We start from the raw sequence: 56,671 nt of genomic DNA, 5'->3' as shown, positions 1-56,671 counted from the left end.
GGAGAAAACTTCCGCCGCCGTTCCGGCATTGCACATCCTCCAATCCAGACCAGACCTTATTAGGCCCACTGTCCGAAAAGTGGGAGGCGCGCCAAATCGCCATCACCAGTGGCTTGAGTGCGTAGGAGTCGTTGGTGTTGGCGGCGGAGACAGCCACCGCGAGCGGCAGCCCGGCGCGGTCGGACAGGGCGTGGATCTTCGAGCCGGGTTTACCGCGGTCGACCGGGCTGGGACCGGTCATGGATCCCCCCTTTTCGCCCTCACGCAGGCACCGTCCACGATCGCGCGGCTCCAGTCGATGAGGCCCTGGCTGCCGAGTTCGTCCAGCAGCGCGTGATGCAAACGCCGCCACAGCCCAGCTTTGGTCCACTGGCCGAAACGGCGGTGCGCGGTCTGGAACGGTACCCCGAACGAGGGCGGCAGATCCCTCCAGGCACACCCGCTGGTCAGCACGTACACGATCGCCGTGAACACCGCACGAGCGTCCAACGGGGCCGTGCCACCACCCTGCGGACGCGACTCGAACGCCGGGATCAACGGCTCCACCAGCAACCACAGCTCATCCGGCACCAACCGCAACGACAACCGATCAACCACAGCCAAGATCATCGCTCACGAGCGACCGATCACCACGTAAGACACGCTCTTAGCTGTTTCTCTCAGCGTTCCACCGGAGGACAGCTACGACTCGGGAACGGTCGGGACCGCCGAGAGAGCGATCGCCCGGATGTTCATCGCCGCGCCCGCCCGGATTGCCAAGCTACTGGAGGAAGCGGGCCGGCACGCGGCCGAAAAGACTCGAGACGGCCTCGTCGGCTCGGTCCGACATGCCCTGGACATGGTCGACACCGAATACGTCCACCGTCGCGCGCACGACCCGGTGACGACCCCTGAGGAGGCCGCGGCGGTCGCCGATGCGGCGTTCGCGTTTCTCCTCGCCCGCACCGATGAGGCGTGGGGACACCAGGTGACGTTCTCCGCGGCCGAAGCCATCGAGAGGATGGGCCACGGGAATAGCGACGCCCTCGCCGGACGCCTGGACGCGACCCTCGGTGCAGCCGTGACGCTGACCCGGCACCGGCTCACTGAGCGGAGGAGCTTGCTCACCTCTACCGCTGCGCCAGACCCGCTCGCGGGGCTGGAGGCGTACGCGCGCAAAAACAGCCTGTACCAGTCCGCCAGACGCCTGCTGAGCGCGGTGGAGGCCGCATCATCGACAGACCCGCTGGCTGTATGCGAAACCATCACGGCGCTCATCACGAGTGAGCGCGACAACGACCTGGGTACCGACGTGGTGTACCCGCTCCTGGCCACCCTCGGCGAGGTCGGCCGCGACCACGGGAACCAACCCGCAGTGATCCAGGCCATCCTGCCGACCCTTCACACCTACCTGGTCGATACCGACCCCGGACTGCGCGCCGCGGCGCTCGAGGCATGGACGACCGTCGGCGGAACCCACGCCCTCCCGTCGACGGTCGCGGACCTGCTCCCGGCATTCGTCTCGGACACTTACGTCGTGGTGATCAACGCCGTCCTCGATGCCGCGTGCCGGCTTCCGTGGCCGGACGAGAGGTCTCGGATTCGGTTGGCTCTTCACGCTAAGGCTGTGATGGAGGGCATCAATGTCGCCGAGCACCTGGATACGTTCCTGACCTCGCTCGCGGCGCTGCGGCACCACGTCCCGGACCCAGCTGTGCTGGCTGAGCTGGAGAAGAAAGCCCTGGCGCGGGTACCGGAACTCGAGTGGCACCAGGCGACCAAGGTGACCGACCAGCCGTGGCAACCGGATGCACGAGTTGCGCCGGAGCTCGCGGCGTTGTGGTTGGCGCTGGCACCAGGGAAGACTTACGGGCTTCGGCAGCGCGACGAGGCCGAGGAGGCGTTGAACGGGCTTCTCGACTGCGGCGCTGGCCTCCTTGGTCTCCCAGCGGCCGGCATCATCGAGGTCGGCACGGCGCACTCTCCAGAGTCGCCCTACGGATCGATGGAGTACGCCGAGGTCCTCGCCCGAACAGAGCGCCGGACCGAGGCCCTCGCGCTGCTTGAGGGCGCGCTGACTCGTATTCCCAATGAGCCGGCGCGCAGCTCACAACGTGCCCAGGTCGCGCTCGCGGGCGCGGTCGAACGCCTGCAGGTGACGCTAGAGCCGGACTTGCCCGACGACGCGAACGTGCGCGAGGCGGTCGACGAGGTCGGGGCCGCGATCGGCGTGTGCCTGGGTCACTCAGAGGAGTATCTTCAGTGGCTGCGACCGCTCGCGAAGGCCGCCGCGATCCGAGCAGCGATCACCTGCACGTTGCTCGACATTCCGATCCCAGCTGAGATCACCGCCGGGCTCGCCGACATCCCGGCCGACCAAGTGGCAGCCTACTCCGTCGAGCCGACTGACCCGGCCGAACAGTTCAATACGCGTGCGCAACGGCTGCGTGACCTAGCGGCCGCCCTTCAGCTCGGCGGGCCATCCACCGGGGCAGCCAGCCACGACGGTGTCGTCATCACCGCACGGCTGATCGACGCTGTCGCGCACCTGCTCGACGCCGAAGGTGCCGACCTGAACGCCGACCTCAATCAGGCTCAAGCGCACCGGACCGCAGCAGCGCGCCGCGCCGCCGCCATCGACCTGGACATCTACCGAGACGACGACCCGCTCCTCCCGCGCGCACGAGCCCTCCGGGCGGTCCTCGTGGCAGATCCCGACCCGGTCTCCCCCATCGACCTGGACACGGTTCTCACCGCGACGGCCGGTCTCCCGGCGCCGATGCTGTTCATCCGCTCACCCGAACGCCAACACGGCTTCAGGCCGTGGACGCCACCCGCCGAGCCTGAGCCGGACAGCGCGACGGTCGCGGTTGCCCTGGTGTCGATCGACGAACGGCTCCTCACCGGGCCCGCCATCGTCGACCCGGCCCTCACCCACACCTTGACCCTGGAAGTGCAGACCGACCCGTGGCCAGAGTGGGTTGAGCGGCTGGACGCCGAGTTGGTCAGCACCCTGAACGAGACTGAACTGCAGCGGCCCGCGCTCACCTGGCAGCGCCACCAGCACACCAGTGACCCGGATACCTACGAAGGGACCGGCAGCCTCCACGTGCGATACGCCGTCCCGACCACCCAGCACGCACCCCCAGTTTTGGTAAGCCTCGCTTGGCGAGGCGCCGACGAGGACGGCAACCCGAAGAGCCAACCCCTCGACGTCGCCGGACACCGCGAGTTCCGTGTCCGTCCCTACGACCCAGCCCGCGACGCCACCACCCAATACGAGGTGTTCGACGAGCACCTCCTCGGCATCTACGAGAACCTCGCCGCCGCCGGCTATCCGCACAACCAGCTCCAGCCGTTCGCCCGGCTCCTCAACGCCATCTCCCGCGCCGGGCTCGCCATGACCTGGAACAAGAAATACCGCCGCGGCCAATACGTGAGCGAACGCCAATTCCACGACGATCTCCACGCCGCCCTCCTCGCCGACCCCACCCTCGAAGGCCGAGTCGAACGCGGCACCGGCCTTGCACACGGGTACCTCGACACCCGACACGACGGCATCACCGCCGAACTCAAGGTCGCGCGCGACCAGCCCGTCACCTCCCAGTCCGCCACCAAGTACATCGGCCAGCCCACCCAGTACGCCGCCGCCGACGGCGCCCGCCTCTCAATCCTCGCCGTCCTCGACATGAGTCGAAAGGTGTTGCCCATCGGCACCCCCGAGAACTACCTATTCGTCCTCGGCCCCCGGCAACACGGGATGACTGATCCGCACTCCCCCAGCGTCGTCGTCACCCTCGTCATCAACGGAAACCTGCCCGTGCCCAGCAGCTGGTCCCGCCGCAAGACGCCGACCACCGAAACTCCCTGACCCGACGCTCCCACAGGCATCAGATCATGCAATCACGGTGACTCAGAGTTATTGATGGCGCTAGTCCATCGCCAGGAGACAATCGCGCCGGCGGCAAAGCCACGGCGACCGGCGACCGCCAGGAGATCGGCACGTGCCCGGACTCCATAGATCGCCGCGTAGACCACCAGGACTCGCTTGTGTTTCTCGGCTGCCTGCAGCCAATCCTCATCGGGTTCCAGCTCAGCGCGGGCCCAGATGCCGCCGTGGTCCCATAGCTCCAGTCCCAGCGCCGTCCGCCGGACCGTCCATGCAGGCAGATGTGGTATTTCCGCCGCCGTCGTCGGCGGCAGCCGACCGAAACCGCCGGACAGTACGATGTGCTCGACTTGGATCTCCAAAGTCTTGCCCGTGCTTCGCGACGTTGCCCCGATCACCTTTTTCGGCTCGAACACCGCAACCGGCAAGGAACCGCCACCAAGGCTGTCCGGGGTCGTGGTCAGCAGCTCAACGGCCGCGTCCACCTCTGACATGGCAGCTTCCGCGTACTTCCGATCCATGACCAGGTGCGGGACGGCACTTGCCAGGTCCGGGGGCCTGCCGTCAGCCTCGGCGGGCAACGGTATTTCGTCGATGCGCAGGCTGCGGCCGTCGAGTGTCACGCGGAAATCGCCGGTGCGGTCCGCGGCGACCGGCGCATCCCCGATGGCGTCGAGCAGTGCGTTCAGTTTCGGGTAACCCGCCTGGCGCACCCGGTCGGCAACGTCAGGCAGGTGCAGAAGGGATAGCGCATGGGTTGCGAGGTTCACGCCAGCGGCGCGGTAACGCTCCGCGTTCTCCGCCGCGCGCGGAGATTCCCAGACGATCCGTTCGTATTCCGGGCCCACCACGGTATACAGGAACTCCTGGTTTCGGCGGTTCATGTACAACATCCAATGCGCGGGAAGCTTGCCCTGCGTCACCGTCTCTCCTGCGTCGAAGTGTTCGCTTCCCGTGAGAACGGTGCGACCGAAGAGCGGTAGGTTGCTGCGCTTCACCTCCGGAAACTGCTCGACTGCAGGGTCGATCGCACGCTGGCTTCCCGGCAGGTGAATCAGGCAATGGCCGTGAAAGGTGTCCCCGTCCCAGTACGGGTCCGGGCGGCCGTGGAAGGCAGTTCCACCGGTACGCTCGTCCTTGATCGTCACGTCGACCGCGTACACCTCGGACGCGATTCCCAGCTGCGCGAACGCGTAGTGCAGCATCATCGAGCCGGAGACGCACAGCGATCCGGGTGCACCGGCTGCGTGGTCCAGCCAGAGCAGCGGAAGAAGCAGCTCCACAAGCAGATCCGGCGGGATGTCGTCGGAGTCCAGCAGGGTGCTGATCGCTTCCGGATCGCTCTTGAGCCGGCGAGGTTTCGCTAGGTGCCCGACAGGAGTCCGCTCGCCTCTGGCCTGGGATGCCGCAGCAAGCTTGGACTCAGGCAGCTGCGTACGCGCCACACGCTTGCGCGGTTCTTGCCGTTTGCGCTTGTTCGGTTCAGCCACGCTCGCCGCCTTGGGAGTAGCCGGCGCGCAGCCGATCCACGGCTTCGGAGGTCTCCGGCCCCAGACAGATCACATTCGGGCAGCCAACGATGCTGCGCAGTACGGTTTCGTTGTCGCGGACCGACTCCAGTTCTCTGATGACCGCAGCCAGCCCGATACACACGGCAGGGCCTTCGATAAGGATTCGGTCGACCAGCGTCCGCCCACGAGGCAGCCGGATCACTTCGTCGATGTCGTCGACCGCGAACAGTATTCCCGGCCGCCCGGGTGCCGGCCGGTCGAACCCTCCCTCGCCGGCGCGATACTCGACGATCCTGCCTGCGGCTTCGAGGCTCGCCAGCGTACCGTCGACATGCGTACCCACGATCTTGGCCGCGCCGCTCAGCGACTTCCACATCTCCGAACTGTCGTGCTCGTTGCGAGGATCGGAGACACTGACCACGAAGATTCCCGAACCCGCCGCCTGGAGTGCCACCCGGTGCAGCATCCCGGATTTTCCGTCCTGCACACCGCCGAGGACGAAGATGTGGTCGACGCCGGCGCCGCGCGGATCATGCAACCGCACCGCACGTGGTTCACCGAGGAGATCTCGATCGACGACGACCATGCCGGTGACGGCACTGTAGGTCGGTGTTCTCGGGTCGGGGATCGCACGTTCGAGCGACGCCGCTTCTTCTGTCACACTTCGGACAAGGTCTCTCTTACTGCTGCCAGTGTAGGCACAAAGACGTTGCACCACGATGTCTTCGACCTGGACGAGGGAGGACAGCATCTCGGACATGCTGTCCTCGTCGAACTGCCTCAGCAGCTGGTTGAGTTCGGGATGCCAGCCGTTGTTCATCGCACGCAGTACCATCCGGGTGGGAACGGTGTCCATGCCACGCTCAAGGTGCGCACGAGTCAGTTCAGTGTCCAGGAAGTCTCGCACAGCTTCCGTGGTTTCCCCCGTGATCGCAGCGATCCGGGTGGCCATGGTTTCGAGGAAGCGCCAGGCTCCGATCAGGTGGTCGATCGCGGTCGCGGGCTCGGCGCTCGCTGCTCGCAACTCGGTTTCCGGGCCTGCGCTGTCATTCTCGGCCAGCGACCGGAGAACCGCGGCGTGGCAGGCGATGGAGCGCTGTCGATCCACGCGGACACCAGGTCCGATCGGGTTCGGCGGCATTGGCTCCGGCAAAGGCGACCACCGGTTCCGCACCAGGTTCGGCTCGAAGTGCCGGCATGGCGCCGGTGCCCGGTCCGGCCGGTCGGGAGGCGGCGTGTTCCGCGGCCCGTAGACTCCCACGGCCGGAGCTGACACGCGGACCTGCTGAGTCCGCGCGTGGCGCCGAAGACCAGGCAGAAGAGCAACTTGCGTCGCCACGTTGCGAGGCAAGCTCACTGAGCTCGACTCCGCAGCGGTTCGCATCTCCGTCATCTGCTCGACGTATTTGGCCACGTCACCCCGGTTGGCGAAAAATCTCCCTTTCAGCGCATGAAACTGCGCGCGCAGCCAACCTTGCTGTGTGGCCGTCCAATCGACCTTGTCAAGCTGTCTCTCCACATCGACGATCGTCCGGCTGAGAAGCTCGTCGATGTCGCTGTGCGGTAGTAGCGTGCTCTGGTCGAGATGCACGCTCAGCAGGCCCGCGACGAGTTCCAGGGCCTCGTTCGAAGCTCGAGCGGGGTCGATTCCGGGAATGCCGCAGATCAGCGTCATAGTGCGACGGTAGTGACGCCAAGCCGCTTCGGTATTGCCGTCGGAGCCGTGCGCCTCCGCGAGCCCCAGATGCGCGATCGCGGTCTGCAAGGGCTTTGCTCCTTCGTCGTGCTGGACGAGCGCGAACAGCCGATCTGCGGCGTCGGCGAACACGGAGCGATGTCCGGCACGGGAATCCATGAACCGAGCGATCCGGAGCAAACAGGCCGCGCGCATGGTCGCGGCTTCCAAACTGGGTTCAGGCAACGCCCGAGCCAGCTCGAACAACCGCCTCACCTCTTGGTCGTCCTCGGCCCGATAGGCGCGGGTCTGGTATTGCATGGCCATGACCACGATCAAGGCCTCGAAATGCGCCGGAATGAACCGGTGGACGTCATGAACGCTCCGGGCTTCCTCCAGCGCCGCCAAGCCAGCGTCCATCTCGTTCCGGTCGAGGTGGAACATGGCCAGGCTGGTCAGTGTCTTCCCGCGCCTGCCTGCGACGTACGGGTCATAGCTGTCCGGAGGAAGCAACGACAGCGCTTGTTCAAGGCACCGTTGTTCCTCGACGAAGTCGCCCTGGGCATGCGCCACTGTCGCGGTGTTGGCGAGCAACGCTGTCGTCGACTGCCAGCGCTGCAGGCCATGCCGGCCCAGCCGTTCGGCGAGCGTGATCGCATGCAGGCGCAGCGCGCCGCCGGTGACGAGGTCGAAGCGGTCTGTGCAGTCCTTGAGCAGGTCGGTCACGCTGATCTCGACATCGCGCAATAACGCGTCCCGGTGCTCGGGTTCCTGGTCGAGGCCGGCCCGGACGACGTCCTGGATCAGCCGGTGCACGCGCACCCAGTCACGCTGCCGGTCGTCCTGCCATCGCTGCAGTAGCGAATACTCGCCGAGCAGCGCAACCGATCGTGCGAAGTCCCAGTGGTCACTGGCCAGCAGTTTGACCGGTATCCGGTCGGGGAAAACCAGCGCAGCGCGTTGAAGAACGCTGATCGCCTGCTTCGCTTCCTCGTGCGCGAGCGCGGACAGCCGCCGCACGGCCAGCGAGACAGCGGCAACGGCGTTGCGGGGGTAGTCGTCGAGGCGTCGAGGGAAACCCAAGGCAGCCAGCCGAGTGCCTTCGTCGGCTAAACCGGTCAGGAACGGGCCGAGCGGCTCGCGAGTGCTGCGGAGGTAGCTGGTGGCGGTAACCAGGCTCAGGGGCAAGTTCCCTAGCTCCGCACACAAGGCTTCGACGTGGTCTGGATCGGCATCCATCCCGTTGAGCCGGCGGCGCACAAGCTCCCGTCCCTGCTCCGGTGTCAGTTCCCCGACCTCGACTATCGGCTGGGAACCGTGCCAGGCACTGTTGCGGGAGGTGATCACGATCGCTCCGTGTCCCCCGGCCGGCAACAGCGAGGTCAGCATGTCCGCCGTGGCCGCGTTGTCGACGATGAGCAGCCACGTGCGCGGACAGCTCGCGAGCGCTTCGGCTATCGCCCGCCCTAAGTCGGTCAGCGATCGGTGCGGGCCGGGGTGGATGTTGATGTTGCGACCCGCGAGCCAGACGGCGAACTGCTCGAGTTCCTCGCGGAGCACGTCGTGTTCACCTGCCGCGGCGTCATCGTCGGCATGCGCGGTGATCTGGTAGATCCAGTCGAACTCACCCGCATTGTGCAGCGCGTACTGCTGAGCGAGCGTCGTCTTGCCGATTCCCGCCGGGCCGACCAACACGCAGGTACGGACACGCCCGTCAGCGGCGGGTAACCCATCCGCGTCCTTCAAGTGCTTGGCCAGCTCGGAGAGCAGGGCATCCCGCTGGACGGTGGTGTCGCGGTGTGCCAGCCCCACCGGGACACCCCAACGCGACGCCAAGGCGCTTTCCAGCACGCTGCGTGGAGCTCTGACGGCTTCGAAGAACTCCTCCCTGCTCAGCGTGCGCCCGGCGACGTCGGCGGCTTCGCTCTTGTTCATGGCGAGTTCAAGCAGGTACGCCCGAAGCAACTCAGCGGCCTGGTCACCCACGCCGCTGCCGTGAACCGCACGCAACCGCCGGAGCCGTATCCGCACCGCATCACGCAGCTCCGGCAAGCCTTCCGAGCGAATCGTAATGACTGCGTGCCGCAGCGCAGCCAGCACTTCGCTCGGCACGTCCTCGATCGCGAGCCCAAGCGCGGCCAGCCGCCGCGTCAGGGCCTGGTCGTCGAGGCCCGAGGTGTCGGCAAGCAGTGCGGCGAGCCGCCGGGCGGGATCGCTGAAGGCACCGTTCGCGACCAGTTCCAGACGGGCCGGCTGGTCTCGGGTGCGGGCGAGCCCGCACAGGATCCGGAACAGTTCCGGCGCACTCCAGGGACGCTCACCCCAACGGCCTTTCACCTGAACAAGCGCTGATCCGCCCGAACCTATACCGGTCAGCTCATAATCGACGACCTGGGCACCGGGGCGGCCCTCCACCACGATCGAGCCGACGTCGCTACCAGACCGGTCGCCCCACAGGTCCAGCGCCGCGAGCACCATTACGTGGTACTGGAATCGGTAACCGGCCAGACCCAGCTCTCCGCTCACCGTGCCCTCCCTCGCCGTCTTTGGCTCGTACGGCCAGTCTGCCACCGGCCACCGACAATTTCGGGTAGGCAAGCGTCCGCCTTCGCGCGCCCTGGTCGCAACGACGTAACGGAGTTCCCCGTGTCCGGCCGTAGACGCGTTTCGATGCACAGGCCAAATCTCGCCAGTTGTTACGTCCGCAGAATGCCGGCATCCCCCGCATCGCTGGCAGGAGGCATCACTCGACTACCTCCCTCTGCGAGTGGCGCTGCACGGACGGATGACGCCGGGCACTGCAACGCAGCCAGGCGACATGCGAGTACAGGGCAATCATCCCGAAGGCCGACCACACGGTCACGGCATGTCTCCCCGTCGCGTGCATAGCTGGCAAAGCTGCAGGGTCGCAGGCCGCTCACTGAAACACAACAGCGACGAATAGCGACAGTAAGATCATGTTCAGGAACCATCGATCCGGGCTGATGCCGTGACTGCGATGATGTCGGCCGAGGTCGTTGGCCCAGTCTGGTGCGAGCCAGGTTTAGACCTAAAGGCGGGGCGGTACCCGCTTTCGGTCGAGTCGTCGGTCATGGGCATGGTGGACACGCTGGTACCGGGGGTGTCAACGCTGACGACGCTGGTTAGGTACTACTCCCTCTACTGGGCGCTCGCCGACGTCGCGGGGCGGCGGGAGTGGGATGCCAGCATGTGCCAGACGGTTCTCCGACGGTCGGAAGTTGCTCTTGCCCTGGTTTCCCGCGGCAAGACGATCGCCGCGCACGGCGCCGACCGGGTGGAAGCCATGGTCGGCCGAGGTCAGATCGATGAACTCGCCGAGATCGGCCGTGCCTCCTACTCACCCCGTCCGTGGGGTTTCTGGTCGCAGTACAACGGGCCGAGCGCCGTCTTGGGCACGGTCACCGTGGACAGCAGCGCCCTGCGGCCCGGCTCTCGCGAGTGTCCCCCCGTCGTCCGGGAGATGTTCCGGCCCTTGCTGGAGCTGGCACATGACCGCCCGATCCATCCCGACGACGTGGCTGACTTCTCTGGACTGGCCATGGACGCGAACGAAGCCTGGGACCTCGAGCCGCTCCGTGACCTCATCACCGCCTCCCGCGACGGCCGGCACGACCCGGAGGATTGGACGGGCAACGACCGAACCCGACGATCCACGTTACGGGTCCTGGCTCGCTCAGCCATGCTCCAACCAGGCGCTTCCAGCTGGTCGGAGGCCCTCCACGACTGCGTCGCCTACGGTAACCGGATCCGAACCGACCCCGTCCTGTCGGCCGAAGACCGAGCAGAAGCGTGGCGCGGCACCCTCCTGCGGCGACTGTCCGTCGGAGCCTGGCGGCGGTTGTGGGCAGCACTGGTCGAGCAGGTCATCACGCACGGCTCGGCGACCAAGGACGACCTCTACCAGTGGATCTCCGCCGAAGTGCCGGCCATGACAGTGCGAGCCTTCCTGGCAGAGTGCCCGAGCCTCGTCGACGCCGCAGGAGAGCCGAGCCCGGCCGAACGGCAAGTGCGCGACGGCCACACCGCCGTCACGGCCGACCTGGCCGCGCTGCTCTTCGGGGGTCAGCGCAAGAACCAGCTCACCGGCCGCAGCCAGGCCGCCTTCCTCGGCCGTTACCCCGAACGGAAACAGTTCCTCGATCCGCACTGGGTGGCCTACCGTCACCGCGAGCACGAAGGCCAGCCGATGGCCGAACTCGCGCGGGCCTTCGTCGACGACATGCTCGCGCAGTCCCGACGAGTCGCGCTCCGCAAACTCCGGCTCGACGCACAGGGACGGATGAAGCTGTTCACCAAACTGCACGAACGCAACGGCCAGTACTACGCGGCCGGCACAGAAGGTGCCGGCAACGTCGGGTTGCGCGTCGATCAGTTCGGGTTCATCGCCCGCCAGCTCGGCCTTGCCGAGCGCAGCGACACCGGTCTCGTGATCACACCACTGGCAGCGCAGGTGCTGGAGCTGGCGGCATGAACCAGATCGCCTACCAGTTCCACTCGCCGCTGACGTTGCTGCAGGAGTGGGACGGTCGAACCGACGGCGCGCCACTGCGCGAGTGCCTCGTCACCGGCTACACCCTCGACCTGGTCTTCTTCGAGCGGCACTGCGTGCCGACCGCTCGCGCGCTGGGTGCTCGCGTCACCGTTCTGGGCGACGCGGCCAACGCCGTGCACGAGGCGGTCGACGTCCGGCAGGCGGGCCGGGCCTATCAGCACGCCCAGGCCAGCTGCGGCGGGGCGTTTCATCCGAAGGTCGTGATCTTGGCCGGTGACGACGACGTCTGGGCGGCGATCGGCTCCGGGAACCCGACCATGTCCGGCTGGGGTCACAACCACGAGTTGTGGCTCGTCCTGCGAGCTTCCCGGCACCAAGGGCCGGCAGCTATGCGCGATCTCGGTGCATGGCTTACCGAGTTGCCCCAGGTGGTCAAGGTGCCGTCCTGGATCGCGGACACCCTGACGCACGTCGGACACTGGATCACCCCGGACGAGCTCGACGGCTCCCAAACTGACCTGCGGATCTTCGGGAACCTGCGACGTTCCCTGGTCAGGCAGCTGCCGGCCGGGCCGGTGCGCTCGCTGCGCATGACAGCGCCCTTCTTCGACGCACAAGGCCGCGGCATTCAGGCCCTGATCAACAGACTGCAGCCGCGCGAGGTCGACCTGGCACTCCAGGAACGAGACTCCCAGTACTCGGGGGAAGCCCTCGTCGCGGCCACCGCATCCGTCGGTCTAACCCGGTTCCGCTACCTGGATGAGGGACGTACGCGGCACGGCAAGCTCGTCGAATGGACAATCGACGACACGACGATCGCCATGACCGGCAGCGCCAACCTCAGCGCCGCCGCGCTCCTCGCCACCACCGCAGACGGCGGCAACTGCGAACTCGTCACCACCATGCCGGTGCCCGCATCCCTGCTGCCAGAAGGCACAGCCGTCGACCGCGCAACCATCGTCCGAAACAACACGATCCCCGTTGACTCACGCGCGCAGCAGCACACGCTCGTCGTGCTCGGCGCGCGACGAATACAGCACACGATCCTCGTCGAGCTCGTCACCACCACAAGCGTACCGATCACCATCGAATCCTCACCCGACGGCACCCCCGGAACCTGGACACCCGTGCACGTCTTTACCGCCACCAGCACAGCCACCCAAGTCCTCAGCTTCGCGGCACCGGAAGCGCTCGGCGGAGCGGTCCGCGCTCGAGCCGAACAACCGGGCGAACGTCTCGTCTCCCCCGTCGTCTTCCTCACCGACACAGCCCGATGCCGGCCCCGCGACGACACGACCAACCAGCCGCGGATGACGCTCATCGCCGAGGACGACAACGTCTTGACTGACGAGGTTCTCGCGCGCCGGTTCAACGCCGACCTGCTCCGGCTGCTCAGTCACGTCCAAGAGCGCAAGGTGACCACCGGGACCTCGGCCCTGCGCTCTGCCACCGGCGCCACTGCAGCCGCCGTGCCGCCCGACGACCGGTGGGGCGTGTGGCTGGAGTCCGTGGAACGCAGCCTCGGCCCGCACCTCACCGGGCTGCTGTTTCCCGGCGTACTCGCCGCCCCCGGCCTGGCGACCACCGGATGGTCCGTCGACACCGACGTCGACGACACCGAGCTGGCGGACGGCGAGAGCGACGACGCGGTCGAAGAACTGACCGAAGCCGCCTCAGCCGGCTCGGCCCGGCTCGCACCTGACATTCCCGCCTCACAACGAGCTCAGTATCGGACCTGGGCCCGCCGATGGACACGCGCCGCGACCGCGACACCGCGCCCACCTCTCGAACTGCGGATGCTCGTCACCCGCACCTACCTGGTGCTGCTCGCCGCCGCGGTATGGGGCACTGACGAGGCGTGGCGCTCCGACCTCAGCGACCTGACGCGCACCCTAGTACCGGACGCAGCAGAGCAGGAGGACGTACCTGGTCAAGCGCTCGACTTCGTCAGCTCCCTGATCGCAGTCTGTCTTGCCCTGCTGCTGCAGGACGCCGCCCTCCACGGCGGCGGGGAACACGACATCGTCGCCAAGGCAGCCTGGACCGACGCCGCCGAACTCGCGGCCTACGCCGACCCGAAACTCGCCGAGGAGTACCTCCATGTCCCCGACAAGCCATACGCGCGCGTGCCCGCCTGGGGCGAGGTCGAAACGGTCATCGACCTCGCCGTCACCGCAGCCGACGACCCCCACGCCGTGGACCGCGCCACACTCGAAAACGAGGGCCTGCCGGCCCGCATGATGGACGGTGTGTGGGTCATCGACGGAGAATTTCGCAACCCGCGCCGCATGGCTGCCCGCGTCGCGACTCTCGTCACGTCTCCATCCGCGGTAGTCGCCCGGAACGCATCAAAGACGACCATCGTCCTGCGCGACGGTCGGACGCTCGCCATCGCCGAGTCGACCGCCCCGCGCTGGCGTGTCTACACGCTGTCTCCGATGAGCACACCCGTCTCGCTGCTCACCGGTGATGAGGGGCTGCCCTCCGGCGCCAAGATATACCCACTCAGCCCGATCCCGGCGGCGGTCAGCGCGCTTGCCGAGAAATCCCGGATCAACGAACAGCTGCTCCAAGCCGCACTTCACACGTAGACCGCCGATTCCGGTTGGTGACACGCCGGTCAGCGTTCACAGACAGAGCATTAGCTTGGTGCCGCCCTTGTGATCGTCAGAACGTACGGCAAGGTTCGTCGTCCGTGCTCCTTAAAGATCTCACCTGCCTGACTGCGCAGACTCTCCAAAAGAGGCTCAGGGCCGATGAGCTTCCTTGCGTTGGCCTTCGGATTGCGGTCCTGCGCGCTCCACAGGTCGATGGGGTACCAGCCGACGACGTACACGCCCGCATCAGTCTTCTCGGCCGGCAAATATCGGTTCGCGAGCTGATCGCGTTGTGCCGCGGACACCGCAGCGTGCCACGAGCCCTTGATCTCCACTGGGACGCTCACGATCTCCGCAGTGTCGAGCTCGCCTTCAACCGCAATCGCTTGCACGAGGAGGTCCGGTCGTTCCCCCGAGTCGCCGGCGTCGGTGGGCTTGACGACGACCTCGCGGTTGATCACCACGGCCCGGCGGACGAGCCGGATCGTCAACTCGTGAGCAAGATAGGCAGCGAGTGCTCCCTCGAGCTTGGGGCGCCACACCAGCGGACGGCGCGCCCACTTCGGAGACCCAGTAGGCTTCGGCTCCCGTTCGCAGTCCCACAAGAGGTTCGAGTGGGTCGGCAGGTCGCGTTCGATCTCGGTCAGCACTTCGGTGAGCAGCTTGGCCAATTGCAGCGGGGTCCGGATCACCCGCCGTCCCGGGTCAGCCAGCAGCTCGACCACTTGTTGTGGCTTCAGTAGGACGGTTGCTCGTGCTTGTGCCTGGCGCCGGGCTGACACGAGCGCGGCTTGGAGCCTGAGGTCGTTCGGGAAGCTCTCGACGAGGCTTCGTATGCCCAGGACCGATTCCTGAGTGCCACGCCTCGATAGTACGTTCAGCATCGCATTGCGCCAGTCGTGGACGGACCTTTCCGGAGGGACCCAGCCCTCTCGGAAGACGTCGGTCTCCGGTGGGCACACGTCGGCCAACCACCGCCACGCTTCCACGAGTTCGCGGTCGGGCAGTGACTCCGTGAAGTCATTGAGGCGGTAGGTCTGAGCACTCGCGAATGCGAGGTCTTTGGAGAACGCCGGCGAGATGGTCAAGGTCTGACGTATCCGGGGCCAGAAACGTTCCGGGTCGGCGAGCAGGAGAAGGCGCCCTGCCGCGGCCGCCCACAGCGCATCGTCCTCGGTCATTTCGTGACCAAGTGCCTCTTCTACCTGATTCAGAGCGGCGGCGTTGCCGGCGAGAAGGGGCTCGTGCAGCAAGGTGGCCCACGCGTTGGCCGCAGTACGCCTGCCTTCGACTGTGTCGGGAACTGTGAACGGCCCGTCGGAGCCATCGGAGCTGTCCAGCGCCGCGCGTAAGTTGTCGGCGAGTTTGACGAGGGCGGAATGCACGGCGGCCGGCACCGATGACATGATCTCAGCCAGCGCCCAGGGTGCTTCCCCGCGCGCAAGGGAACCGCCCACCAGCGTACAGATCGCGGCGACAAGCTCCGTTGCTGCGTGGGTCCCGGCTCGGGAGATCAGATCGCGTAGGAGCGAAGAGTCTCTGGCCGTTGCGGCGCGATGGGCTTTGTCCAGTACTGCACCGACCCACGCTGCCCATCTATCCGATATGTCGTCGAGGCTGCCGTTGTCGTGGAGAACGACGAGTGCGGCGTAGCCAGCCTCGGCGCGGTAGTCCCGGGTCTGTGTACCTAGCCACTCGTCTCGGTGGTCGTTCTCGGCATCCAGGAACTGACGTGCGGCGACGCTGAACGCCGCGACGAAGTCGTCGGGTGCCCACAAGGAAGCGCCGGGCAGGATTCGTGGATCATCGGAGTCGAAGGCATCGAATTGTCCGGTCGCGACATCGGCTCGCAGATCACGCGTGAGCCGCCAGAAGGCATTGGCGTCACCGGCTACGGCCGACTGCAGTCGGTCGCGCTGCCGGCTGGCGAACGCGTCCGCGTGCTCCCACGGTTTCTCCTTCGGAGTGTTCCGACGCATCGCTTCTGCGAGTGCGCTGTCGAGAGCGACGCCGTCGAACGCCCAGGCGAAGTGTTCGCCTTCCGGTGTGCCGCGCCGGGCGTAGGCAAGCTCGAACGTTGACGGGTTGTAGAGGTCAGCGACGCTGGCTGCGACCAGCCCAATGGCGTCTGCCTGCTTGTGCTCGCCGCTGCCGCGAAGCTCGTCAACTCGCCCGAGCAACCAGGCGAAGTCACTGTCGTCGAGCAAATACGTCCGATCGCCGCGTCGAAGCCCTTGCGGAGCAGCCGGTCCATGGCGGGTGGACTTCCATTCCCACAGGACCAGGTGTGCGTGGTATCGATCGAATTCGGCGACCTCGGCAGCGAGCGCCAGGATCACCGCCTCAGCGAATGAACGCCTGACGTCGATGCTGGATGTCGTGACTTTACCGCTCTCATCAACAAGATCGACTCCTAGCGGTACCGGCACCCTGGCCAACCCCAGAAGCAACCGAGACACCTGCCGCCCGAGTACCGGCAGGTATTCCTCGACGCTCGGTGACACCGTGATGCGATCGAAGATCGGCGCGAGCACATCGTCCAACGTCGGACTGCGCGAGAGATCTGGACTGAAGTTGGTCGGCTCTGACGCGTCGGAACCAGCAGGCGGTGCCAGAAGTTGGTCAACTAGATGGGTAGCGTGGGTCAGCAAGGCCGAAAGATCGGGTTCGGCGACGTCTCCGGGGAGACGCCACAGATGCCATCGATACATGCCGATCACCGAATCCGCGCGCACAGGGCGAAGATGCGGCAGCACGTCAGCAAGGTCAAGATGTTCGGGCCACAGTTCAGAGAGGATCGTCCCGACAAGCTCTTCGCTGTCATCGTCGGCGTTAGTTCCAGGAGCGAGCGAGGCCAGCAGGCTCCGCAGCCGAGGAGCCGCCATCGTCGGATTGATCGCCATTGACGCCTTGATCGCGCGATTTCGCAGTGCTGGCGCGAGTTTCGGTGCCTCGGCCACCTTCAGGAGTAGTTCGGTGACCTCCGCAACCTCGCCATCGAGAGCGAAGCGGATCGCCAGACTTGCCGCAGCGAAGTCCTGCCATTCCTCGGACCCCGTGGTCAGTACGCTGGTCAGCACTGCGGTCAGCTGCCCTGCTAATCCTGGGTGCGTCAGTCTCCACCAGGTCCGGTGCCATGACCGCTCACTGAGCTCAACCTCGCCCGCGCGGCGCAGAAGCCCGTCCACCATCGCAGCACGTGTCGCAAAATCGGTGATGTACGCGCCGTGGGCGATCAGGCCTTCGGGATCGGCCGTAGCCAGCCAGAGATGCTCCCCGGGTATGTGAGCAAGCATCCACGCCGCAGTCTCCCGCAGGTGTATCGGGATGCTGGCCGTTTCCTCATCGGGTGCTGCGACAAGGAATATGCCAGTTATCCCCCGCTGTGCATCGGGGTCGGCGCTGGACCGGGCGGTCAGGTACCGGGCGGCCAGGAACGCGGCGAACGACGAGTGAGCGAACGCGACGCGATTCGTGCCGCTGCGAGAGAACAGCGCCGTTCTGAGGGTTTCCCCCACCGCCAGCGGTGACACCTCGAAGGAGCCAGCCGCTATCTCGCGTCCTCGCGCCAGCATCCCTTCGGTGATGTCCTCCGGCCCAGCTTGAGCAGCTTCGCCACACCAGATTGTGCGCTGACCACACAGCAGCATGCGGGTGGCGATTCGTCCTGCGATCACCAGCCGCTCTTCGACTGTGGTGGTAGCGAACGGTTTGATGGCCCGTCCGCGGTCGTGCTCGTCGACCAGCTGCGTGACCCCCGCTTCGAACAGCTCTCGAGGTGTCCTGCTCAGAGCATCCGCCTCCTGCCGGAACGCCGCGAGCAAGACCTTCAGAGTCAAGGGCGTGTTGGCAAGCGTCCCGACGCCAGCCCGGACGACGGCGGCGACAAACGCCGTAGCGTCCACATCAGTGCCGGCGGCAAGCGTGGCGACGTCGTCGCGAGTGAGCGGCGCCAGATCAACGACGACGCACGCGCCGAGTGCTTGCTCCAGCACTCGAGTCAGGCCTTCGGGATAGTCCGCGGTCCGGCAAGCAATGAGGAACCGCAGTGCACGGGTGTCCTTGTCATTGAGTGCGCGTTTCAATCGCGCCGGCAACCGGAATAAGTTCGCCGCTTCATCGAGTTGATCGAGGACAATGGTCAGCGTCGCAGTCAGCGGTTCCGCGGCTCCGGCCAGCGGCAGCGCCGCGAGGTGTTCGCCCAAGACCTCGTTGAAAGAGCTGCTATCACCGAGTTCAGAACCGGTGATCCATACCGTGCCAGGAGACCCCGGTTCGGGCTCCCCGGCACTGCGGTCGGCGTCGGTCAACCGGGCGAAGGTGGTCGTCTTGCCGGCTCCAGGTTCCCCGAGCAGGACCAGGGCGCCTCGTCCGACCACGGCGTCCTCGGGGCGCACCATGCCCGCCCCCATCCGGAGCGGCTCATCGGCGGTGGGATCCGGCAGGAACCCGTCGTCGTCCAGCTCGAACGGCGGGTCGTCCTGGTCCTCTCCGCTGCGGACACGCAGCCAACGGCGTACGGGTTCGGCGAATTCGAGGTCTCCGGCCATGTCCATCCTTTAGTCCATGCTGGTGACCGATTGCCCGGCACGAAGCTGTATACGACCAGCGGAAGAGTCGAGTCAGCACCCCACCGCGATGCATGACGGTCATCTACTCGGCGAAGTCCTGTGCCGAGCACTGGTCGGCCACACCGCGGCGTGCAACTTGAGTTCAGGGCTGGTAGGTGCAGATGGCGCCGATGCTGTTGTGCTGTTCGACGACGACCTTGCCGTCGACAGTGATCTTGCAGGTGTTGTCCTTGCTGCCCATCTTGAACTCGACCGGGGTGGCGCTGACCGAAGTGAACACGAGATCGTCCATCGTCAGGGTCTGGCTCCAGGTCTTGCCCTTCTCCAGGACCTCCTGGGAGTTCGCGCTGAACCCGCTGCTCCACTGCAGATTGGACTTCGCCGCCGTCGTGACCTCGAGGACGACGGTGTGCTTGGCCGACGCGGCCGCGGTCGGGGCTGCCGCGGCGGGCTCGGCATCCGCGACGGCAGCCGGCGCGGCCGCCGTCGGCAGGCCGTTCGCCGCGTCGTTGACGGCCTTGCCGAAGGCCGCCGTCCAGAGCACGCAGATCACCAGCCCGATCGCCGACAGCACCACGGCGGTGATGGCCAGCCCCTTGTTGCTCGCCTGGCCCCGTTGGCGCGCAGCGTCCCGACGATGCCGAAGATCAGCCCGAGGATCGTCAGCGGCCACGCGATGACACCGATGATCGGGATGAACGCGAAGATCAGCCCGACCAGGCCAAGCACGAACCCGGCCGTGCCGAGGCCGTTCTTGTACTGGTTCGGAACCGGCATCGGCGCCGACGGCGGCATGGGGGCGTAAGACACGGGGCTGCCTCTTTTAGTCCAGCGGCGACGCAACCGAACGCGTCACGCTCTGCGCCATCCGTCGCCTCCCGGGCCGCGTACGTAACAGGACCCGAAAGCCGCTTCAGGTCACGGAACGGACTCAAGCGACACCATTCACGATCATTCCCGCTGGTGGCCCCGGTAAGCGACTGACTCACCACCGTTACCTACGGTAATACATTGAAACTTCAAGTTCACTCGTTCGGAGCAGAGCGTGGAGACGTGGAACGACGTCACCCAGAGCTGAGTTGCGACGTGAGTACCGGCTGGCTGGCTGGCTGGCGACAAGCCTGCGAGACGACGACCTACCCTCACCTCCTGGGCTGCGAAAACGCGGAGCGCCGGGAACTCCGTCGGCTATCCGCCGCGCCCGTCTAAAGCAGGCCGTCAAAAAGATCCATGCATGGGGCTGACAACAGTCCAGCCGCTTGACTGGTCCGCTTGTAACAGTGCGTCACCGTCGCGCGATCAGTACCCGCGACCGATCAACTCGACGAAGGACGAACCAATGAAGAAGGCAGCAGTGACGGTAACGATCGCGGTTGCTGCTGTCGTACTCACTTCGTGTGCGGCAAGCACTGCACCGCAGAAGTTGACCAAGAGCGTCACGACAGCGCTACCGACGAACTCGGCTACCTACGCCCCCGCTTACACGCCATCCCCCAGCACCGAGCCTACTGCGCAAAGTGACGAGGCGACGCCCCAAGAGCGGGAAGTCGACGCAAAGGTCAAGGCCGCAGGGTTGACCGTCAGTGAATATCCGTACGCGCACCTGTTCGTAAAGGCTGCCTGCGATACCTTTCCCTCCCTGAGCAAGGCGACGGATGGCGGCGTGGATCCGAGTGAATGGCTCGACGGAAACGCGACCAGTGACGCCAACGGCGCACGCGTCTACCAGGTCGGGATTCCCATCCTCTGCCCCACGTTCGCCAAGGACATCGACGCGGCCCTCACGGGCCTCGCGACGAAGTCGAACGGCACCTACGAAGTCGGGCGAGGCCCCGGAAAGATCGCACCTGGCAAGTGGAAAGCAGCCCGGGCAGCCAGCGACTGCTACTGGGAACGCACCAGCGCGGCAGGCGACATCATCGACAATAAGTTCGTGACCCATGCGACCACCTTGATCGTCACTGTCGGACGAGGCGACGGCAGCGTCACATTCCAAGGCTGCCCCAAGATGCAGTTCGTCAAGTAATCGACCCAGTCTTGCAGCTGCCGTCGTTTATTGACGTAAAAACCCTCTCACGCCCCCTTCGACCTCCGCCGCCATGCGGGTTAAGCGCGTCGGCCAGTGGACGGCGGGTGAGACGAAGACGTGCCTCGCTGCGCCGCTCGCAGAGCGATTCGGCCCGATCCCAGGCGGAGACGACGCTTGAGGCGCCTAGATGACGCGTTGACTGCGCTGATCGGATGAACCGCTCGGAGCGCGCCGTCATAACCCGACGGCCGCGACATCCGTCCAGCGTGATCCCACCGCACCCGCCTTCGCCTCAGGTGGCCGCACCACTTGCCGGCACGGCCGACCTGCTGGCGCAGTGGATGAACGGCAAGAAGCCGGCAACCACCACCTCTACCCGCCCCGACCATGGCAGTGGCTTGCGGTTCGCCTTCTACGGCCGCACCTCGACCGTCCGACATCAAGATCGTGTGTCGTCGCAGGGCTGGCAACGCGACATGGCCGATGAGTTGGTCGCGGGCCACGGCCAGGTCGTCGCCGCCTACTTCGACGCCGGCACCTCACGCCGCATCCCGTGGCGACAGCGACCGCAAGCTGCCCAGCTCATGGCCGCAGTCTCGGGTCCAGGATCCGTGATCGATGCGATCGTGGTCGGCGAGTACGAGCGAGCCTTCACCGGCACCCAGTTCACCACCCTCTACACCTGGTGCACCCGGCACGGCATCCAGCTGTGGCTACCCGAGACAGAAGGTCCAGTCGATCTCGCCAACCGCGACCACCGAGCGCTGCTGTCACTTCTCGCCACCCAGTCGCAGCGCGAAGTGCTCCGCGCCCGCCACCGGGTCCTGGCCGCGATGCACAACCAGGCCACCCAACAAGGCCGCTACCTCGGCGGCCGACCACCCTACGGATACCAGCTCGTCGACGCCGGCCCCCACCCCAACCCTGCCGACGCCCGCTGGGGCCGACGCCTCCAGCGCCTCGCACCCGATCCACGAACCGCACCCCACGTCGCCTGGATGTTCCGCCAGCGTCTCGCCGGGCACAGCGTCGCCAGCATCGCCCGACACCTCAACGAGCGCGGTATCCCGTGCCCGTCCAGCGCGGACCCGGACCGCAACCGCCACCGAACCCGCGGCGCCTGGACCCTACGCACGGTCGCCGTGATCCTGGCGAACCCGCGCTACACCGGGCGGCAGACCTGGAACCGCCGGGCCACGGGCTCCGAAGCCTCAGCGTCAACACCGGCACTGTCCGCGAAGGCTGCGCATCCGGCACTTGTCACGGAGCAAGACTTCATCGCCGCTCAGCAGATCCGGGCCGCGCGAACGGCCAGCGACGGCCGGGCTCGCCGGTTCGCTCTGGCCGGTTTGATCCACTGCGGGGTCTGCGACCGGCGGCTGGACTCGCACTGGAACCACGGCCGTCCGACCTACCGCTGCCGCCACGGCCACACCAGCACCCAACGTGCGGGCCAGGAGCGCCCGAAGACGCTCTACATCCGCGAAGACCATCTCATCGATCAGATCGACATCCGACTTGAAGAACAGGTCAGCGCCGCCAAGCTCGAGCCTGACCGAACACGAAGCACACGCGTCGCCACAGCGCTACGAGACTCGAGACTATTCATCATCTACGACAGCGCCGGATGGCGACTGGAAGAGATCGATTCGAGCTAAACGAACGCCCACGCTGCAAGATCGCGTTTCGCGATCCGTGGGGTAATACTGTGTCCAGGGACTTGAACCCCCACAGTGGTGAACTTTCCCCGTACTGGGGAAATATTCATAGCCAGACCATACCATCGCCCGACGTCGTCGCGGTGCTGCCTATGTCTTCAGCGAGCGGATGCGGCTCGCCCGTCAACGCGGCGAGCGCGGTGGCGACGTCGTGGATCGAAGCCTTTACGTAGGTGGCCGTGGTCGACGAGTGTGAGGCGGCGGATGGGGTCGTGTGGCCGGCGAAGGCTTGGGCGGTCGCGTAGCCAAAGTTGCGTTCCACCCACGTGAGAGTGGTGTGCCGAAGCCAGTGGGTGCTGATCCCCTGCCTGGCCACCCAGGGAAGTTCGTGGCCGATCCGGAGCCAGAGGTGGTCGTAGCGTCGGTGGGTGATCGGGCGTCCGTTGCGGTAGCGAAGGAGCGTGGCCTCGGCGTTCTCGGCCGGACGCGTCTCGTCGTGGGCGATCAGCGCGCAAGCCAGGGTTGGTGAGACCGGCTGCCAGCGACTGGTGCCACCCTTCTCTCGCAAGTGGACAAGGCACAGGTCCGGGTCGACATCCTTAGGCCGAAGGGCGAGAGCGCCGCCACGCCGGCACGCGGTTTCTGTGTGCAGGCGCAGCAGGAGCGTGTCGAGTTCTGGGTCGTTGCCGGTCGTCGCGGCCGTTCGGTTGATGAGGCTCAGTTCGGTCACGCGAAGGGCGCGGCGCTGAGACGCGAGGCGGCGAGGCTTACGCACTTCGATGGCGCGATTCTCGGCTCGATGGATCAAGCGGTCGTTCTCGGCGTGGCGATACAGGCACCGGGCCGCGGCAACGAAGTGCTCCACCGCGCTGCGGCCACCGCGAGAATTTCGACGAATGATGGCGTTGGCCTTGACCTGCTCAGCGAGTTCCTCGAACTCGGTCGGCGTCGGGTCGGTGATCCGACGCGTCGGCCAGCAGTCCGCCAAGAACCGCCAGTACGGCTGGTACGCGCGTCGCGTCCCTGGACTTACCGCCCGCGCGACCGCTGGGATGTACTCCGCGAACGTCGGAGCGTCCGCGGCTGCCGACTCTTTCAGCAAGTCAGCGACCGAAATGCCCAACTTGGTGAGGAGCAACTTCGCCGCAGCGACCTCTTCGCCTTGAGACGGGTAAGACGCTGCACTCGGCTCGGTCATCGGCCGGCTCGGTCGAGATACTCTACGACCATCCGGTCGAGGACGGTCCGAGGGACAACGACAACCACATCGTGCTGCGGCGACCCCACAAGAAGGGCGCATTCGCCAGCCGTCATTCTTAGCTGCGCGCGGATCGCGGCCGGAAGAACAACGTGCAACCTGGACCGGCTTCCGCTCTCGTAGGCTATGACGCGTTGCAACACCAAGAACGGCGTTGCCGTGCGGGCCACGACGTGGTCGTCATCTCGCCACCCGAGCTGCGCGAGCAGGGACCTGGCCGAGATCCGACCCGAAGCGTCGACCTTGCCGAAGGCGTAGATCAAGGACGTCTCCGAGAGCACCGTCCACAACCGTTCGACGGGGAGCGGTTCAGAGACGCGGCGGTCTGGTCGCGGCTGGAAACTCAGTGCGGAGATCACCCTGTTCACCTCCGTCGAGTCGTACCTTGCCGCCGCCGCGCAGGAATTTGGTGGCGAGAAGTTCACTGGGCGCCCCCTCGGATAGTGTCAGCAGTCGGCCCCGGTGGTCGCGTACCAGGCATGCCGCTGTGAGTACGAATCGATGCAGCAGCGGGAAATCTCAGCTGGCTCCGCTCCCCCGCGCCATGCCGTTGATCAGCAGCGTCGTCTCATCGTCGAGTTCGGACTCGAGATTCACCGCGATCGTGTTGAGTCTGTCGACGGTCGCTTGAACGGCGGAGGCGTTTCCCGCGCGGCGTTCGATTCGCAGTGTGTCTCGGAGCAGAATCTCGCTGGTCGGTTCAGCGAGGAGTCCACGAACGACGGCTCGACGGGCGGAGACCAAGTCGCCCTTGTCCTGAAAGCCCACCGCCAGTGTATGCGCGACGTCGACGATCGCGTCGGTCATTTCGCGTTGGTGCCAGGAGGCCCAGGCGTAGCGGCTGTCGGGGACGTTGCCGAGGGGCAGGCCGCCGACGAGATCGAGAGCTTGCTGGAGGTGGGCGAGTCTGCCGGTCTCGGTGTCGAGACCGGCTCGGGTGAGGTCTCGGAAGCGGGACCAGTCGGTGGTCAGGGTCTCGGAGAGGCGGTAGCCGCCCTGTTTCGCGTCCACGTTGGGGAGGTACAGGTTGCCGGCGGGGTCGTGGCCGAGCCAGGTCCGCAGGCGCGAGATGTAGCCCTGGCGGGTGGCGGCGGACCAGGGCTGAGCGTCAGTGCCGAGCTGGCGGGAGATCTCGTCGGCGTGCGCGCCCGGGTTGAGGGCGAGGAACGCGGCAAGTTCGGTCAGGCGGTTGATCTTCTTACCCTCGACCTTGTCCATGTCGACGCCGCGGAGGCGTACTGGGCCGAGCAGCTGGAGTTCCGGGGTGACGGGCTCGGGTGCGGCGACCGCTGGGCGAGGTGCGTCCGGGACCGGTGCGTCAACGCACGGGGCAAGTGGCTGATCGTCGGCGCAGGCCGCGAACCGTGGCAGATGGAGTTCGACACCGAGAGCCTCGGCAGGCGTGGGGTCGAGGTCCAAGTCCAGTGCCCATGCTCCTGGGATCGTGACGTCAGGCTCTGCTGGGGCGACGATCGCGGCGACGCTGGTCGCGGCCGGCCCGCCAAGGCGGGCGATGTGGTCGGCGGTCAACGGTTGGGATGAGAAGACGACGTGCAGGTCGTCGCACTGCTGCTCGGCGGTTCGTTCGAGGCGGTCGAGCAAGTCGTCCAATGTGTCGTAGCAGTTGGCATCGTCGAAGTGCTCGCCGGCCGCGATGAGACTGACGATCACATTGCGAGACCACGGCGAGCCAGCGAGGTCATTCGCCAGTTCGACCACGGTGTCGCGGATCCGGCGGGGCTCGCCGTGAACCAGGAGGACGCCGACTCGGTCGAGACTGATCAGCGCGAGTTCGCCGTCGTCGGTCTCGCCCAGCGAGACCAGTAACGGATAAGGGCCCGCTGTCTCGGAAGCAGTCTCGTCGCACGTCACCGCCGAGTCGAGGATCCATTCGCGCGGCGTGGAGGTCTCGGCGTTGAAAGGCGGTATCGGGTCCGCGGGCTCTTCGGGCTCGAGCCTGATTCCCGACTCTCCGACCCAGACCGCGCGCAGGAGCGGGACCTTTCGGCCGACTTCCACGGCGCTCGCGGCGAGGGCCCGAAGTGCTCGATGCAGCGAGTCAACCGACGGAGGGTCCGGGAGTTCCCGCGAAGGCACGGTCGTCTCCATCGACTCGTCGCTCTTGTTTCGGAGGCCGCGTTGCGCGACGAGGCGTCGGGCTCCGGCCGTTGCGAGGATCCCTGCGGTAATCATCCCCGCGACTCCGACGGCGACCATGGCGCCGTCGCCGGAATTGTCCTCGGCAGGTGCGGAGTTGAGTGCTGGGCGAGGCTGGGGCATGGGTGCGAGCGTCGTGGACCTGGGCACCAGGCTCGCATGCGGCGACGGCCTTGTCGACGGGGCTGATGGCGGCGACGCGCTTGGCGCCGGTACGTCTTGCGTCTGCCCTGGTGAGGGGTTGTTCGCCGGTAGCCGGAGGACATCACCAGGGTGAATGTCATCAGGATCGGTGAGCTGGTGGCCGGAGGGCTGTCGCTGGTTGGTGTTCGCGGCGAAGAGGTCGTGATAGCGCTGGGCGTCGCCGAGGTGGTCACGGGCGATCGATGACAACGTGTCGCCGGCGTGCACGACGATCTCCTCGGATTGCCGCGGCGGCAGGGTGAGTCGCCAGCCCTGCTTGACCAGCCCGACGTCGCGCAGCGTCTCGCCGTCGGGTTGGGGCTTTCCCTGGTTGAGGGCGAAGATTTCGTGGTAGCGGCGGCCGTCGCCGAGTTCGTGCGCGGCGATGCGGATCAGGCTGTCTCCGGGTTTGACCTCGTAGCCAGTTGTTGACGCGGGCGCGGTTTCGGAGGTGGTCGTGGCCACGATGGCGACGGCCGGAGCGGGTGGTTGTTCGGCTGCGGTCGCAGCGGCGGTTCCGGTGAGCATCAGCAGGAGCACACCCGCTGCAATCTTTCGTGCCCAGCTCAGCCCGGAGATCCGAGGCAGCGCGGCTCCGCGCAGCAGGCCGACTGCTTCGACCACGACAGCGGCGACGAGTTGCAACCAGGAGATCAGTCCGATCAGGACCAAGAGCGTCAGGAACACCCGTCCGGTGTCGTAGTCCGTCAGAAGCCTTCGGACGTCTGCGAAGGAGGCGGGCCAGCTGTCGAGGAGGGCGGCGCGGAAGCTCCAGAAGGCAGCGGGTGGCCCGCACAGGATCGTGACCAGGGTGAGTGCTCCTCCGAGGGCTCGCAGTGGTGCCGGTGCGGTGCGCATGGCCGCTCCTTTCTGGTCAGCCGGCTGAGACGAGGGTTGCCGCGCCGTGACCGTGGACGGTCGTCGTGGATATTCCGATGGCGCTGAGGAAGACGGTGGGGCGTGTGATCGTGGTGTCCACGATGATGCGGTCACCGTCGACGGCGACGTGGCCGGCAACATTGGCGCGATCCAGGTAGGCGCGCGCGGCGAGGACGGCTTGGGCTGGCACGACGACCGCATCTGCGCCCGTGGCGAGGTCAGCGACATCGAGGGACTGCCCGCCGGCACGGGCGGCTTCTTCGGCCACCGCGGTGGCGTCGGAGTAGGCCTGCGCCTTGCGTGCGCCGTCGACCGCAACGCCGATCCCGATGATCAACGCGGCGCTCACCCCGAGGACGAGCACTGAGATTGAGCCTCGGTCGCTGAGCACCATCCGCGCGACACTCATGTCCGGACTCCGTATCGGTCAAGCGGCGAACGAAACTCCGAACGAATGGTCCTGGCTCCGGACAGTCCGGGAATCACGTCTCCGTACGGCACTGTGCAGGTCACCCGGACAACGACGTCGCCCCCCTCCCCCGCGGCGCCGTGACCGTCGCTGATGGCACTGACGTTCAGCTCTGCGCAGGTCAGAGACTGTTGGGCAAGCACAGTCCGTGCGGTGTCCTGAGCCTGAGTTGTTGCCGACCGTCCATCATGGGCTAGCGACACCGTTCGAGCTGCAGCGCGCGCTGCTTCGGTGACGGCGGCTTGGGCGATCTGCAAGCGCATGCCGACGATGCCCAGGCCCAGCAGCAGGATCAGCGCGAGCACGCCGACCGCGGCCTCGATGGTCAGGTCACCGCGATCGTCGGCGCGCAGGTGCGTCCACCGGGCGGTCACGGCTGGATCCGTTCGACCGGGCCGGACGCGGTCTGGCTGATCGTGACGGTCACGAACGGGATGAACGACGCGGCGTGGGCGGTCACGGTGACCCAGACGATTCGGCCGTCGCTGGAAGCTCGGGCGCCGACCGCGTCCAGCCAGGTCCCGGTGGCGCGGCCGGTGTAGTTCTCGGCGCGAGCTGCGGCAGCCGGGAGGTCGACCGGCGGAATCCGCGCGGCTGCAACGCCGTCTCGTGCGGCCTCGAGCGCGACGGCTCGACCGAGGAACACCGCGACCACTTGGAAAACGGCCAGTGCCACCACGATGAGTGCGCTGATGAGGATGATCGCGGCGACGTTGTCGTCGCCCCGCTCGCCCCTGAATTCCTTGCTGATCGCCATGGCTCACTGCCCACCGATCAGCGGGAGCTTCCCGTTGACGAACGCGGTGATCGCGCCCGCGATCAGGGTGGCGACGCCGACCGCGAGCGCGGCGTAGAGCGCCTTGGTGATGTTTTCGTCGCCTCGTTCACCAGCACGGCGGAACTCCTCGCGTCGGCGCGCGAACAGCTCGATCGCGGCGAGCCACCAGGTGGTGATGCGGTAGTTGAGTGTGGTCAACATCGGCGATCTTCCTCTCTAGGAGCCAAGCATCGTGTAGATGCCGGGGAAAGCCAGGAACGCGATGAACGCGAGTCCCAGGAGTGCCAGTGGCAAGTCCATGCGATCCGAACGGATCGAGGAGCCGGTGGCGCGCTCGGCATTCAGGGCTTGGTCGATCGAGTCGGCTTTCGCGCGCAATGACGCGACGATCCCCGTGCCGTCCTGGCCGGCACCGGCAACGATGTGGGCGAGATCCTGAAGTTCGCGTACGTGCGTTGCGTCGCCAAGCCGCTCGAGCCCGGCCCACGGCATGTCGCCGAGCAGCTCGGCTTCGTCCATCGCTTCCCGGATACGGTGGAAGGCCCAGCCGTCACCCAGAGACACGGGGAAGCGCAGGGCTTCGACCGGGCCGCGACCGCCTTGGCGGCCGAGCGCGACCAGCCGGCAGTACGCCGCGGCAACCGTGCGGATTTCCCGGCGCACGCGTGCGACCTTCGCCTTCAGAGTCACGGTGGGAAGGAACCAGCCACAGGCCGCTGTCGCGATCAACAGGGCACTGGTCAGGAACCACGGCGGAGCAACGTCATCGAGGGACAGTACGGCCGCGAGCAGGGGAATCCACAAGGCACCCACCACGGCCAGGAAGAACCGCTGCACCAGGAACCTCTCGACCGGCGTCCCCGCCAGCGCAAGGTCGGCGTGGGGCATCGACGGAGTCACCTTCGACAAGATCGGAACTCGCACCGCCGCCTGTGTCCGGTCGTCGAGCAAGTCGGCCAGCTTCGGCACAGCTGGGACGAACGCCGCAGCCACCAAGGTGACGCCAAAGGCGAACCCGCCCGACAGCAGGATGAGGATGGCGCTAGGGGTCATCATCGAGCCTCCGGTCGCGCGCGGAGAAAGCGAAGCGACGGTGGCTCGTCCCCCAGCCGTCGAAGCCACACCACAGCAGCAGCGACCAAAGTGAGGACGATGGCAAGCACGATCTGGCCGAACACGCTGCGGTAGACGGCGGTGTAGGCCGAGGCGCCGACCAGGCCGAACCCGACGAACATCAGCGCCCAGATGATGAGAAGCACTCGGGCCGTCGACCGTCGTCGCGCTCGTTCGACCTCAGCCGCACGACGGCCGGCGACTTCAGCCGCGACCTGCCGCGCGAGAGCGCTCAGAAGATCTGCGGCTCCAGATCCGTTCTGGTGAACGACGCACAGCCCCGCGGCGGCGACGTCGCCAACACGGTCGTCGATCTCGTCGGCAAAGGTCAGCATGGCCGAGCGGAACTCCCAGATCCTCAGCCGCTGGGCCAGCGTGCCGATCTCATCGGCGATCGCGGGCGGTGCGTCGCGGGCCGATTCCTTGATCGCGGACAGAAGTCCGAGGTGGCCGGACCCGATCAAATCGCTCACTCGACGAAGCCAGGTCTCTAGCGCTTCCAGCCGGCCGATTCGACGTGCGCTGGTCTTTCCTGCGGACGTCAGCCACGGCAGGAAACCCACGGCCGCAGCAAGCGCGACACCCGCGACTGGCCATCCGGTTACAAGCCAGACGGCGGCGCCGACGAATACAGCGGCCCCGTGCCGTGCTGCCGGTCTCCAATCGCGCAGCCGGCCCCAGGTCGAAAGTGCGCGCGATGGTCGGTTCATGCCCCGGAGGCCAACGGCGATGGTCGTCAGTCCGAGGCCGAATCCGAGCCCGGTGATCGAAGCCAAGAACTCACCCATGATGCGCTCCCTCGGCCGAGACCCAGTCACCGTCGCCGCCACCGGTCAACCACCCACGGTCGAAGCCGCAGTGCTCGTAGTCGGCGATGTCGGTCGGCAGGACACCAGTCGGGACCGCCCGCGAGCTCGCCGTCGGGCGACGGAACACGTGCGTTCGCGCAGGGTGGCCGTGCTCCCCAGGGTCGACGGAGACGATCTCGGTGACTGACCGGTCCAGGCCGTGTGCGCCGGTGGTGAGGTCGACATGGACGATGAGGTCGATCGACTGCGCGACCATGTCGCGGGCGAATTCGGGCGTCCATGCGGAGTTCGCTTCGAGGCAGAGCAGCGCCATCCGGTGCAGAGCCTGGTCGGCGCTGCGGGCGTGCACTGTGGACAACGATCCCGCGCCACCGGAGGAGAGGGCGTTCAGCATCGGCACGATCTCCCCACCACGGACTTCGCCGACCACGATCCGCGCGGTGTGCATGCGCAGCGACTGCCAGACCAGCCGCATCAGGTCGACGCCGCCGTCTGTGTTCTCCGCACTCCCCTGGCGTTCTTCGAACGCGATGACAGCGGGAAAGCGGTCACGGTGTCGGTGCAGGCCGAGTTCGAATTCCGTCTCCAGCGTCGTGAACCGCTCGGTGGGCGGGATCTCCCAGCACAAGCCACGGAGCAACGTCGTCTTCCCGGCTTTCTGCCGTCCGCTGACCACAATGTTCTTCTCCGCACGGACGGCCGCGCGCAGGAAGGCCAGTTGCGCGGTGGAGATCATGCCGCGGTCACGAAGCTGTTCGAGCCCGACCGCGCGCAGGCGGTGCAGGCGAATCGAGACGTGCGGGCGATCGGTGACGCCGATCGTGGCGGCGAGGCGTTCACCGCCGGGGAGTTCCATGTTCAGCAACGGATGAGTTCCGTTGATCGCGTGCTCGGTGCGCCCGTGACGAGCGGCGATCCGCTGAAGCCACCGGATGAGGGCCTCGTCGGTCGGTGCGATCCGTGGCGCGCGCATGACGCGGCCGTTGTTGTAGGACAGCCAGACGGGCTCGTTGCCGATGATGTCGATGTTCTCGAGGCCATCTTCGGCGAGCAGCGGTTCGAGCCGGCCGAGGCCGAACATCTCGGCCATCACGGCCTGTTTGATCAGCCATTCCTGCTCGGGATCGGGCAGAGCCCGGCCACGAATGACCCAGGTCTTGACCACGCGCGAGAGGACTTCGTCGAGCAGGTTGCCGGCGATCGCGCGCTCGTCGATGGCGCGGTGGTCGCCCCGCGCCAGGGACTTCTGCACCAGTGGCGCAAGCTGCTCTTGGATGAGGTCGACCAGTTCGTCGGCACCGTCGAACATCGGTCCGGCCTGGGATTCAGGCGTCATCGCCGACCTCCGCGGTCGTCGGCCGGGGCACAGGCATTGGCTGCACGTTGCGCACGGCGTCGTGCTGGAAGCGTGCCCTCGGTGGACGCGAGTCGATCTGCACGACCGAGGTGGGCTGCAGACGCTCAGCGCGCAGAGTGGCAAGGCGGACGACCTCGCGGGCCGTGCGGCGAGCCGTGTCGAGCAGAGGTGAGGTCTCGAATCGTTTGCCGGGCCGGTGTTCCGCCGTGAGCTGGGCGGCGCCGACCGGGTCCCACGCGAGCGCGCCGGCGACCGGAATTCCCCGGCGGCCGAACTCGACGGTGATCTCGCGAAGGCCAAAGCCTCTGTGAGCAGGTCCGCGCGGCGCGATGATCGCAACGAGTGAATCAGGCGCTTGGGCTTCGTCACGGATGAGCGGCAGGGACGAGATCGCGTGGCCCAGCGAATGCCGGTCGTTGTGCACGACGAGAACGACCAGCTCGGATGCTTCCATAACTGAGCGCGGGATTCCGCGGGTACGGAGGCGGCCGCAGTCTGCGAGGACGTCGACAGTGTCGAGTTCGCGGAAGAGCCCCGCCAGCCGTCGCCACGGGATTCCGGCCGACTCCTGCGGCGTGCGGGCACCGGGCAGCAGATGGTGTCGGCCGGTGCCGTCGGGCAGAGTCAGCAGCTGCGCCGACATCGCCCGGTGCAGCGGGACGTCCCTCGCAGCGAGGGTCAACTCCAGAGCCCCGCATCGGCCGTGGGCGCCATCGGGGTCGAAGACAGCCAGGGCACTTCCACCGCAGGGATCGCACTCCGCAGCAACCGCGTGGCGGGGCCAGACCCAGGTCAGAGCCAGAACCGCCGCGGACACCCCCGGACTCCCCTCCAGGGAGACGAACGAAATCAGCATGATCAGCCCGCCTCCCGCGGCAGCACGATGAGCGCGACGTCACCGGCCGCCGCCTTCGCGGCGAGCCTGGGGCCGTCCACAGCCGCGGCGACCACGTCGACGACCCGCAGCCCGGTGTCGTCCGGAGAGGAAGTGCGCAGCACGACGGCGCGTACCGGGTCCCAGGCCGTTGTGTCCGTCGCAACGAGCAGGACGGGCCATCGCGGGAGAAGCGGCGTCGTCGGCGCCTGAGCGGGCTTGACGGGCACGCCGATCAGCTGCTAACCGGTACCCGGGGGCAGCGGCCCAGTCACCTGAGCGGTGGTCACCAACGTGCCGACGGTCAGGTCGGACGTTGCGACCCTGCCAACAAGGTTGCCCCGGTCGACCCATGCGACAGGTTCGAGCCCTGGTTGCAGGTGCAGGTCGACCTCGCGCAGCGCTGACTCGCTGATCGTCTCGCCGTAGCGAACCGGCTCCGCCACCGCGACGACCGCAGTGGTCCTCGCGGCCGACTGGAATACCGACACGGCGGCGACCGCGCAGATCGCTGAGAGCACGAGGCCGAGCAAGATCAGAAGTTTCGACCGCTTGTGGCGCGGTGGGCGCAGCGGTGTCGGCATGGCCGGCACGGCGAGGTCTTCCGGCTTCGGCGCCGGGCGCAAGTGCGGCGGGAAGGGCACGTCAGCCTCCCTGCGGGTGGGTGTTGAGGGTGCGGATCTCCCGCACGGCGAGCCGTGTCGTCGAGGTGAGGGCGAGCGTTCGGGCTCCGCTTTGTCCGGCACCGGACCACCGGACGTTCCAGTGGCTCGTCGCCTCGATCGGGAAGCCGGTGGCCGCGGTCCGGGTATAGAGGTGGCCGCAGGTCGGCGAGGTCTGGCCGGCACGGTCGGGGGTGAACGGAGTGCCGGGTCCGCTGCACGTCACCACCGCGCCGTCGCCCATGGACCAGGAGATGGACGCCAGCGTCGCCGTCACGGTCACCGAAACTCCGCCGGCCGAGGCCGTCCGGGTCACGGGTCCGGTCGCAGCGTCACTACGAGCACTCCACATCCAGACGGGGAACCCGACGGTCGCTCCATGAGGCGAGTCCGCCGAAGGTGCGAGTTGGATGTCCGGTCCCTCCACACCCAGCTCAGCAATCACCTGTTGGGCTAGCTGAGCGGGCGTCACCTGCGGAACGGCAGGTGCACCGTTGCCGGCGAAGAGCACACGCGGCCACGGTTGGGCCGCGCCGCCCCCTGTGCACAGCTGAAACCGCAGCTTGCCCTGCGCGGGATCGTGCCCACCCCACAGCGGGTCACCTGAGGGCGGCGGTGTCCAGGGCTGGTCGATACACGAGATCGTGGGCGCCGGGCCGCCCCTCTGGCCTGGCTCCGGGCGTGGCGCGGTGGCGGCGGCCGGACCGCCAGGTCGGCCGGGGTCAGTGGCGCTGATCCAGCAGCGGCCGCGGGTGCCTGAGGTCGTGCATCCGCCGTCCTGCGCTCGCGCGACTGACGACACCCCGCCGAGCAAGGCCAGCACCGTCACCATCAGCGTCGCCTGCTTCAACACGACTCCTCCAGGTGCGGAGCGACGACCTGCACGAGCCAGCGGTACGGCGCTGGGTACCGCACGACCTGCACCTCGAGCCGATAGCGACGAGGCTGGGCCGGGTTGTCGAGGTTCTTCCCCTGCTCCCCCGGCTTGTCGCTGACCAGGTGTTCGTCGGTGGCGTCGAGGCAGTCGAGGATGACGACGCGCGCCGGTTCCGTGAGCGAGACCGATTGGACCTTCGGTGACCGGTGGTACTCCCCGACCGAGTGCGCCGGCACCGACGACAGATTCGCGAGCTCGTCGACGAACATCGTGAGCGCCGGATCCGCCATGAGGTTCACGAACGCAGGACGCCAGTCCTCGGCGCGTGGTTTTGCCTCGGCCTGTTCACTCAGTTCCCAGTACTGCTTGTACACCGCGAGCGCGTGCTCCGCCGTGGTCTGTTCCGGGGCGGGGATCCACGAAGACGATGGGGCGGCCGAAGGAGCTGGCGGAGGTGTGGATCGAGCTGGGACGTTCTCACAGCCCGTGAGTACGGCGGCCGACACCAGCAGACCAGCAACCGGATACCTGATGCGAGTCATCAGAGTCCTCCAGAAGTGGGTGGTGCCGGCGGGCTGGGAGCGAGCCCGCTGGCACCAAGGGGAGGGGTCAGGCCTGGCCGTAGAAGCCGGGGACGCAGCCGACGCCGCCGTTCCACCAGGCGTCGATCACGCGCCAGCGGATGCCGCCCTGCAGGTTCGTCACGCCGGGGCGGACGCAGACGTGGTAGATGTTGCGGAAGATGTCCTGGACATCGAGCATCACGGTGGATCCTGAGCCGCCGTCGCAGTGGCGGTACATGCCCCAGTCGTAGTAGCCGCAGGGGTCTTTGACAGTGGCCGACGAGTTAGGCCCGATCGGGCGGAGTTCGGCCGCGGTAGCGCTGGTGGCGAGTCCGGCGCCGAGGGCGAGCGCTGTGGCGCCGACAGCCGCGGCACGCCGGAGCGTCCTGATTTTGGACATGGTTCCTCCCCAAGAGAAATGAATGTGGTTCATAAAATGGAAGTGCGAAATTCGGCGGCAAACGGCCGCGGCACTAGAAGACGATGAATCCGAGGTCGATCACGGGGCCTCCGCTCCAGTGGCGAGGTGGGCCGGCCCCGTTCGCTCTCACCGCGCCCGGGACCGGCCGCCTCTCTTCCGTTCCCCAACGCCGGATGTCGGGGTAGGTCCTGGTTTAGCCGGGCGAGCCCAGGTGAGTGCAACGTAACGAGCCAGGTGAGCTTGGACTCAGACGGCGGTTCTTCACTCGCCTGGAGTAATGCGTTTCGCCCCGGGCACAGATCCACGTGTTCGTCCCGTGGAGAAGAAGTTGACCATGGTAAACAAAATTCGTGGATGACTGGGACGTGCCGTATCGGCAGAGCGTGCACGAGGCACTCGCGCTTCTGAGCGGTCAGTGGACCGTGGCGGTCCTGGCGACGCTCGCGCTCGGCGAGAAGCAGTTCTCGGATTTGCTCGACGAGGTGAACGCGATAGAGGAACGTGCGGGCTGGGCCTCGCACCCGAAAGCGCTGAGCGGCCGAGTCCTCACCGACACCCTGCGTCGGCTGCAGGGCCACGGGCTGGTCGAGCGCCGTTCGGAGGGCGCCCAGTTCACCGCGGTCTGGTACCAGCTCTCAGCGGAGGGGCGGACGTTGCTGAGCGCACTTCGCCCGCTGGCCAGCTGGGCACAGCAGCACCGCGAACCGGCTTCGCCGAGCGGTCAGCCGTAGCCGTCAGACTGCTTCGACCACACGAACTTGGTTGCTGCCCGCGTCCTTCGCCGCGAACAAGGCGTTGTCGGCCGCGGTCAGCAACGCGTGGAGGGTCCGCCCGGCGGCGGGGAATGCCGCGGCGCCGACGGAGACCGTGACCTGGAAGGTTTCGGAGCTGCCGTTCGCGTCGATCTTCGTGTCGAAGACGCGTTGCCGGATCCTGTCGGCGACCTCGGCGATGGACTCCTGGCTGATACCGGGCAGAAGGATGACGAACTCCTCGCCGCCGAAGCGGCCGCACAGGTCGTTGCTCCGAACCTCTCTCCGCAGCGCTTCGCCCAGCTGGCGCAGGGTTTCGTCGCCGACGTCGTGCCCGTGCAGGTCGTTGACGCGCCGGAGATGGTCGATGTCGAGGATGAGCAAGGCGGCGTCGGTTTCGTGCTCGCGTGCGCGCTCCAGCTCCGCTTCGGCGATCACGGTCCAGCTCGCCGCGTTGAGGAGGCCGGTTTTCGAGTCCGTGGTCGCTGCGGCCTCGAACTGGCGGATCAGCACGCTGCGGTGCAGTGTGTACAGCGGCAGGAAGACGATCACGACCAGCCACGGCCACCGTGCCAGCAGGAGCGCGGTGATCATGCCCATGCACAACGTGGCCAGCTCGAGGACGTTCTCGTTCACTGGCCCCAGCAGGCCGCGCCACGACATCCGTCCCTTGATCAGCGCGATGGCCACGGCGACGACGGCCGAGTTCACGGCGAAGTAGCCGAGGATGACGGCGACGATGCCGGCGGCGCTGGTGAGTGTGGGGCTGGTCCCCAGCGGGAGTAGATGCAGCCGGTTCGCCGCCCAGGCAGCGAACCGGCACGACAAGATCACGTTCGCCGTGCTGAAGGCGATCTTGTAGGCGTGGATGCCGACGACTCCTCGCCAGCTACGCAGGTACAGGTGGGCGTACAGCACGATCGCGACGAGCGCCGCGAGCGCCGGGGGCAGCAGCAGGGCGCCCGCCAACGTCCAAACCGAGGAGAAGTTGACGTGCGGCGTGTCCGAAAAGCGCCTTCTGCGCCGCTCGACCTGCCGAGTCATCTCCGCCGCGGCGATCCCCAGTCCACACAGCACCACCAACTCGACGACGTCGTGCGACGCTGCGGGAACCACAAGACCGGCACCAACGGAGGTCGTCGCGGCCAGGTCGATGACCAGCAAAAACGCAATCGCGGGCCGAGGTAGTGACCACACGGCCCAATCTCTCCGCGCAGACCACCACCCCGCCAGGGGGCGAGGCATACTGAACTCACTTCCGTTCCCCGGGGACGCTCGCCGGACACCGAGCGCCCCCACGTCGGATGCGTCAGAAGGGGGCTGTCATGAGCAACAAGGACCTGTGATCACGCCGCGATGGCCGGCGCAGGCTCGTCCGCGACACCTCTCACCTGCCGCGGACGAGCCGACTGCCACACCAGGCCCGCGACCACGGCGCAGAAGATCGCAGCGGCACCGGCCAGCGCGACCGCCGTAGCCGGGCCGACCTGGTCAGCGACGACTCCGCCGCACAGGATCGCCACACCTTGCGAGGTGTACAGGCAGGTCGAAAGCCGCCCCATGACGGCACCACGGCGCGCATTCGGGACGAGCTGGCCGACGGCTGCAACCATCCTGACCAGGTAGATTGTCGACAAGATCCCCGAAATCGCCCACAGCGCCGCGGCCCACCACGCACCCGGCAGCACCGCACACAACCCGAGTGGGACCCCCGCGAGCACGGCCGGGACGATGACCGGCCGCCACGCCGAGGAGACTTCGACCGGCCTCCGCGCAGCCCACCACCCGCCGACGGCACTGCCCACGGGGTCGGCAGCCATCAACAGGCCAACGCCGAAGGATGCGACTCCAGCCGCACTGGCGAACGGAGCCGCGAGCCCTTCTGGCACCACCAGCAGTCCGGTGAGTCCCGCGAGCATGAAGATCGCGATGAGCCGGCCATCCGGACGCCCCGCAGGTACGGAATCTTCCGCGTTCTGGTCAGTCGTCGGCGCGCTTCTGGACCGGACCCAGACCCGCACGATCGCGGCACTTACGAAAAATGTGGCAGCGTTGAGCGCGAGGGACGCCGTGGTGCCAAGCGCGAGCACCAGAACGCCGCCCAATCCGAATCCCGCGACCTGGGCAATCTGGCTGCCGACTTGGCGAACAGCCTGGCCGGCTTGGAGCGCATCCTTCGGCAGGACGTTAGTGATGAGAGCCAGTTGAGCCGCCTTGAACGGCGCGCCGACGACTGTGAGCAGACCGATCAAGCCCCAGAGGACCGGTAGGGGCACGCCCGGCACCGCCATCGCCGCCGCAAGGCACCCGCGCCCAGCATCGGCCACGACGATCACCGTCCGCCGAGGAAAGCGGTCCGCCAGCCCCGACAGGAGCAGGCCGCCCAGGATCGCGGGAACAAACGTCAGCGCGTACGTCAGCGCAGCGAGCACCGCGGAATTCGTTCTCGCGAACACGAGCAGCGCCAGTGCGACGCGAGCCACCTGGTCGCCGAAGACAGACAGCATCTCCGCCGACCACAGAGCTCGGAACTCCCCAACGCGCATGGCCACGACAGATGGCGTGCGCTTGGTGTCGTTCATCCGGCCTCCCCAGCCGTCCGACCAACCCAGCAACACAGCTGACACTGTGTCTAGTTGATCAACGTTAAGCCGGAAATGCGGTTCAACGATGGCAAATCGCGTCGCTTCACCTGAAGGAAGTATCGAAACTACGTGGGGTAGCTGCGCGTGCATTTGGATGTGCAATCCCGAAGCGCGGCGTCGGACGTCATGCACCACGAACGTACTGGTCACAGCGCCACATTCGAGGAGAACGTGAGCAACACTCACGCTCTAGCGTAGTATTACTTAATTGCATTTGAGGGATGATGCGCATACGAGGTCACAACTCCAACATCACTAATTGACGCCGAGCCAGTAAGCGCTTTGATGCGGCGCGCAAACTACGTAGCCCTCGCGCGGCGGTTCGACATCCCGAAGCGCAGAGTGACACCCGGCGTGTGCAAGAGCAGTCGCCCGCCTCAGCGTGCCCTACCGACACAGCGCGAGGAGATCACGACTGCGTGATTCAAACGAACCGCCCCCGTGACCGCGCGAGAGAGCTTGCCCCGGTGTTGAGGCAAGCTTCCCTCGACCAACCGCAGCATCTCGAACCAGTTCGCCGAAACGACACACAGGTTCGATGTTGCACGTGCCGCCGCATCCAGTTCTCGCACCTGCCGAGTCCGCTAGTCACCTTTTCGATACTGGAGGTACTTCGCGGCCGTCTGGAGGACCGTCGCGACCCCGGCGGCCGCGAGTCCGGCGGGCGCCGAAGAGTTCGCCAGCTTGGCGACGACAAAACTGAGGAGAGGAATGGCAAGAACAGAAAACAGTATCGGCGTCGTGAGCGAGTACCAACGCCACGACCACGTCTTCAATGGTTCGGAGGCCGGTGAGCACGTTGCCGGCACGCCGCGCAACGCCGTCTCCAGTTTTTCGTGAGGATCCGGGGCAAGGACGGCTTGAGAGAGCGCCGCCAGCAGTTTTCGCAAGTCTTCGCGCGCCGAGGCCTTCGCAGGCTGCGGCGAATCGGTCAGAGCCCGCAGTAGGGCGCTCCTCACCTTGTCGCCCACGAGGAAATCGCCTCGCTGATGACCCCGTCCGCTCAGGCAGGTGATCTCACGCGGGAGGCCGACGACCGCCCGGCGAAGAAGACTACGCAGAGCCCGGACTCTGTGCTGCTGCAACCGAGCCGGGTGACCGACCCGACAGCGTGTCGACGAGCCGATCGCGACTTCATCCACTTCGTGGATCGCTGGCAAGAGTTTGGCGATCTGGCGTTGGATTCGATCGTGCGCATAGCGGGGGCCCCACACGCGCTGGAACAGGATGAAGACCGGTGGAAACGCAAAGACAGGCATGGCCCACATGGCCACAGTTCGAGCATCGGCCGATTGGTGTTCCAGGTAACGCATCGCACAGCTCGCTACGAACAGAGTGATGCCGACGATATAAAAGGCTCCGTTTTCCGCGCGATAGGCGCTCCATCGCGCGCTTCGAGCTTCTGCAATCGTGCAGAGACCTCGGTCGACAAACTCCTTGAAGACGCCGAGTCGATCCACCAGAAAAACCTTGTCCAGCATGAAGCTGACAAATCTCAGCACGCCACGTAGGTGTGGTCGAACGCGGCGGCCGCCAGGAACCGCTGGCGAACCTGGGGCGTCCGGCTCGATGGATATCGCCCGTCGATTATCCGGACGCGCAGGTGTAACCGTCATGTCTCCTCCGCATTTCTGTCTCGGCCGTCGAGGGTAGCGGCGGTCCCCGACAGAAACGCGAAGTGGAGCTCCCGCCGGAATGGACCGCTCCGACGCGGTGGGTCAGTTGCGCTCCTCATGAGCAAACCGACGCACCTTCCTGGCTTCGGCAGCGATCATGGCCGACAGAGATGTCAAAGCTGATCCGAGAGCGCCTACCCTGCGCAGCAGCTTCGAGCGGGTCAGGCTCCGCGGAGCAGCGACTCCGCGACTCTCGCTGCCGCTGGCACGATGCTGTTCCACAGCGATCGCGGCTCGGAAATGCTCTGATAGAGCCAGATTCCCCAGATCTCGACCGCCAGAGCGATGCGCACCTCATCCGGCGTCGACCGCCACACGGGAATCCCGTCACACCATCGAGCGGCTTCCTCGGCGCCGTGACCCGCGGCGACCAGTCGTGCAAGGAGGAACGCGACGTCGACCGGTGCCGAGCCCTTCCGCGACCAGGCCCAGTCGATCACCACAGCCCGCTCATCGACGAGCAGGTTGAGCGAATGCAGGTCGGTGTGGAGCAGGTCGTCGCCGTCGGCGGCTTCTAGAGCCCGGGTTTCCCAGGTGATCAGCTCGTCGAGGTGCTCCCGCGTCCAGTCATCGAGTTCTGCGGCGGGGTCTTTGGCTAGGCGGCGCCAGGGCGCGAGCCGGGCCCATTGTTCGGCCAGGCGCGGCGCCGGTGCGGCGGAGCCGGCGAGCTCGGTGGTGAGCGTGGTGACGGTCTCGGCCACGGCGTCCAGGTCGGTCGACCCGGGTGAAAGGTCGGCGTGGTGACCGCTGACGTGGTCGAAGCCGAGGAGCAGCCATTCATCGGCCTCGGTGCGCCAGCGCAGGCGGGGCGCGATGGCCGAGGGCAGCCACTCGTTGATGTCCGCTTCGTGGCGGTGCATCCGGCCGCGGCTGCCCTCGGCGTCGCTGATGCCCTTGCAGAACAAGACTCCGCGTTCGGTGTGCAGCGTCGCGGAGAAGTCCGAGTTGCGGCCGGCCGTGGGAATCACGGCATGGGCTACGGGTCCGGCTTCTCGTTCGATCGCTGCGCGCACCGGCGCCGGCAGGTCGTCCCAGGCAGAGCGGGGCATCAGGCGGATTTCTCCTAGCGAGGCGGGGGCGGCGGGTCGTTGTGGCAGCCATTGTGACAGCCGGTGCACGTACCCGTCGGTCCGCACGACCACAGGTCGTCATCGACGGCGAAGCCCGCCGACTCGATCGCGGCGACCGTACGGGACAGGACCGCATGAGCCGTCCCTCCGCTTGCGTCGGGGTCGTCCGGCTCGGTGGGAACGTGGTGGATGAACCGGCCGGCGACCTCGTCGCAGAAGCGGGCGTAGTCGCGGGTGTGGAGCACGAACGCGTGCCAGCCGAGGTCGACCTGCTCACTCGGCGCCAGCGAACCACCGTTGTTGTCGGCGCACGCCGCGAGGAAGGCAAGCGCCTGGTCGACGATGCGCTCGGCGAGCTGGTGGTCCAGGTGGTCTTCGGCGACGACACGGCGCGTGAGCGTCGCGAACAGCTTGTCCGAAACCAGCGAGCGCCCGGTCGCGCGCTCGGTGACGACAGCGGTCATCAGTACATCCCTCCGTCGGTGTGACCCGTGACGATCACGTGGGGATGATCGTGAACTCCCGAAGTGCGGACCGGGAGGCCAGCGAGCAGGGCCTCGCGGGGTGACCCGGGGAATGTCGGGGCAGCCTCGTTCAACCAGTGCCCGGCCCGCGTCCGCATGATTACACTTCGTGCGGTTGGGAGGGGTGTGATGACCGAGCCGAATCGACTTCTTCGCGCCGCGCGCGAACGGCTCCCTTCCCCCGCCGCACCGGGCGAGCACGCCAGCCGCGCCGAGATCGCCGACGCCGTCAACGCTTGGCTTTGGGAGACCACGGGCAAGCGACACGCACTCGATGCGCACTACCTGGCCAAGCTCGAGCGCGGCGTCGCCCGCTGGCCGAACGCCGCCTACCGCTCGGCACTCCGGCACGTGCTCGGCGTGCCCGACGACCAAGCGCTCGGATTCACCCCACCTCGCCGGGCCGATGCCAGCCCCCTCGACCAGTCCGGCCCACCCGCGCTCGGGTGGGATCCAGCCGCAGTCGTCGACCACGCCCAGCTCATGACGGAACGGGACTTGACCACGCACACTCGCCGCCACGTCCTAACCGGCGCCGCGCTGCTGGCGGGGACCGCGCTCGCAGCGGAACTGCAGCCGTTTCTGTTCCCGCCGGCCCCCGGTGCCGGACGAACCGGTGTGACCTTCACCGGGGACGAGCTCGACGCCACCGAGCAGTTCGTCGGCGTGCTGCGGTCCTGGAGCACCAAGCACACGGTGATCTCCTGGCCGACGGTGGTGGCCCAGCTCAACGCCCACGCCAGTCGGCTTCGCGCCGCACCGCAAGACCGCCCCGAGACCCTCCGCGGATTCCGCATCGGCGCCGAGCTCGCCGACATCACCGCGACGATGGCCTGGGACACCGCTCGCCACGCCGACGCCCAGCGCTACTTCATCCTCGCGGCCAAACTCGCCCACGCCGCGCACGACGACGGACTGGCCGCCGTCGCCCTGTCGTCACTCGCCCGCCAATGCTTCGACCTCGGCCGCAGCACCGAAGGCCTCGACGTCGTCCAGCTCGCCCAGTACGGCACCCGCCGCACCGCCACGCCGCGGCTGCGCGCGGTCCTCGCCACCCGCGAGGCTTGGGCCCACGCCCTCCTCGGTGACACCCGAGCCTTCCACCGCGCCGTCGGCCTGGCCGAGGACTACTTCACCGAGGGCACGACCGAGCTCGACGCACGAACCCCCTCCACCCGAAGCCTCGACGAAGCCGAACTCGCCGGCACGATCGGCGCCCGATACCGCGACCTCGCCCGCTTCGACGCCCGCCACGCCGGCACCGCGCAGAAGTACCTCGCCCGTGCGCTCGACCTGCGCGCGCCCGAGCGTGTCCGGAACCGGGTGTTCGACACCATCAGCCTGGCCCGATCGCACCTGATCAGCCGCGAACCCGACCGTGCCGGCGAACTCATCACCGCAGTCCTGCCCGTCGCGGCCCAGTGGGCATCGGGACGCGTCGGCGCCAAGCTCCAGGACTTCCGACGGGAGTCCGCGTCGTTCGCTACGGTGCCTGCCGTGCGCGACGCCCGCGAAGCGATCGCCGACCTGACCGCCGCCTGAAAGGGAACCTCGTGCCACGCATCGGAATCACCGGGCACTCCAACCTGGCCGAGGACGCCACCCCCCTCGTCGCCCGCGGAATCAAGAACGCTCTCGTCGGCCAGCAGCCTGACGACATCGTCGGCGTGACCTGCCTGGCCCGCGGCGCCGACCAAGTCTTCGCCCGCGTCGTACACGAACTCGGCGGCGCCCTCGAAGTCGTGCTCCCCGCAGCCGCCTACCGCGAACGGAAGGTCAAACCCGACAACCTCGCCGAGTTCGACGAACTTCTCGCCAAGGCCACGTCGGTCACCACTATGCCGTTCGACGAGCCCAACCGAGCCGCGTACATGGCCGCCAGCGAACATGTCCTCGACACTGTCGACAGCATGATCGCTGTCTGGGACGGCGACCCCTCCGGCGGACACGGCGGCACAGCCGACGTCGTCGAAGCCGCACGCGAACGCGGCATCCCGGTGGCCGTGGTCTGGCCCGTGGGCGCGAGCCGCCGGTAACCCTCAAACGGCGCAGCGGTGGGAAGCACCCGGCCGGCACCGGAGCTTCCCACCGCCTCGTGATGCCGCTACTGCGAGACGCGCTCGAGAAACGCTGTCCAAGCCGCCCGCGCGACCATGAACTGGCCCGACGCACGGTCCTTGGTGTCACGCACCGCCGCACTGTCAGTCAGCACGGCAACCTCGACACACTCGTTCTGGCCAACGCTGTAACTGCTTTTCCTCCACACGGCGGACGCCGCACCTTCGTCGTACATGCCCAGTCTCCAGTCGGTCAGGGATCGATACCTTCGATGATCCCTGCAAGCAGCTTCGCGGATGCATCCGGACCCGCCGCCGACTCCCACATCACGTCGAACGTGCGGATCTGCTCACGCACCTCGGCGTCCTTCTCCAGGTAGACCCCGACACGCCGAAGTTCCACATACCCAACCTCTGAGACGCCCTTCGCGAAGGTCAGCAGGCTGAAGGGCTGCCCCATGGCAAGGTACGCGCCGTCTTCCGGGCGTTGAAAGCGGATTTCCACGTTGGGCAAGGTCATCAGCTCGGCCAGCCGCTGCAGCTGCTCACGCCACACCTCTGTCCCGCCGACCTGGTTGCGCAGTGCAGCCTCCGCAAGAATCGCACGCACACGCAGCGGTGTGTCATCGGTCAGACGGGATTGACGTTGGATGCGAGCGCCAACCCGCTCTTCGACCGCCGCAGCCACCCCGTCAGCATCCTGATCCTCGGGAAACAGCGCCGCGTACTCCATGGCTCGGGCGTACGACTCGGTCTGGAACAGCCCCGGGATCACGTCGATCTTGAAGGTGCGAACCTCTTCCGCCTCGGCTTCGAGTGCGACGTAGCTGCGGACGTCCGCAGCGAAGGCGTCGGCCGAGATCTGGTCCCACCACTGCTTTGTCTGTGCCGTCTGGGCGTCCTGGAAGAGCGATTCCCGTTCCTTGACGGGGCGACGGAAGTGCATCGCCAGCGTGACGACGTCGACCGGCGTGATCGGCCCCGCAGCGTTCTCCAGGCGCGATTGCTTCGACTTCGACCATCCCGCCCCGCTGGCCACTTCTTCGAGGGTCTGGCCACTCTCCTCACGCCAGGCTGCGATGGCCTGAGCGATGCGCCGCGTACGGATGTTCGGAACCGGCTTGGCTTCATCGGCCACCAAGGCCTCCTCTCCCTGCTGCTCGCGGTTGAGACTACGGGACCCGCGAAACATCCCCAGTAACCCATACGAGTGGTTATGGGAATTCCCATCGGTAGATGTTGCACAGATTTCGTTTTCCATTGATCATAGTTTCCACCAGACGTGATTCCCGACACGACGACGGAGGCTGCAATGGACAGCGAGACCCGACCGACTTCACCGGCGGTGACCACGATCGATTGCCGCGACTCCTTCGGTCGGCCCAAGATCGTCACGATCCGCCCGACTGGATCTCGGAAAGTCGCCCTGACCTCCCCTCCGGGCGAGGCCGCCTTCTTCGACAGCGCCCAGTGCCGGAAGGTCGCCGAGGCCCTGCGCGCCCATGCCGCGCACCTCGACTCCGCGGCAGCCACGAACGTCCCCTGATCCGGCGACGCCGGCCCTGAACCGGCAGCGGAGCCGGGCCCTGGCCTGGCTCGAACCTCGCGTGGCACTCCCCCGAAGCCGCACCCGCGAGGGCCTCGAGTCGGGTCGCCCGTCTCCGCTGCCACCCACCACCTGGAAGGAGCCTCGAATGCTTCCCCTGAACGCGCGCCCGCGCCGCTGCGGCAGTGCGCCGGTCAGCTGGGTCCGTTCGGCTTCCAGCGGCAACGACCACGCGGTGACCGACGAGCAGATGCGCCAGACCGTCCTCGTCAGGATGGACGGGTGGAGCCGCGGCGTCTGCGGGACCGACTTTCCCCTCGACGTCGCGCACATGCCGCCCGGAGCCGAGTGTCGCGCCTGCCTGACAGCGTGCCTCACCGAGAACCTGCCGGCCGTGGCCGATCGAATCGGCTCGGCTACGCCGCGCGGACGCCATCGCCTGCGCCGTCGATCGTGGCGTCGTCGTCGCTCTGCGCCGACGAGCATGCGAATGAGCCCCACAGCCAGCACGCGGGAGTGCGCATGAGGTGGGTGAAACGCCTGTGCCGCAAAGCCGTCATCGACCGCGCTCGTCACGCACTCGTCGACTTCCCGATGCTGCAACCACCGCATCAGGACCGCGGAGCGAGCTTGCGCGAGTTTCGGGCGAAGCACCGGGTGCTCGTCACCGCGTCCGGCATGCTGGCCCGCGAAGACCCGGCCGCGCAACTCGTCACCGAGGCACTGGATCGCATCGCGGTGTGGCGCTCGGCATGGGTCAGCGTCCCCGCCGAGCAGCAGTTCACCGCCTACATCCAGCTGAGGGCCGAATTGCTCGATGTGGAGCGAATCCTCGCCCAGCTGATGGGGTGGCACCCCCTGTCCTCGCCGGTACTGCGGTGAACCCGCGCCGAGTCCTGACCTCCGACCAGCGCGAAGAACTGGAAAGAGGATCGCAGGCCGCGGACCTCACGCTCCGGCTCCGCGCCGTCGCCGTACAAAGCTGGTTCTCGGGCTCACCCCTCGCCGAGGGCGCGGCGCTGGCCGGAGTCTCCATCTCCACCGTCCGCCGCTGGATCCAGCGCTTCCTCGAACACGGCCTCGATGCGCTCGCAGGCGACGCGCCGACACGCCCGATCCGGGGCGCAACCGGGATGGACCCCCGCGGCCCAAGCTTCGCCGAAGCCTCGAAGACTTTCCTCACCGGAGTCGGGACGGAGCTCCACCTCGCCCGCTCCGAACGTGGATGGACTCGCCAGCAGCTGATCCAACGCTCCGGGGTGCAGTACTCACCCGAACGAATCGCGAGCTGGGAACACGGCTTCCGGGCCATCCCGGTCGTCGCCCTGACCATCACGTGCCGAACACTGGAGATCTCGCTGCCAGAGGTCATCGCGCGCAGCTACACCAGCGCCTTCAGCCACCTGCCGGAGCTGCCGAAATGACGCCCCGACGGGCAGTCCCCTCCACGCGCCACCGGCGACTGGGCAGAAACCAGGCCGCTGGAGGGGACTTCGGCCGACGCAACGCTCAAGCCGACCGGTCGGCGGTGTGCCGGACACCGACACCTGGAACGTAACGGATCTCCAAGCCTGCGCGGTGCGCTGTCACCGCAGCGGGGTAGCACAGAGAGTTGGGTGGGGATGGCACGTGGACCGCGACTGCCTCGGGGCGGAGCCACCTGCCGAGGAGACCTCCCCGGCGTGGCCCACGGCCCACGACCTCGCTCTCGCCGAAGATCCCTACCTCGCTTTCCTCGTTCGCGTCCTCAAAGGACTCCAGAACCTCGATTCCCCACCTTCACCTAAACCACGACCACCGAGCCGGGACGACCTCATGGACCTCAGCACCAACCTGGCGACGGCAGCGCTCAACCGAGCCTGCCTGTAATCACTTCAACTCACCGACGCCTTGATCAACGGTCGCGCGACACTGGCCACCGTGCGCGGTGTCGCCGAGCAGCTCGCCGACACCGCCGAAATCCTGCACAGCTACGCCGCCGACCTCGAAACCGGCGTGGTGAACGAGCCGCAGACCGCTCCTCCCGCGGCAGAGAATCCGCGCCCGGCACAGCGGATCCGCGGACTGCGCAAGCGATAGCGACCCCCACTGGCGACCGGCCCGAACATCCCCTGACCTACGCATCGGCAGGGCGAAGGGCCTGTCATACAGCGAAGGTGCACCGCCTTAACTCCTTACCCCGTCAGGAACCTCCGCAATGCACACTCCGAACTATCAAGCCCCACTTCCGGCTGCCATCGTCATCGGCGCCGAACTCCGAGCCGCACGGCTGGCGGCCCGGTGGGGCATTCGTGAACTCGCACGTAAAGCCGGCCTCTCGCCGAGTCTGCTGTGCCACTGGGAACTCGGCAGCCGCATCCCGACACCCGACACAGCGTCGTACGTGTTCGGGTTGCTCAGGTTGCCGCAGGGCGAAGCCAGTCGCCTACGGAGCCTGGCTGTGCACGCGCACGACACCGTCTACGCGGAGCACCGCCCCACTTGGTCGGCGCACATCGAGCGCGTCTACGAACGCGCGTCATCGGCGGTCCAGGGGTGGAGCCCGTCGTTTGTCCCCCTGTCGCTACAGGAACCGTCCTACACCTGGGACATGCTGGAATACACGACGGCGCCCGACAACAGCCCGGAAGCACGGTTGTTCGACCTCACCGCCGAACCTGACGTCCGCCAACGGGATCTCCCGCCTGAGCCCGAGTGGCTCATCGGTCGGCGCGCGCTGTGCCATCCCGCGATCCGCCGCGAATCCTCGATCGCTCAGCACCATCGGCTGCTCTCGTATCTCACCAAGCCCTCGTCGAACCTTCGCATCGTCGATGATGCCGAAGATCTCGAAGGCTTCACCATGTACCGGCAGAAGAAACAGCTACCCACCGTCGCTCTGCGGCATTCGGGCACCACGATCTTCCTCGTCACCGAGGACGCCGCCACGGTGTACAACGCACGCTTCGAACACCTCGCCCAACGCGCGCTCTCACGCGCCGAGACCTGCGAGCTCATCACCAAACAGCTCCGCGAGCTGGAAACCAGCCCGTGAACAGCCACCGGGCCTGGCCAAGCCAATTGCTCATCGCCTCGACGGCGTACGCGTAAGTCTTGGTGTGTGGAACCCGTCCGCTGCGACAGCGCTGAATTGGTTGCCGCAAACATTTCTGTGCAGGGCCTGCCGCCACGGTCGCCACGTCGGCCGACCGCGCGAGCACGTGCCCCTCCTTACGCGGGATTCACCCGTCCGCGTCCACGGCCGACTCGTTCAACTGGTCCGCCAGGACTGCACCTGTTCGGCATGTCAGTGCGCCGAGGTCGAAACCATCGTGACATCCGACAGGTCGGCATCCCCTGCACACGTCAGACAACCCCCGCCTCGGCTTCCCAACACGCGCCTCGAGTCAGCGAACCCGCCAACCTCTGACCGCGACCGACCGACCGTCCCGCTGTCCCGTGTTCACGAATCTCCACGTGGCCCGGCGGACTCATCCATCTCCGAGCCGCCCGTGGTGCCACTGCATCTCCTGCCAGCCATCGCGATGCTCCCGGCCGACCGCGTCCCCTGCTCGCCGCGCTCGTTCACTTCTCCACCCGACCAGCTCAGCAATCAGGTCGCCGACACCCTCCGCACACATTTCAGCAGCGATGAGGCCGAGATGTTCCGCCAGAACGCCGTACAACGCGAACCCGACGACCGCGACGTGCTGCACCAGATGAAACGCGTCCTCGACGGCCTCCACAACCTCTGAACCCCTGTCATCCCCCACGACATCGCAATGCGCCAGAGCCTCGCACTGCTCACGGACGAGACCATGACGAACACCAGCCACGAGGGAATGGACAGCAGCCTCGTTCCAGGCAGCACCCATCTGCTGCTGATCGGCACCGTCGTGCACTGCCCCGAAGAAGGCAAGCAACACGGCATCGTCATGCCTTATCAGCAGTACAGCCCCACACAGAAGACCTTCCCCGTCTGCTTCGACGGTCACTGGTGCACGATGTCGCTCGCAGTCCTCGTGATCGACCCTGAGCAGCCGCCGAATCGCCGGCGACCTGAACCGATCGGGAGAAGGCAAGCGAGCGACAATGAGACGGGAATCGACGGCTGATCAAGGCCTGTCGAACTCGGTGTCGGGCAACTGGAGCACTTGCTGCCGCTCAATGGCCGCACAGGCTGCCACCGATCAGCGGTTGGCGTTTCATTCCGTACACAGTGGATAGTTGTCCCGATTTCGTGTGGACTCTCCCACATCAGTTTCCTTGAAGGCAGTTTTTCCGGTAGGAAAGGTGGAGGGAGACCGTCGGGAGGGGGCCGTGGTTAACTCATTTCACAAAAGTCTCGCTACGCCTCACGAGCATCACAGGCGAAGAGGGCCCGTTCAGCTCCGACCAGTTCCTGCCGACCTGGTGGGCCGCGATGAGGAGCTTGAACGGCTGGATGAACTGTGCGAAGGACGGCACCATCGTCCTTTGGTAGTGGTCCTCACGGGCGTCGGCGGGGTTGGCAAGACCGCACTCGCCACGACGTGGCTCGACCGGCGCCGTGACCACTTTCCGGACGGAATCCTGTACTCCAGCTTCGTGGCTGATGACAACGAATCCGTGGATACGATCCTGCATGGCTTCCTCACCTCGCTCGGCGTCGCCACCGACGACATCCCAGCGCAATCGGGGCAGCGGGCCGCCTTGTTCCGCTCCGTGACTCTTGACTGTGAATTGGCCATTCTGCTCGACGATGCGGTCGCGGCGTCACAGGTTCGCCCTCTGCTGCCGGCATCGCGCACGGCGGTGGTCGTGGTCACCAGCCGCTCCAGGCTGGGCAGCCTCGCCGTCGACGGCGCCGAGATCGTGGACGTGGATCCGCTCCCGGCGGCCCCAGCGCGCACCCTGCTCAGCACGCGCGCCGGCCACGGTCGCCTCGAAGCCGACCCGTCGGCAGTCGACGCTCTGCTCGAGCTGTGCGCGGGCCTTCCCCTCGCTTTGACGATCGCGGGCGCTCGGCTTCGTACCCGCCCTGGGCGAAGCCTCACACGAGAGGTTCGCAGTCGCACTGAGGTGACTTCCCACCCCACCGACAAGACGATGCTCACCGCGATCTTCGACGAGTCCTACAACTCGATGAGCGCCGGAGCGGCTCGGCTCTACCGGCTCTGCGGTCTCCTTCCCGGCCCACACCAGCCGATCGCTGCGCTCGCGCATGTGCGCGAGGTGGCGGCCCATGAGCTGGACCCCGAGATCGACGAGTTGCTCGAATCGAACCTGATGACAGAGCTACCGGATGACGTGCTGACGCAGCACGACGTCGTCCGCCACGACGCTCACGTCCGTGGGGAGCGTGAAACGACTCCTGCCGAGCGGACGAAGATCACGCGCGCGTACACGACGTGGTACTTGCGGCGGGTTCTGGCTGCCGACGAGCTCATCCATCCATTCCGCCCGCGGTTTGCCCGCTCGACAGAGCCAGTCGAGGAAGTCTTCCCGGATCGGGAGCTGGCCCTGCAGTGGTGGCGTCGTGACCGCGCGGTGATTCAGGCTGTGATCCGGGAGGGGTGGCACCGCGGATGGGACGACGTGACGTGGCAGCTGTGCGAAGCATCGTGGGGCTTCTTCCTCCACCACAGGGACTACGAGCCGTTCCTCGCGACCAACGCACACGGGATCGAGGCCGCACATCGGTGTGGGCTTCCCTTGGTTGAGGCGAGGCTGAGAAGTCAGGTCGGATACGCCCTGGACCAGCAGAAACGCTACGCCGAAGCAGACGCAGAACACGCGTTGGCGCTCGAAATCGGCCAGCGAGAAAACGACGGTCCCACGCTGGCCACTGCCACGTCTCGTCTGGCCCGGGCGGCAAAGCGCCGCGGGGACGTGGATCAGGCGCTGGAGCTTTATCAACGCAGCGCTGAGCTGCATGAAGCGCTGGACCTGCCTCGTGGTGTCGCGCTCGCACGGCGGCGTCGAGGTCAGCTGCTCGCCGGCGTCGGACGGTATGCGGAGGCGGAGCTGGAACTCGCCGCCGCGGCAGACACCATGGCCGCCGCCGGCGACGCGAACCAGTACGCACGTGCAGTCACCGCGCTCGCCCAGATGCACGATCGGGGTGGCTTCTACGGGCAAGCCCGAGAACAGTTACTCGACGCGCTGAGCATCGTCCGCGGTCTCGACTCACCGCACTACACGGCCGAGATCCTGCGCATCCTCGCCGACCTCGAGACCCGCCAGGGCGACCTCGAGCAAGCGAACGACCATCGGGCCGAGGCTGACCGGATCTCGGGCGAGACCACAGCTCTCCCTGACGCCGGGACCGACGAGGCCAGTGCCGAAGCGCGATCCCACCCCGGAGACCAGTAGCGTTCCCCGCGCCGGCCCCCTGGCACATGCGGCCACCAGATCGTTGCGGTACGGCGCAATGACCGCCGCAGCTCCGGGGTATCGGTCTGCGGTTTCCTCAACGCACCTGGCAGTGTGCAGTAGCGAAGAACGTTCGGCGCAGACCACGATGTCCGCGCGAGCACGCCATCGTTCTGGAGCCGAGACCGAATCGGCCACCAGAAACCAGACGCCTTTCTCACGTCTGCTCATCCTCCGTCCCCGCGAAACCCATACTCGCCAGGCACCGAGCACCCCACCCTCGGTCGCACGTGATCCGCAGGTCGCTGCCTCGTACCGGTAGCCGGTCACGCTGCCCAGCCCGCGATCGGGTCGGGCAGCGGAAGCAGCGGCAACCTCGCGGGCGACTGCGGTTCGGACAGCTCGAGAAGCCGATACAGCTCCGCTCGCAAAATGCCGGCTGCGCGATCGACCCGGGAACTGATCGCTTCGGTCACTGTGCCCGAGAGACGCTGGGCGCCGCCGCGCGCTTCCGTGGCCTGGTTCGACAGCGAGCGGTCCCATCGCAGCGTCGGCGCGAGCGTGCGCACGACGTCAGCGACGCTTCCTTTCTGCGGTGAGCCCTCGGGTGCGGAGGCCACGGTCACCGGCGTGCCGATGGCAGCCGCGTAACCGGTGGTCGAGCCGTGGTCACCGATCACCCAGTCGGCGGCGATCATCGTCGCCTGCCAGCCGGCTTCCGGTGGCACCACCATGAGCCCGGCTTCCATGGCGTCCGCCAGCCATGCGCTGACCTGCCGTCGCCCGTGCACCGCCCACACGTTCGGGTGCAGCACCGCGGCGACCGCGAACCGCTTAGCAGGCAGCGAATCCACGACAGCTCGGCCCAGGTGAGGCAACTGGCCGAACGCGGAATCGGTGAACCAGGTCGTACTGATCACGACCAGCTTCCGCGCCGACTGCACCCCCAGAGCAGTCCGGTACCGCTCGCGAAGGTGGTAGCTCGCGCGCATGCGGTCCAGGCAGATATCACCGGCAACCACGGCCCGAGGCAGAGCTTCCGGGCAGCGATCGCGCAACAGCTCGAGCTCGTCGTCCGTTCCCAACCCGAGCAGCGCGGGCAGCACTCGCCCGCGGAAGGTCAGCAGCTCGCGGTCAAGACCGGTCGTCGGCTGGGTCGCGCCCCCGGCCTTGCGGCTGTGCCGGCGAGGTCTCACTTCACCGGCGCCGTGCCCGATCAGCAGGATCGGACCGTGCAGCTGGTTCAGATGCCGGTGGCTGGCCGCCAAGATCAGATCGAACCGGTGCGCCACGGCTTGAGACCACGGCAGCACCAGCCCACCCAGGCCGCGCACGAACTCGCTGACGCCCTGCCAACGGTCGGTCGTCTGCGGTACGGTGAACATCACCTGCACGCGGAGATCGGTCTCGACCAGCGACACCAGATCCACCAAACGGGTCCCCGCAGTGACCGTCGGGACCACTACCAGTACGGCCCGGCACCCAGGCCGCGTGACCCGCGTACTCGCGTCGAGCCCGATCGGACCACGCACCCACAAATCCTGTTCCACTGTCGCCCCCTGCGCTCGTCCTCACCCGACGAGATCGAGCGTGCGGGGCTCACCTGCCGAAGACCTTCCCGCTGACTGACAACCGGCGGACATTTCCCAGCCATAATCCGGACGCCCGTCGATCGTTATTTTGCCGTCCTCGCCGTTTCATCAAAACGATGCGAAACTACCCAGACGCCACCGGGGGAGGTACGGCGAAATGGAGATCGCCTACGGAATTCTCGGGCCGACTACAGTGCGCATGCACGGGAAGATGGCCGAGAACTGGGCGCCGCCACAGGCTCGTCACCTGCTGGCGGCTCTGCTCACTCAGCCCGGCCGCAGGTTCTCCCAGCGCGCGCTCCTGTCCTGGGTTTGGAACGACGAAGCAGCACCAACCAGCCCCAAAGATGCCCTGTACAAGGCGGTCACCCGGCTCCGCCAAGCCCTTGACGGTGCGGACCACCCGGCTGTCGTCCGCGCCGTCAACGGTGGCTACCAGCTCGAGATCAACCCGAATCTCGTGGATTATCATGTCTTCCGCAACGAAATTGTCAAAGCTCGACACCTCAGCAATGCCAGAGACCATGAACGTGCACGTGACCTCGCACGTGCAGCCCTATCACTCTGGCGAGACGAGCCACTTACGGGTATTTCGACGTCAACGGCACAGGATTGGCGCGTCGGGGCCATCAGGTCGGAGTGGACTCCCGCATACAGCTTTCTCGTCACCGAATTGTTGACTCTCGGCCAGCCCGAGGAAGCGTTGCGGAAGCTGGACGAGCTACCGGCCGACTACGCCAAGCAGCTCATCTTCGTCTTGCTCCGCCTCGACGCCCTGTACGCCGCTCGTCGTCCGCGTGAAGCAGAGGCCTTCCGCCGATCCGCCCGCTCGGCGTTCCGCGAAGACGGAGACGCGGACGCGGCGGCCACACTTCTCACCCACCACAATCGCGCCGGCGCTCAGCCGGCGGAACCCCGTCCGTCGATACGCACTACGACTCGGCGGCAGGCGTCAGCGCCGATCCGTATCGGACTTCCGCGCGCGGTGCGTGGTTTCGTGGGCCGCGCAGAAACCCTGCAGGCGCTCGATCAACTCCTCCTCGCCGATGGCGAAGATCACGCGCCGGTCACCATCATCACGGGGCCGCCCGGGATCGGGAAGACCAGTCTCGCTGTGCAGTGGGCGCACGGTGCCGTCGGCTCGTTCCCCGACGGCATCATCTACATCGACCTCCAGGGGTTCGGCCCGGCCGCCGAACGCGATCCCGACGACGTCGTCGACCTGATCCTCACCGCACTCGGTTTCCCCGTTGACCATCTCGTCAGCCCGACTGCCCGGGCCGCGTACCTCCGCGACCATCTCGCGCAGCGGCCACGGCTGCTGACGGTGTTGGACAATGCCCGCAGTTCCGCACAGGCCGAGGAACTGGTCAGCCTCTTCGAGTCATCCACGGTGATGCTCACGTCGCGCAGCCCGCTCCACTCAGTCGCGCGCCGGCACGGGATTCCTACGCTCGCGCTCGGTCGCCTTGACGACGAGCAGGCGTTCGTGTTGCTCAACCGGCGCTTGCGTGCCCGCGCCGATGACGAGCCCGAAGCCGCTCATGCTCTCGCGCAGCTGTGCGACGGTCTCCCGCTGGCCTTGACCCTCGTCGGCCAGCGGGCGGCGAGCCGCCCCCGAACCAGGCTCTCGACGATGCTCGACCAAGTCCGCGACCCGGAGATGCTGCTCAACATCGGCGACGACGGGGATGACACCAGCCTGCTGAACGCCTTCTCCTCCTCATACCTGGCACTCGACGCCAATGCCCAAGCAGTCTTCCGGCTCTTTGGCAAGCACCCGGGCACCGACATTCACGCCGACGCCCTCCTTTCGGCCGCAGAGCACCCTCGACGCGACACGCTCCGCGCACTCGACACTCTCGTCGCCTGGCATCTCCTCGACCAGGACGGCGCACCCGATCGCTACCAGATTCCCGACATATTCCATCTTTACGCGCGGTCGCTGACCCCGGACGCCGCCGATCTGCAACCGCTGCGTCGCCTGCTTTCGCACTACCTGCAGACGGCCGTGCTGGCCCAGCAGATGGCGTACCCGCACAGCGATCAGCCGCCGCTGCTCCCGGCCGAACCAGGAATCGTGCCCACCCGGTTCTCGACCACCGCAGGCGCAACGCAATGGGTTCGCGACGAACGACGCAACCTGTCGGCACTGATCAGCGAAGCCGCCCGCCATGGCCTCCACGACTACGCCATCGCCCTCCCGCACCTGCTCGCCGACACCTGGGAGCAGTGTGGCTGGTACGCGGACACGACACATGGTCTGAGCATCGCTGCGCGGTCGGCGAGAGTCGTCGGCGACGTCATGGCAGAGGCCGCGACCCTCAACGACCTCGGCGAAATGTACCTGAACCTCGGGGAAACCCAGCATGCACAGCGCTACCTGGGTGAGGCGCTCGAACTCGCGACCAGACACGACATCGCCCTCGGGCTACTCACCATCAACATCAACCTCGCCCGGCTGCACAGGCAGCAAGCGAGACCGGCTGAAGCCGTGGCGATCTGCCAAAAGTGCATCGTCCAGGCCCGGGAACTCCACAACCCCGTCCGCGAAGCCAAAGCCGAGCACTACCTCGGTGACATCCTCACCGACCTCGACCAGTACGACCAGGCGATCACCCACTACGGCCGCGCGCTCGACCTCCGCACAGCCGAAGGCGACACCTCGGGGAAGATCGCCGCGCACACCGCGCTGGCCTCCCTCCACACCCTCAGCCGGCGCTTCGAGCTCGCGCGGCGACATTGCGAGTACGCCCTCGACGAGTCCGCCAACCACGGCGACCTGACCGCCACGATGAAGCTCTGCGTCGTCCGAGCACAACTCGCCCAGGCGACCAGTGACGGTACTGCGGCGATTCGGCTCGCCCGGGACGCGGTCGAAATGTCCGAGCGAGCCCACAACGCGACCGGCCAAGCCCGCGCCCTGGAAACCTACGGCGCCCTCCTGCGCGACCAGGGCGAGGCCGTCCCGGCACGCGACGCCTGGAACAAGGCCGTGGCTTTTTACCGCGGCCGCGGCCAGCACACCAAGGCCGACCGACTTCAAGCCCGGCTTGACGAACTCGCCGCAGGACTCGGCTCATCGCTGCCACAGGCCCGCGCGGACAGTGAAGACACTGCCGTAATTCCACATCCGGCAAGCGGACAGTAGGAAACTCCACTCTTCAGGGTGAACGAGACTGTTTACTCGGTGTGCGCGGTTCGCCCATGTGGGGACCGCCATTCGTGCAGGTGAGCGCTGCGAGGCTCTACCCGGGGTGTGCTCGGGAGGCCTGGACTGTTTCCGGCGGTAAAATCTAGGCGCCTTGCCATCCCGAACGGGTGCCGCTACGTTCTGCGGCGCTGGTCTTGCCACCCTGTCGTGAGGCCAGATCACATCCCCGAAAAACACCCGCTTAAGGAGAAGCTTGTTCTCGTTGATGGCTGACCCGGCCACCTACAGTGCCTTCGCCGCAACCGCAGTGGCGATTGCCAGCTGGTGGCGCTGCTAGCACGGCAGCGACCGGTGGTGTCCCGTGCTCATGAGGACACCACCGCCTTTCCAACCAGGTCAGTCAGCTTGGCGCGCCTCCCACTTTTCGGACAGTGGGCCTAATAAGGTCTGGTCTGGATTGGAGGATGTGCAATGCCGGAACGGCGGCGGAAGTTTTCTCC

At 66.9% G+C, this 56,671-nt stretch carries 47 protein-coding genes and 1 pseudogene; 18 read left to right on the top strand and 30 right to left on the bottom strand.

The window, feature by feature from the left end; genetic code table 11:
• Positions 1-94 precede the first annotated feature (94 nt).
• Positions 95-597, bottom strand: a pseudogene (locus tag AB0878_RS46450) (IS5 family transposase); the annotation flags it as partial.
• 130 nt (positions 598-727) lie between these two features.
• On the opposite strand from AB0878_RS46450, the gene AB0878_RS46445 reads away from it, so the two are divergent.
• Positions 728-3,850, top strand: coding sequence for a hypothetical protein (locus AB0878_RS46445; protein WP_366589331.1), 3,123 nt, complete (start codon positions 728-730; stop codon positions 3,848-3,850).
• Between the two features lie 32 nt (positions 3,851-3,882).
• On the opposite strand, the gene AB0878_RS46440 is transcribed toward AB0878_RS46445, so the two are convergent.
• The gene (locus AB0878_RS46440) at positions 3,883-5,358 is read right to left on the bottom strand and encodes a hypothetical protein (protein ID WP_366589328.1); all 1,476 of its coding nucleotides are present in this window, start codon (positions 5,356-5,358) and stop codon (positions 3,883-3,885) included.
• The gene (locus AB0878_RS46435; RefSeq protein WP_366589326.1) at positions 5,351-9,580 is read right to left on the bottom strand and encodes a hypothetical protein; all 4,230 of its coding nucleotides are present in this window, start codon (positions 9,578-9,580) and stop codon (positions 5,351-5,353) included. Before AB0878_RS46435 ends, AB0878_RS46440 begins: the two co-directional genes overlap by 8 nt.
• A 565-nt stretch (positions 9,581-10,145) precedes the next feature.
• Between AB0878_RS46435 and AB0878_RS46430 the strand changes: the two genes are divergently transcribed.
• On the top strand, positions 10,146-11,546 hold the full coding sequence (locus AB0878_RS46430; protein WP_366589324.1) for a hypothetical protein: 1,401 nt from the start codon (positions 10,146-10,148) through the stop codon (positions 11,544-11,546).
• The gene (locus AB0878_RS46425) at positions 11,543-14,158 is read left to right on the top strand and encodes a hypothetical protein (protein WP_366589322.1); all 2,616 of its coding nucleotides are present in this window, start codon (positions 11,543-11,545) and stop codon (positions 14,156-14,158) included. Before AB0878_RS46430 ends, AB0878_RS46425 begins: the two co-directional genes overlap by 4 nt.
• Positions 14,159-14,208: 50 nt before the next feature.
• On the opposite strand, the gene AB0878_RS46420 is transcribed toward AB0878_RS46425, so the two are convergent.
• The 3 genes from AB0878_RS46420 to AB0878_RS46410 form a co-directional block, all read right to left on the bottom strand.
• Positions 14,209-18,714 carry a hypothetical protein gene (locus tag AB0878_RS46420; protein WP_366589320.1) on the bottom strand — a complete coding sequence of 1,502 codons (4,506 nt, stop codon included), beginning with the start codon at positions 18,712-18,714 and terminating at the stop codon, positions 14,209-14,211.
• 163 nt (positions 18,715-18,877) lie between these two features.
• Positions 18,878-19,309 (bottom strand): hypothetical protein, encoded by a 432-nt coding sequence (locus tag AB0878_RS46415; protein ID WP_366589318.1) that lies wholly within the window; start codon positions 19,307-19,309, stop codon positions 18,878-18,880.
• The gene (locus AB0878_RS46410) at positions 19,285-19,545 is read right to left on the bottom strand and encodes a hypothetical protein (RefSeq protein ID WP_366589316.1); all 261 of its coding nucleotides are present in this window, start codon (positions 19,543-19,545) and stop codon (positions 19,285-19,287) included. The genes AB0878_RS46415 and AB0878_RS46410 overlap by 25 nt, the downstream gene beginning before the upstream one ends.
• A gap of 529 nt (positions 19,546-20,074) precedes the next feature.
• On the opposite strand from AB0878_RS46410, the gene AB0878_RS46405 reads away from it, so the two are divergent.
• Complete coding sequence (locus AB0878_RS46405) at positions 20,075-20,761, top strand: hypothetical protein (RefSeq protein WP_366589314.1); 687 nt, start codon at positions 20,075-20,077, stop codon at positions 20,759-20,761.
• Between the two features lie 215 nt (positions 20,762-20,976).
• Entirely contained in the window at positions 20,977-22,422 is a 1,446-nt protein-coding gene (locus AB0878_RS46400; protein ID WP_366589312.1) for a recombinase family protein, read from the top strand.
• Between the two features lie 106 nt (positions 22,423-22,528).
• On the opposite strand, the gene AB0878_RS46395 is transcribed toward AB0878_RS46400, so the two are convergent.
• From AB0878_RS46395 to AB0878_RS46320, 16 genes are all read right to left on the bottom strand, one after another.
• Positions 22,529-23,620, bottom strand: coding sequence for a site-specific integrase (locus tag AB0878_RS46395; protein ID WP_366589309.1), 1,092 nt, complete (start codon positions 23,618-23,620; stop codon positions 22,529-22,531).
• Entirely contained in the window at positions 23,617-24,039 is a 423-nt protein-coding gene (locus tag AB0878_RS46390; RefSeq protein WP_366589307.1) for a hypothetical protein, read from the bottom strand. The genes AB0878_RS46395 and AB0878_RS46390 overlap by 4 nt, the downstream gene beginning before the upstream one ends.
• A 160-nt stretch (positions 24,040-24,199) precedes the next feature.
• The gene (locus AB0878_RS46385) at positions 24,200-26,878 is read right to left on the bottom strand and encodes a LysM peptidoglycan-binding domain-containing protein (protein ID WP_366589304.1); all 2,679 of its coding nucleotides are present in this window, start codon (positions 26,876-26,878) and stop codon (positions 24,200-24,202) included.
• 16 nt (positions 26,879-26,894) lie between these two features.
• Positions 26,895-27,293: a hypothetical protein gene (locus AB0878_RS46380; protein ID WP_366589302.1), complete on the bottom strand. Its 399-nt coding sequence runs from the start codon at positions 27,291-27,293 to the stop codon at positions 26,895-26,897.
• A gap of 11 nt (positions 27,294-27,304) precedes the next feature.
• Positions 27,305-27,742 carry a hypothetical protein gene (locus AB0878_RS46375; protein ID WP_366589300.1) on the bottom strand — a complete coding sequence of 146 codons (438 nt, stop codon included), beginning with the start codon at positions 27,740-27,742 and terminating at the stop codon, positions 27,305-27,307.
• Entirely contained in the window at positions 27,739-28,125 is a 387-nt protein-coding gene (locus AB0878_RS46370) for a hypothetical protein (protein WP_366589298.1), read from the bottom strand. Before AB0878_RS46370 ends, AB0878_RS46375 begins: the two co-directional genes overlap by 4 nt.
• Positions 28,126-28,128: 3 nt before the next feature.
• The gene (locus tag AB0878_RS46365; protein ID WP_366589295.1) at positions 28,129-28,347 is read right to left on the bottom strand and encodes a hypothetical protein; all 219 of its coding nucleotides are present in this window, start codon (positions 28,345-28,347) and stop codon (positions 28,129-28,131) included.
• Positions 28,348-28,362: 15 nt separating this feature from the next.
• Positions 28,363-29,202: a type II secretion system protein gene (locus AB0878_RS46360; protein ID WP_366589293.1), complete on the bottom strand. Its 840-nt coding sequence runs from the start codon at positions 29,200-29,202 to the stop codon at positions 28,363-28,365.
• Positions 29,199-30,047 carry a type II secretion system F family protein gene (locus tag AB0878_RS46355; protein ID WP_366589291.1) on the bottom strand — a complete coding sequence of 283 codons (849 nt, stop codon included), beginning with the start codon at positions 30,045-30,047 and terminating at the stop codon, positions 29,199-29,201. Before AB0878_RS46355 ends, AB0878_RS46360 begins: the two co-directional genes overlap by 4 nt.
• A complete protein-coding gene (locus AB0878_RS46350) occupies positions 30,040-31,404 on the bottom strand; it encodes a CpaF/VirB11 family protein (RefSeq protein ID WP_366589289.1) in 1,365 nt (454 codons plus the stop codon). Before AB0878_RS46350 ends, AB0878_RS46355 begins: the two co-directional genes overlap by 8 nt.
• The gene (locus AB0878_RS46345; protein ID WP_366589287.1) at positions 31,394-32,281 is read right to left on the bottom strand and encodes a hypothetical protein; all 888 of its coding nucleotides are present in this window, start codon (positions 32,279-32,281) and stop codon (positions 31,394-31,396) included. The genes AB0878_RS46350 and AB0878_RS46345 overlap by 11 nt, the downstream gene beginning before the upstream one ends.
• Before the next feature lie 2 nt (positions 32,282-32,283).
• Positions 32,284-32,529, bottom strand: coding sequence for a hypothetical protein (locus AB0878_RS46340; RefSeq protein ID WP_366589284.1), 246 nt, complete (start codon positions 32,527-32,529; stop codon positions 32,284-32,286).
• Positions 32,530-32,541: 12 nt separating this feature from the next.
• A complete protein-coding gene (locus AB0878_RS46335; protein WP_366589282.1) occupies positions 32,542-32,943 on the bottom strand; it encodes an SAF domain-containing protein in 402 nt (133 codons plus the stop codon).
• A gap of 1 nt (position 32,944) precedes the next feature.
• A complete protein-coding gene (locus AB0878_RS46330; RefSeq protein WP_366589280.1) occupies positions 32,945-33,244 on the bottom strand; it encodes a hypothetical protein in 300 nt (99 codons plus the stop codon).
• A 563-nt stretch (positions 33,245-33,807) separates the two neighbouring features.
• Positions 33,808-34,380: a hypothetical protein gene (locus AB0878_RS46325; protein ID WP_366589277.1), complete on the bottom strand. Its 573-nt coding sequence runs from the start codon at positions 34,378-34,380 to the stop codon at positions 33,808-33,810.
• 67 nt (positions 34,381-34,447) lie between these two features.
• The gene (locus tag AB0878_RS46320) at positions 34,448-34,801 is read right to left on the bottom strand and encodes a DUF6355 family natural product biosynthesis protein (protein WP_366589274.1); all 354 of its coding nucleotides are present in this window, start codon (positions 34,799-34,801) and stop codon (positions 34,448-34,450) included.
• 371 nt (positions 34,802-35,172) lie between these two features.
• On the opposite strand from AB0878_RS46320, the gene AB0878_RS46315 reads away from it, so the two are divergent.
• Positions 35,173-35,553 carry a helix-turn-helix domain-containing protein gene (locus AB0878_RS46315; protein WP_366589271.1) on the top strand — a complete coding sequence of 127 codons (381 nt, stop codon included), beginning with the start codon at positions 35,173-35,175 and terminating at the stop codon, positions 35,551-35,553.
• A gap of 3 nt (positions 35,554-35,556) precedes the next feature.
• Here AB0878_RS46315 and AB0878_RS46310 read toward each other — a convergent pair whose 3' ends face one another.
• The 5 genes from AB0878_RS46310 to AB0878_RS46290 all read right to left on the bottom strand — a co-directional run bounded on the left by AB0878_RS46310 (position 35,557) and on the right by AB0878_RS46290 (position 41,429).
• Positions 35,557-36,738 (bottom strand): GGDEF domain-containing protein, encoded by a 1,182-nt coding sequence (locus AB0878_RS46310; RefSeq protein ID WP_366589269.1) that lies wholly within the window; start codon positions 36,736-36,738, stop codon positions 35,557-35,559.
• A 182-nt stretch (positions 36,739-36,920) separates the two neighbouring features.
• Positions 36,921-38,156: an MFS transporter gene (locus AB0878_RS46305; protein WP_366589267.1), complete on the bottom strand. Its 1,236-nt coding sequence runs from the start codon at positions 38,154-38,156 to the stop codon at positions 36,921-36,923.
• Positions 38,157-38,803: 647 nt separating this feature from the next.
• Positions 38,804-39,700 (bottom strand): hypothetical protein, encoded by an 897-nt coding sequence (locus AB0878_RS46300; RefSeq protein ID WP_366589265.1) that lies wholly within the window; start codon positions 39,698-39,700, stop codon positions 38,804-38,806.
• A gap of 356 nt (positions 39,701-40,056) precedes the next feature.
• Positions 40,057-40,908 carry a phosphotransferase gene (locus AB0878_RS46295; protein ID WP_366589263.1) on the bottom strand — a complete coding sequence of 284 codons (852 nt, stop codon included), beginning with the start codon at positions 40,906-40,908 and terminating at the stop codon, positions 40,057-40,059.
• A gap of 50 nt (positions 40,909-40,958) precedes the next feature.
• The gene (locus AB0878_RS46290) at positions 40,959-41,429 is read right to left on the bottom strand and encodes a hypothetical protein (RefSeq protein WP_366589260.1); all 471 of its coding nucleotides are present in this window, start codon (positions 41,427-41,429) and stop codon (positions 40,959-40,961) included.
• A gap of 189 nt (positions 41,430-41,618) precedes the next feature.
• On the opposite strand from AB0878_RS46290, the gene AB0878_RS46285 reads away from it, so the two are divergent.
• Positions 41,619-43,031: a hypothetical protein gene (locus AB0878_RS46285; RefSeq protein ID WP_366589257.1), complete on the top strand. Its 1,413-nt coding sequence runs from the start codon at positions 41,619-41,621 to the stop codon at positions 43,029-43,031.
• An 11-nt stretch (positions 43,032-43,042) separates the two neighbouring features.
• Positions 43,043-43,525 carry a hypothetical protein gene (locus tag AB0878_RS46280; RefSeq protein WP_366589254.1) on the top strand — a complete coding sequence of 161 codons (483 nt, stop codon included), beginning with the start codon at positions 43,043-43,045 and terminating at the stop codon, positions 43,523-43,525.
• 68 nt (positions 43,526-43,593) lie between these two features.
• On the opposite strand, the gene AB0878_RS46275 is transcribed toward AB0878_RS46280, so the two are convergent.
• Complete coding sequence (locus AB0878_RS46275) at positions 43,594-43,782, bottom strand: DUF397 domain-containing protein (protein ID WP_366589251.1); 189 nt, start codon at positions 43,780-43,782, stop codon at positions 43,594-43,596.
• A gap of 17 nt (positions 43,783-43,799) precedes the next feature.
• On the bottom strand, positions 43,800-44,684 hold the full coding sequence (locus AB0878_RS46270) for a helix-turn-helix transcriptional regulator (RefSeq protein ID WP_366589249.1): 885 nt from the start codon (positions 44,682-44,684) through the stop codon (positions 43,800-43,802).
• A 174-nt stretch (positions 44,685-44,858) separates the two neighbouring features.
• Here AB0878_RS46270 and AB0878_RS46265 point away from each other — a divergent pair, with 174 nt between their 5' ends.
• The 9 genes from AB0878_RS46265 to AB0878_RS46225 all read left to right on the top strand — a co-directional run bounded on the left by AB0878_RS46265 (position 44,859) and on the right by AB0878_RS46225 (position 51,425).
• On the top strand, positions 44,859-45,092 hold the full coding sequence (locus tag AB0878_RS46265; RefSeq protein WP_366589246.1) for a hypothetical protein: 234 nt from the start codon (positions 44,859-44,861) through the stop codon (positions 45,090-45,092).
• A 148-nt stretch (positions 45,093-45,240) separates the two neighbouring features.
• A complete protein-coding gene (locus tag AB0878_RS46260; protein ID WP_366589244.1) occupies positions 45,241-45,618 on the top strand; it encodes a hypothetical protein in 378 nt (125 codons plus the stop codon).
• 5 nt (positions 45,619-45,623) lie between these two features.
• Complete coding sequence (locus tag AB0878_RS46255) at positions 45,624-45,974, top strand: hypothetical protein (protein WP_366589241.1); 351 nt, start codon at positions 45,624-45,626, stop codon at positions 45,972-45,974.
• On the top strand, positions 45,971-46,516 hold the full coding sequence (locus AB0878_RS46250; RefSeq protein WP_366589239.1) for a helix-turn-helix domain-containing protein: 546 nt from the start codon (positions 45,971-45,973) through the stop codon (positions 46,514-46,516). Before AB0878_RS46255 ends, AB0878_RS46250 begins: the two co-directional genes overlap by 4 nt.
• Positions 46,517-47,012: 496 nt before the next feature.
• Positions 47,013-47,171, top strand: coding sequence for a hypothetical protein (locus AB0878_RS46245; protein WP_366589236.1), 159 nt, complete (start codon positions 47,013-47,015; stop codon positions 47,169-47,171).
• A gap of 118 nt (positions 47,172-47,289) precedes the next feature.
• On the top strand, positions 47,290-48,126 hold the full coding sequence (locus tag AB0878_RS46240) for a Scr1 family TA system antitoxin-like transcriptional regulator (protein WP_366589234.1): 837 nt from the start codon (positions 47,290-47,292) through the stop codon (positions 48,124-48,126).
• A 460-nt stretch (positions 48,127-48,586) separates the two neighbouring features.
• Entirely contained in the window at positions 48,587-48,826 is a 240-nt protein-coding gene (locus AB0878_RS46235; protein WP_366589232.1) for a hypothetical protein, read from the top strand.
• 63 nt (positions 48,827-48,889) lie between these two features.
• Complete coding sequence (locus AB0878_RS46230) at positions 48,890-49,186, top strand: hypothetical protein (RefSeq protein ID WP_366589230.1); 297 nt, start codon at positions 48,890-48,892, stop codon at positions 49,184-49,186.
• Between the two features lie 298 nt (positions 49,187-49,484).
• The gene (locus tag AB0878_RS46225; RefSeq protein ID WP_366589228.1) at positions 49,485-51,425 is read left to right on the top strand and encodes a tetratricopeptide repeat protein; all 1,941 of its coding nucleotides are present in this window, start codon (positions 49,485-49,487) and stop codon (positions 51,423-51,425) included.
• A 326-nt stretch (positions 51,426-51,751) separates the two neighbouring features.
• Here AB0878_RS46225 and AB0878_RS46220 read toward each other — a convergent pair whose 3' ends face one another.
• Positions 51,752-52,855 (bottom strand): hypothetical protein, encoded by a 1,104-nt coding sequence (locus tag AB0878_RS46220; RefSeq protein WP_366589226.1) that lies wholly within the window; start codon positions 52,853-52,855, stop codon positions 51,752-51,754.
• 319 nt (positions 52,856-53,174) lie between these two features.
• Here AB0878_RS46220 and AB0878_RS46215 point away from each other — a divergent pair, with 319 nt between their 5' ends.
• Positions 53,175-56,168, top strand: a complete 2,994-nt coding sequence (locus tag AB0878_RS46215) for a tetratricopeptide repeat protein (protein WP_366589224.1) — start codon at positions 53,175-53,177, stop codon at positions 56,166-56,168.
• Positions 56,169-56,671: the final 503 nt, after the last annotated feature.

This window comes from Amycolatopsis sp. NPDC047767, assembly GCF_040704195.1.
In the GTDB taxonomy this organism is placed as follows: domain Bacteria; phylum Actinomycetota; class Actinomycetes; order Mycobacteriales; family Pseudonocardiaceae; genus Amycolatopsis.
Note: the sequence above shows the minus strand (reverse complement) of the source record. Positions and strands in the feature narration are given on the sequence as shown.

Coding starts and splice junctions, on each gene's coding strand:
- AB0878_RS46445 (WP_366589331.1), top strand. CDS start 728: ATGTTCATCGCCGCGCCCGCCCGGATTGCCAAGCTACTGGAGGAAGCG.
- AB0878_RS46430 (WP_366589324.1), top strand. CDS start 10,146: ATGGGCATGGTGGACACGCTGGTACCGGGGGTGTCAACGCTGACGACG.
- AB0878_RS46425 (WP_366589322.1), top strand. CDS start 11,543: ATGAACCAGATCGCCTACCAGTTCCACTCGCCGCTGACGTTGCTGCAG.
- AB0878_RS46420 (WP_366589320.1), bottom strand. CDS start 18,714: ATGGCCGGAGACCTCGAATTCGCCGAACCCGTACGCCGTTGGCTGCGT.
- AB0878_RS46405 (WP_366589314.1), top strand. CDS start 20,075: ATGAAGAAGGCAGCAGTGACGGTAACGATCGCGGTTGCTGCTGTCGTA.
- AB0878_RS46400 (WP_366589312.1), top strand. CDS start 20,977: ATGAACCGCTCGGAGCGCGCCGTCATAACCCGACGGCCGCGACATCCG.
- AB0878_RS46395 (WP_366589309.1), bottom strand. CDS start 23,620: ATGACCGAGCCGAGTGCAGCGTCTTACCCGTCTCAAGGCGAAGAGGTC.
- AB0878_RS46385 (WP_366589304.1), bottom strand. CDS start 26,878: ATGCGCACCGCACCGGCACCACTGCGAGCCCTCGGAGGAGCACTCACC.
- AB0878_RS46380 (WP_366589302.1), bottom strand. CDS start 27,293: ATGGTGCTCAGCGACCGAGGCTCAATCTCAGTGCTCGTCCTCGGGGTG.
- AB0878_RS46370 (WP_366589298.1), bottom strand. CDS start 28,125: ATGGCGATCAGCAAGGAATTCAGGGGCGAGCGGGGCGACGACAACGTC.
- AB0878_RS46365 (WP_366589295.1), bottom strand. CDS start 28,347: ATGTTGACCACACTCAACTACCGCATCACCACCTGGTGGCTCGCCGCG.
- AB0878_RS46360 (WP_366589293.1), bottom strand. CDS start 29,202: ATGATGACCCCTAGCGCCATCCTCATCCTGCTGTCGGGCGGGTTCGCC.
- AB0878_RS46355 (WP_366589291.1), bottom strand. CDS start 30,047: ATGGGTGAGTTCTTGGCTTCGATCACCGGGCTCGGATTCGGCCTCGGA.
- AB0878_RS46350 (WP_366589289.1), bottom strand. CDS start 31,404: ATGACGCCTGAATCCCAGGCCGGACCGATGTTCGACGGTGCCGACGAA.
- AB0878_RS46345 (WP_366589287.1), bottom strand. CDS start 32,281: ATGCTGATTTCGTTCGTCTCCCTGGAGGGGAGTCCGGGGGTGTCCGCG.
- AB0878_RS46325 (WP_366589277.1), bottom strand. CDS start 34,380: ATGACTCGCATCAGGTATCCGGTTGCTGGTCTGCTGGTGTCGGCCGCC.
- AB0878_RS46320 (WP_366589274.1), bottom strand. CDS start 34,801: ATGTCCAAAATCAGGACGCTCCGGCGTGCCGCGGCTGTCGGCGCCACA.
- AB0878_RS46305 (WP_366589267.1), bottom strand. CDS start 38,156: ATGAACGACACCAAGCGCACGCCATCTGTCGTGGCCATGCGCGTTGGG.
- AB0878_RS46300 (WP_366589265.1), bottom strand. CDS start 39,700: ATGCTGGACAAGGTTTTTCTGGTGGATCGACTCGGCGTCTTCAAGGAG.
- AB0878_RS46290 (WP_366589260.1), bottom strand. CDS start 41,429: ATGACCGCTGTCGTCACCGAGCGCGCGACCGGGCGCTCGCTGGTTTCG.
- AB0878_RS46285 (WP_366589257.1), top strand. CDS start 41,619: ATGACCGAGCCGAATCGACTTCTTCGCGCCGCGCGCGAACGGCTCCCT.
- AB0878_RS46275 (WP_366589251.1), bottom strand. CDS start 43,782: ATGTACGACGAAGGTGCGGCGTCCGCCGTGTGGAGGAAAAGCAGTTAC.
- AB0878_RS46265 (WP_366589246.1), top strand. CDS start 44,859: ATGGACAGCGAGACCCGACCGACTTCACCGGCGGTGACCACGATCGAT.
- AB0878_RS46260 (WP_366589244.1), top strand. CDS start 45,241: ATGCTTCCCCTGAACGCGCGCCCGCGCCGCTGCGGCAGTGCGCCGGTC.
- AB0878_RS46240 (WP_366589234.1), top strand. CDS start 47,290: ATGCACACTCCGAACTATCAAGCCCCACTTCCGGCTGCCATCGTCATC.
- AB0878_RS46230 (WP_366589230.1), top strand. CDS start 48,890: ATGACGAACACCAGCCACGAGGGAATGGACAGCAGCCTCGTTCCAGGC.
- AB0878_RS46215 (WP_366589224.1), top strand. CDS start 53,175: ATGGAGATCGCCTACGGAATTCTCGGGCCGACTACAGTGCGCATGCAC.